The following is a 47,791-nucleotide window of genomic DNA, read 5'->3' on the forward strand; positions in this document are numbered from 1 at the left end:
CAGGATTACAAGATCTTCGCCCCAGACCCCATCGACACTGATCGGCAGCTGTGGGTGCGCGGATGGATCGAGCTGCCGGGCGGCGAACGCGTGAAGAGTGAGTGGGTGAACGCCTCGGGCGTTGAGCTCTCGGCGACGTATCGGCGCACGCTCCGCAAGCAGCTCTCGGTGGTGGGCGCAGAACGCCTGATGGGCGCGTACCGTGGTCTCAGCGCAGACCAGCAGCAGGTCGCCGCGAAAAACCACCTCGAGGGCGACGGCCTCTTCGGGCTCCGCGACGCACTGCTCGCGGTCGATGGATCCGACCCGGCTGCCGTGCGCGCGTTCATCAGGGCAGATAACTACGTGAGCTCCTACGCGACGCAGGTTGCGCACGCGATGTGGGGTGAGCGCGGAGAAGTGGTTGGGGTGCAGACGCGCGCCGTCTACGACCCGGTCGTGCGGTGGAAGGATCGCCACGATCCAGACGCGCAACGGCCGCCATCTTCGTACACCGATCTCGGCTGGGTGCCCGCGATGGAGTGGCCGGGGCAGGATCGCGAAGCGTTCGCTCGCAGCTTCCGAGCGTGGGCAGATCGGGCTGGCGTTGAGGCCGGACTCGAGGGAGACGCGGGGGCTTCAGACACTGAAGGCACCCGCCCTGACGGAACCGATGCTGATCAGAAGGCGGTAGAGCAGTGAGCGGCGCAATTTCGCGGGTGTGGGATCGGTTCGCGCACTGGCTCATCGACGCCAGGCACGCGACTTATGGGCTTGCGCTCATGCGAATCGGGATGGGGTCGATGACGTTCGTCATCCTCGCCCTCTACCTTCCTCACTTCTCGTACACGTTCGGAGCCGGATCCCGGTGGGGTGAGGCCCTGTTCCGTGACTCAGCGGTGAACAATTACCTGTGGCCAATTCCGGTGCTCTTCTCCCGCGAGGATCCCGACCCCGTTCAGCTCGCCAAGATACTCGTGCTCATGGCCGTTGCTGTCGTCTATGCCCTGGGGTGGCGAATGCGGATCGTGTCGCCGCTGTTCGTCGTGCTCTGGCTGGGGTTCACCTCACTCGACCCTGTCGTGACGAACACGGGGCACTACCAGACGTTCCGCATCTTCCTCATCTTCCTCCTGCTCGCAGACACCTCCTATCGGTGGTCGCTCGACGCGCGTCGGCGGGCGCGGCAGATAACGGATGGCGGTTCCGTGACCGACGGCCTTCGGCTCGGGCAGTGGAGTGTGCCGACCTGGTTCCCCGTGCTGAGCAACAACATCGCCGTGCTCCTCGTCGGCTACCAGCTCTGCGTTATCTATGTCACGAGTGCTCTGTGGAAGCTCCAAGGGGCGACCTGGATCTCGGGCGTTGCCGCGTACTACCCCCTGCAGATTGAAGAACTCACGCTGCTGCCCTGGCTGAATCACCTCGCCTGGCAGATCACTCCGGCGGTGTTCATCGCCTCGTGGCTGAGCGTCTATGGGCAGCTGTTGTTCCCGCTCATGCTGGTGACGAGGCCGACGCGAATCGTGGGCCTGGTCTTGGTGACTGGAATGCACGCCTCGATCGCGATCCTGCTCGGTCTTCCCTGGTTCTCGCTCATGATGATCCTCGGCGACATGATCTTCATTCGTGATGTGACGTGGGAGCGATGCATTCGGTGGCTGCGGGCCCGAGTGGGGCGGCGAGTGCAGGAGGTTGAGCCCGCGCTCGTCTGAGTGGATCGGTGAAATTGGCGGGCAACGCAGCATTATCCATCTAGGCGAATTTGTAAGTTCGGCATGCCGAACTCTATAGTGGGACTGTCCGAATGTGGGGCGTGGGGCGTGTGCTCTGCGCCCTGCAACGTTCCCGCACCGATGGAGATTCATGCCGAAGCGTCGCCCACCCGTAGTCGCCTTACTCGCCGCCTGCGCTGCCCTCACCCTTGGTCTCGCCGGCTGCGCGAACCCCGCATCAGAAACCGGGCAGACCGACGACCGCCCCGTCGTGCTCACCACGTTCACGGTGCTCTCGGATATCGCTGAGAACGTCGCGGGCGAGCACCTCCGCGTTGAATCGATCACCAAGGTCGGGGCGGAGATCCACGGCTACGAGCCGACCCCGGGCGACATTCGCAAGGCGAGCGAGGCCGATCTCATCCTCGACAACGGGATGGGGCTCGAAGCCTGGTTCGAGCAGTTCGTCACCGACCTCGACGTGCCGCACGCGGTCGTGAGCGAGGGCATCGACGCGATCGATATTCGCGAGGACGCCTACAGCGGCATGCCGAACCCCCACGCCTGGATGAGCCCGCTGAACGTGCAGGTCTACGTCGACAACATGGTCGAGGCGTTCGCACAGATCGACCCGGCGCACGCTGCCGACTACGAGGCGAACGGGGCCGCGTACAAGGCGGAGCTGCAGGGGGTGCAAGACGAACTCGTCTCCGCGCTCGCGGTGCTCCCGTCGAACGAGCGCGCGCTCGTGAGCTGCGAGGGGGCCTTCTCTTACCTTGCGCGCGACGCCGGCCTCACCGAGAAATACATCTGGGCGGTGAACGCCGAGCAGCAGGCGACACCGAAACAGATCGCCTCGGTCATTGAGTTCGTGCGTGAAAACGACGTCCCCGCGGTGTTCTGTGAGTCGACGGTGTCCGCTGCCCCCATGGAGCAGGTGGTCGAGGCGACCGACGCCGAACTCGGTGACGTGCTCTTTGTTGACTCGCTCTCCGAGGCCGACGGGCCGGTGCCGACCTACCTCGATCTCATCCGCCACGATGCCGCCGCGATCGTCGCGGGGCTCTCGGGGGAGCGACTGTGAGCGCCCCTGCGATCCAGGTCGAGAACGTCACCGTCCACTACGGCGAGGTGCTCGCGCTCGACGGGGCCTCGCTCACGCTCGAGCGCGGCCGCGTGTGCGGGCTCGTCGGCATGAACGGCTCGGGCAAGTCGACACTGTTCAAAACGATCATGGGCATGGTGCGGCCCGACACGGGCACCGTGCGCATCGACGGAGTGTCGCCCGCGCGCGTGCGCAAGACCGGGGCCGTCGGTTACGTGCCGCAGAGCGAGGATGTCGACTGGGCGTTCCCGCTGTCGGTCCGCGACGTCGTCATGATGGGCAGATACGGGAAGATGGGGCTCACGCGCCGACCGAAGGCGGAGGATCGTGCCGCGGTGGATCACGCCCTCGAGCGGGTCGAGCTCACCGACTTCGCCGAGCGGCAGATCGGGCAGCTCTCGGGCGGGCAGAAGAAGCGCACCTTCGTCGCGCGAGGTATCGCGCAGGGGGCCACCACGCTGCTGCTCGACGAGCCCTTCGCGGGCGTCGACAAGCGTTCGGAGGCGACGATCACGCGGCTGCTGCGCGAGCTCGCGGCGGAGGGTGCGACGATCCTCGTCTCGACCCACGACCTGCACGCGCTCCCGAGCCTCGCCGACGAGGCGATCCTGCTCATGCGCCGCGTACTCATGCACGGGCCACCCGAAGACGTGCTGCAACCCGAGAACCTTGCGCGAGCGTTCGGACTCGACGTGCTCGAGCGGGGTGAAGCGGCGTGAACCTCATCGACCTCATCCTCGAGCCCCTGAGCTACGACTTCATGGTGCGCGCGCTCGCGACGACGCTCATCGCCTCGATCGTGTGCGCGGTGCTCTCGTGCTGGCTCGTGCTCATCGGCTGGTCGCTCATGGGCGACGCCGTCTCGCACGCGGTCCTCCCCGGCGTCGTGCTCGCCTACGTCGTCGGCGCGCCCTTCGCGCTCGGTGCCGTCATCTTCGGATTCCTCGCGGTCGCGCTCATCGGCGCGGTGCGTGACACGAGCCGAGTGAAGGAGGACGCGGCGATCGGTATCGTGTTCACGACGCTGTTCGCCCTCGGCCTCGTGCTCATCTCGGTGACGCCCTCCCAGACCGACCTCAATCACATCATCTTCGGCAACCTCCTCGGAGTCTCGAAGGGCGATCTGCTGCAGATCGCGATCCTCGGCGCGGTCACCCTCGTCGTGCTCCTCGCCAAGCGGCGCGACTTCACGCTATTCGCCTTCGACCCGACGCACGCACACGCCATCGGCCTGAACCCGCGCATGCTCGGGGCACTCCTGCTCGGACTGCTCGCGCTCACATCGGTCGTCGCGCTGCAGGCGGTCGGCGTGGTGCTCGTCGTCGCGATGCTCATCATCCCGGGGGCAACCGCCTACCTGCTCACCGACCGCTTCTCGCGCATGCTCGTCATCGCGCCCGCGATCTCGGCCGTGTGCGCGGTTGCGGGGCTGTACCTGAGCTACTACCTCGACACTGCCTCCGGTGGCATGGTCGTGCTCGCGCAGGGTGCGGCGTTCGCGCTCACCTACCTGTTCAGCCCGCGCCACGGATTGATCGGCAAGCGGCTCAGCGCGCGACGGCGGAAGCGCGCGCTGGCCCCGGCGGAGGAGCCCGCCCTCGCGCGGTAACCACCCTGCCCGAGGCGTCCCAGCGCCCTGCGCCCGTGCGAAGCACGCGGGCAGGGCGCTGCTGTGGCCGGCAGTCAACGGCCGGTGACCCGCGCACCCAGGCTAAGCTAGCCGGAGTTTGAATTCGACATGGGGGCCGAATGACTGAATACCGAGCGCGTCACACCGCTGCACACATTGTCGTGGGGGCGCTCGTCGCAGTCTCCCTGGTTGCCGGGGGATCTCCCGCGACCGCATTGGACCAACCCGGGCCGAAGGCAGCCGCCGAGACGCCCGGCTCCGCAACGGTCACGACCGCCGCCGAGCTTGAGGCCGCGGTCGCGCAGGCCAACGCGCACACGGACGAGACCACGATCCGCATCGGCGGTGACATCGTCGATGCCGACCTGCTGCTCGCGGTGACCGCGCCCCTCCGGATCGAAGTGAGCGGCCACACGGTGAGCAGCGTGCGGTTCCGCGCGTCCGCAGACCTCGCGCTGACTGGCCCGGGGTCGTGGGTCGCCGGCCGCGCGTCCGCTCCCGATCTCAGCGCAGCCCCGGGGATCGGGATTAGCGCGGGCGCAACCGCCACCATCTCGGGCCTCACCCTCGATGCCCGCGGCACCCGCTGTGACGCGGCCATTGGCGGCTGGAACCTCGCCCCCGCGGAGGGCTGCAACGCGGCGCTGGCGGTCGGCGGCGGAACGGTCGTGATCACCGGCAGCACAGTCACCGCCACCGGGTACCTCGCGACCGCCATCGGCAGCGACCACGGTGAGAAAACAACTATCTCGATCGTGGACAGTGTGGTGAGCGCCAGCACGAATCAGGGCGCGGCCATCGGCTCGGGCGACTTCGGCTTCGCGTCCGAGTTCGTCGGGCACTCCGGCCCGATCACGATCCGCGACAGCGCGGTCACGGCGCGCACGAGCGACACGAAGGCGGCCGCGATCGGCGCCGCGGCCTTCGGCGTCGCAGAAGACATCAGCATCTTGGGCGGCAAGGTCACGGCCGGCGGTAGTGGCGGTTACGCTGCCGGCGGCATCGGGAACGGCGCTGAGGCAGTGGACAACCGAGGCGGCGCGCTGACGCTCGGCACAACGACGCTTGACACCAGTTCCGTGAGGCTTCCCGCGACGCTCGAGGTCGGGGCCACGCTCACGACGGGCGACCGCTCCTGGACGAACTTCCGGGTGGGGCTCACGAATCACGGCACCGTGCAGCTCGGAGCTGACGCCCGGCTCTACGCCGGCACGGCGATCCAGAACAATGGCACGATCCGGCCCGCCGCGAATGTCGGGCACGACGTCGTGATCACGGGCAACGCGTTCGCGGTGCGATTCGACGCGAACGGGGTCAACGCGGGAAGCGACTACCCGCGACAGATCTACGCGCCGACCTTTGCGGCTGCAGGTGAACGGCTCTTCCCGATCTACGGGCCGAGTGACAAAGTCTTTGCCTCGTGGAACACCGCAGCAGATGGCAACGGGCCGGCGATGACCGTCGACACCGAGCTTGCGCCGCTCGCCGGGCCCGCGGGCGAGGCCCGCGTATACGCGCAATGGATCGACAACTACGTCACCCTGAGCCCCGACGACGCCACCGTCGTCGCCGGGGCCGAGCTGCGCTTCACGAGCAGCGCCCCGCTCCCCGGCGGCGGCGAAACAGACGTGAGCTACGCCGTCGAGCTGAGCTCAAGCGAGGCGAGCGATACGTTCACCGACGGAGTGCTCGCAGCGACCCGAGCCGGCCAGCGAACAGTGACCGCGACGTACGAAGGCGCGACCGCAACGGCAGAGGTGACGGTGCTCCCCGATGAGCTCTCGCAGCTCGCAGCACAAGCCTCCGCGCGCACGGTGACGCCCGGGGCGACGGTGCAGCTCACGGCAGTGGGCAGCGATCGCTTCGGCAACGCGGTCGTCCTCGACGATGCCGAGATCGCTGTGACGAGTTCGAACGCGGCCGACAAGGTCGCCGGGCTGCGCGTACAGCTCGTTGGTGAGGGGGAGCGCACGCTCACGCTCAAAGTCGGGGAGCATGTGGCTTCGGTCGAGGTCGCTGCGGTGCCGAAGATGGAGCCTGACGCCGGAGGGCCTGATGGTTCCGGTGACCCGGACGACAGCAGTGACCCGGACGACAGCGGTGACCCGGGCGGCACCGACGGGCCGGGTGCCACCGACGGGCCGGGTGGTGCGGGTGGTTCGGGCGGGCCGGGCGCAGTGAGCGGAGCTGGCGATGCGCGCTCGGCTGCTGACAGGGCGCAGCCGCTTGCGGCAAGTGGCGCGGCGGCTGGTGGCCTGGCGGCCTGCCTGGCGCTGCTCGCTGGAGGGCTGCTCGTTCTCAGTTTCCGCCGGAGGGCGCGCAGCTAGCTGACGGGAGGTGCGGAGCCCCGCGCGGGAAACACCCCGACCATCCCCACTGCCCCGATTCATTGAATCTGAGCCTTGTTCGGCCCGAACAAGGCTCAGATTCAATGAATCGGGTGCGAGGGGAGGGGCCGGCCGCGCGCACACCAAACTCGCAGGCGTTACTATGTTCCATAGTTTACTATCGAGCATAGTAATCAGCCTGAGGAGAAGAATGTCGCAAACAGCCGCCCAACGACTCCGGTCGTGGTTCGTGCCCATCGGAATCATTGTCATCGCGGGGCTGCTCATCACGCTCGTGGTGCTGCAGGTCCGCGGAGACGGAGGCGCGCAGGGCCCCGCTGCCGCTCAACAGCCGCAGCAGGCAGACCTCACCTTCGTTGAGACTCGCGACGACGCAGACGTGCAGACCGCGGGCCCGGTCGACGCCCCAGTCGCGCTCGTCATCTACTCCGACTACCAGTGCCCGTTCTGCGCGAAGTGGTCGAACGACACGCTCCCAACGATGATGGAGTACGCCGACAAGGGCGACCTGCGCATCGAGTGGCGCGACGTCAACCAGTACGGCGCAGACTCTGAACGCGGCGCACTCGCGGCCCACGCCGCCGGCAAGCAGGGCAAGTTCTGGGAGTTCCACAACGCTCTCTTCCCCGACGGCGAGCACCTCACCCCCGAGCAGCTGGCCGAAGGGTCGCTCATCGAGCTGGCAGGCACCCTCGGTCTCGACACCGAGCAGTTCGCCGCCGACCTCACCTCGCCCGAGACGCTCGAACTCGTGCAGCAATACGCGCGAGGCGGCCAGGAACTCGGCGTCTCGGGCACGCCGACCTTCGTGCTCGGCGGCGAGCCGATCGTGGGAGCCCAGCCCGAAAGCGTCTTTGTCGAGACCTTCGAGCGGGCGCTCGCACAGGCAAACTAGCCATGGAGATTGGCTTCGTCACCGCCTTTCTCGGCGGAGTGCTCGCGCTCCTGAGCCCCTGCAGCGCCCTGCTGCTGCCCGCGTTCTTCGCGTCGACAGTCGGCGCGAAGCTCAAGCTGCTCGTGCACGGCGGGGTGTTCTATCTCGGGCTCGTGCTCACGCTCGTGCCGTTCGGGCTCGGGGTCGGCGCGCTCGGCACCCTGTTCATGGAGCAGCGCGGCCTGGTGATCGCGGTCACTTCGCTCGTGCTCGTCGTGCTCGGCGTGCTGCAGGTGCTCGGCTTCGGCTTCGACGTCTCGCGGATGCTCCCCGGCACTGCCTCACTGCAGCGGAAGGCGTCCTCGCGGAAGGGGCTCGTCCGCACGCTGCTGCTCGGCGCGGTGAGCGGGGTCGCGGGGTTCTGCGCGGGCCCGATTCTCGGCGCGGTGCTCACGCTCGCGATGGGCCAAGGCTCGGGCCTCATGGCCGGCGCTCTGCTCGCCGTGTACGGCGCCGGCATGGTGGTGCCGCTCATGATCATCGCGGCGCTGTGGGAAAAGCTTGGCACGCGCGGTCAGCGTCTCCTCCGCGGCCGCGCGATCACGGTGTTTGGCCGGCAGCTGCATACGACCTCGCTCATTACCGGCCTGCTCATCATCGGAGTCGGCCTGCTGTTCTGGTTCACGAACGGCCTCGTCTCGATGCCGTCGCTCGTGCCGACGTCGGTGCAGGCGTGGGTTCAAGAGCAGGGTGCGGTGTTCTCGAGCCCGATCTTCGACGTGCTCGGGATCCTCGTGCTCGCGGGAGTTGCGCTGTGGATCTGGATCGCGAGCCGCCGAAAGTCAGCCAAGCGCCAGGCGGAGCACCCGCTCGTGGGTGTCGGCGGAAAGTAGCCGCGCCGACAAGCACAAAGGGGGATCCGGGCTCAGCCCGGATCCCCCTTTCTGATTGCGATGGTGTCTTAGACCTGCGCTCCGTCGGCCCTGACCGTGCCAGCCTCGTCCGCCTCGCCGGTGTTAGTCTCGCCCGCGCCGTTCTCGCTGGCAGCTGCCTCTTCCTTGGCGAGCTGCGTGCGCACCTCGTCCATGTCGAGGCCACGCACCGCGTCGACGAGCTGCTCGAGCGTCGGAGCGGGCAGCGCGCCGGCCTGCGAGAACACGTTGATGCCGTCGCGGAACGCCATGATTGTCGGGATCGAGGTGATGCCGAACATGCCCGCGAGCTCCTGCTCGGCCTCGGTGTCGATCTTGCCGAACACGATGTCTTCGTGGGTCTCCGACGCCTTCTCGAACACGGGGGCGAACGAGCGGCACGGACCGCACCAGGCGGCCCAGAAGTCGAGCACCACGATGCCGCCCGACGTGATCGTCTCTTCGAGGTTGTCCTTCGTGATCTCAACTGTGCTCATAGTGTGTGCGCGGGCGAACCTCGCTCGCGGCATCCTCTCTTTCGTCCATCGTACGGCGGCACTCCGCCGTGGGTGGTTATTCGGGGGAATCAGTCAGCGTGGGATCGCTCAGCGCTGAATCGCCCGAGGCGAGCGCGGCCAGCGCCGCCTCAATCTGCGCGACGAACGTCTCCGTGGGCTTGAGCCCCGCGACGAACTCGCCGTTGAAGAGGAACGACGGGGCGTTGACCACGCCTGCGCGCTGCGCTTCCGCCTCGGCCTCGGTGACGGCCCGCTCGGCCTCGGGCGAGGTGAAGTCGGCGGTGAAGCGCACCGGGTCCAGCCCGAGCTCCGTTGCGAGGGCGACGAGCGCGCCCTCAGTGAGATCCTCAGCGGCCGCGCCCCGACCATCTTGCGCGAGCGCAGTGTGGAACGGGAGCAGCGAGTCCTGCAGCGCCGCAGCGTAGACGGCGCGGGCTGCAAGCGTCGACCCGGTTCCCGACTGGTTCGCTGGCCGCCACGCGATGCGCAGCTGCCCGGTGTCCACGTAGTCCAGTAGTGCGGGGAGCGTCTCGCGGTCCCAGTGCGCGCAGAACGGGCACTGGTAATCCGTGAAGACGACGAGCTCGACCGGGGCGTCGGCGGTGCCAATGGCCAGCCTGTCGGTGTTCGCCGTGCGCTCGGCCCGCCACGCTTCGGTGGCTGCAGCGGATGGTGCGGCGGTCGGGTCCTGTTCCCAGCCGCGCTGCAACACGAACGAGCCTCCGATGAGCAGGACAATCGCAGCGAAAATCGCGAGCGGCGCGGCCACTCGGAGGCGCGGCGGGTGCTTTCCGGGCTCGGGCAAAACGTGGGCCTTTCGGGGCGGGAGTGTGAGCGGACTCACAGCAACTGATTACTATCGTGAATAGTAGACTATGGGTCATAGTTGAGTCTGAGTGATGAAGGAGTCCGCGATGGTTCGGCCTTGGAGTCTCGCCGCAGCGCGGCAGCGACTGGTGTTTGCGGGCCGCGCGCTGCGCGGCTGGAGCGCACGGCAGTGGCTCATCGCCCTCCTCGTTGCTGCCGGCTTTGCGCTGCTCGTCGGCGTGGTGACCGTGCTCATCCCGAATCCCTGGTTCGCGCGCGACATCGACACGGTCTGGTGGAACTACCCGGTCTGGGTGCTCACCGCGGTCGGCGTCGGGATGCTCACTGCCACCTACGTGCGGCAGCCCAGCGCGGCGGCTGCCGCGGACGCGGCCGGTGCCACCGGCACGGCTGACGCGGCTGGCACAGCCGACACCCCCGACGAGCGGCGCACCACCCGTATGGGGATCGCGGGCGGCATGCTCACCTGGTTCGCGGTCGGTTGCCCGGTCTGCAACAAGATCGCGCTGCTTGCGCTCGGCTATTCTGGGGCGATCACCTGGTTCGCGCCGCTGCAGCCGGTGCTCGCGTTGGCGGCGCTGATCCTCACGGGCCTCGCGCTCGTGTGGCGGCTGAGCGGCCAGGTCGCCTGCCCGGTGCCGGCGAAGCGTTCTGCGGCAAAGGAAGCGAAGGCAGCAAAAGCGGCGAAGTCCGAAGCTGCCGTAGAGATGGAGACCACCCGATGACCCGAGACCCGCAGCACATGCACGGCGCCACGCCCGCGGGGGAGCCCGCCCGGCTCGGCGCGCTCGAGACCCAGGTGATGGATCTGCTCTGGGAGGGCGGCGGGTTCACCGTGCGCGCACTCATCGAGCGGCTCCCGTCCGACCCGGCGTACACGACGATCGCGACCGTCCTCGGAAACCTCCGCAAGAAGTCACTCGTGTGCACCCGAAAAGACGGCCACACCACGCTCTACGGGGCGTGTGTGAGCCGCGAGGAGCACGCCGCGAACATTATGGAGCACGCGCTCGAGGCGTCGGGGGATCGCGAAGCGTCGATCCTGCACTTTGTGAACAGCATGCCCGAGGACGATCTGCGGCTGCTGCGCAAGCACCTGCTGGGCGAGAACGGGGCGCAGTGACCGCGACGCTCAGCACGCTGCTGCTCTCGAGCGTGCTGCTGGCGGCCGCGCTCGGCGGGCCGTGGCTGCTGCGCCGTGCCGCGCCGGCCCTCGCGATGATCCCGCGGGTTGCCGCGATTGTCGTCACGCTCTCAGCGCTGCTCTGGATCGCCGCCCTCGTCGCCCTCGGTCCCCTCGTGGCCTGGATGAGCTCGGGGCCGGCCTGGCTTCCGAAGCAGGCCGCGGAGGTGTGCAGCCGGTGCCTCAGCGCTGCGAGCCCGTTTGGGGAGAGCGCGATGACGCTCGGGATCCCCGCGATCGTGCCGCTCGCGCTTCCCGCGCTCGGCGTGCTCGCGGTGCTCGTAGGCCTTGCTCGCGAGGTCGTGCTGCTTCGGCGCTCGCAGGCCGCATTCGGGTCGGAGCTGCGCGCTGCAAGCGACTCGATCACGCTGCTCGGCAGCTCCGCCCGCGTTACTCGCGGGGCCGCGCTGCAGGCGTTTTCTCTGCCACAGCAGCACGGCGGCATCGTGCTGTCGCGCGGCACGCTCGCGGCGCTGTCGCCGGGGGAGCTCTCGGCGGTGCTCGCGCACGAGCAGGCGCATCTCGACCAGCGCCACCACCTCATCATGGCGATCTTGAACGGCACCACGCGGTACTTCCGGTGGATCCCGTTCGTGCATGCGGTGCGTGAATCGGTGCCGCACTACCTCGAGATCGCTGCGGATCAGGCGGCGAAGCAGGCGACCGGAACGACGGCGCTCGCCAGCGCGCTGCTCAAGCTTGGCGAGCCGATGTCGCCGGTGCTGCGCGAGGTAGCGCCCGGCGGAGCCGGAACCGGAACCGGGGCAGAGGCCGACGCGGCGGGGCTCAGGGTAAGCGGATCCCGGCTCCCCGAACACGCGGTGCTGCACGCGGCTGGCTCGGAGCGGATTCGCCACCTCATCGGCGCCCCCAGGCCGCCCGCGAGCGCGGCGCTGGCAGCCGCGGCCGGTGCCTACGCGTTCATGCTCGCCGCCGTGATCGCGGCCGTGAACCTGCCCTACCTGTTCGCGGTGCTGAGTGGCTGCTGAAGTGGGAGTGCGGGGCGCTGTGACGCGCCCCGCACCGACTACTTATCCTTGTTCAACTGTGAACTCGGTGATTCGGTCTTGCTCCGCTTTGCCGCACGCTTTTCTTTCAGCGTCTGCGCCGCGGGTTTCTTCGTAGCCTTCTGGCCGCGATCTTTACTGGACATCTCATCTCCTTCCTGTTGAAGGGGTGCCCAAGCCTGACCATAGCGGACCGGTCTGTGTAGCGGCGCCGCCGACGCCCGGCGAACTCCTGCTCTCCGCCCCGCGGGCTACTGCTCGCCGCCGAGCCCGCCCGACAGCCTGTCGTGGAAGCTGCGCGTCGCATCGTTCATGCCCGTGAGCTCGACAGTCTTACCGAGCCGCGCGTACTTCGTCACGATCGTGTCGAGCGCGGCAACTGAGGAGGCGTCCCAAATGTGCGACTGCGCCATATCAATCTCGACGAGATCTGGGTCTGCCGTGTACGCAAACATCGTCGTGAGGTCGTTGCTCGACGCGAAGAACAGCTCGCCGGTGACGGTGTAGCGGGCCACCGCCTGAGAGCCCTCGCCGGTCACTGCCCGATCCACCGACACAAAGTGGGCCACGCGGCGCACAAACATCATTGCCGCGACGAACACTCCCACCACCACGCCGATTGCGAGGTTGTGGGTCGCGAGCACCACGGCGACGGTCGTGAGCATGACTAGCGTCTCGCTCTTGGGGAGACGCCTGAGCGTGGACGGGGCGATCGAGTGCCAGTCGAAGGTCGCGACCGACACCATGATCATCACGGCGACGAGCGCAGCCATCGGGATCATTGCCACCACGTCGCCGAACACCAGAATAAGGAGCAGGAGGAACACACCCGCGAGGAACGTCGAAATACGCGTGCGCGCTCCCGACACCTTCACGTTAATCATTGTCTGCCCGACGACGGCGCAGCCGCCCATTCCGCCGAAGAGCCCCGAGAGCAGGTTCGCGATGCCCTGCGCCCAGCTCTCGCGCGTCTTGTTCGAACGGGTGTCGGTGATCTCGTCGACGAGCTTCGCGGTCATGAGCGATTCCATGAGGCCCACGAGGGCCATGCCGAGCGCGAAGGGTGCGATGATCGTGAGCGTCTCCCAGGTGAGCGGCACGTTCGGCATGAAGAACTCGGGCAGGCTGTCGGGGAGGTCGCCCTTGTCGCCCACGGTCGGCACGTTGATTGCGAAGACCACCGCGGCGGCCGTGACGATGATCACCGACACGAGCGGGGCCGGAACGGCCTTCGTGATCTTCGGCATGAGCACCATGATGATGATCCCGGCTGCAACGAGCGGGTACACGGCCCAGGGCACCCCGACGAGTTCTGGGAGCTGCGCGCCGAAGACGAGCAACGCGAGGGCGTTCACGAAGCCGACCATCACGCTGCGCGGGATGAACCGCATGAGCTTCGCGACACCGAACACCGCCAGCAGGATCTGCAGCACTCCGGCGAGCAGCACGGTGGCGATGAAGTAGTCCATGCCGTAGGTGCGCATCACCGGGGCGATCACGAGGGCGACGGCCCCGGTTGCCGCGGTGGTCATCGCCGGGCGGCCCCCGAGGAACGCGATCGACACGGCCATGATGAACGACGAGAAGAGCCCGACCTTCGGGTCGACCCCGGCGATCACCGAGAAGGAAATCGCCTCGGGAATGAGGGCGAGCGCGACGACGAGCCCCGCGAGCACCTCGCGCAGCAGCATCCGAGGGTCGCGCACGGCCTGGAGCACGGACGGCGCGGCCCTGCCGGGATCGACTCTGGGCGTGTGTTCCGCGGTGGGTGACATGCGGTTCCTTCGGGTGGAGATCGTGGGCGGCGACGTGGTGCCCGGTGCGGGCTGCGGCGTCGCAAAACGGGAAGCGGAGTGACCCGCGAGTGGCCCGCGCAGCGAGTGGCCAGCGCGGCGCATCAGCCGCGCGGCGTCCGCTCGAACACTAACGCACGGTGGGGGCGCGGCGCGACTTCGCGGCTCCCGCAGCCGGTAGCCCGTCAGTCCGGAGAGCCAGCCGAGTGGCGCGGGAGAGCATCGAGCGTATATATTTGGTCAGCTACCGAACGGTAGGTAGTCAATTCTCATTGATCTCCCACTGAGATCCCCACGGAAAAGGACACCCATGTCACACGATCAGCGCCTCCCGCGCGCAGGTCTCTGGTTCGCCATCTCGCTCGGCCTCGTCACGATCCTGGGCCCCGCCGGCACCGACATGTACCTCGGATCGCTGCCCGAGATGGTGTCCGAGCTCGGCGCTTCGACCGCGCAGGGGCAGCTCACCCTCACGGTGTACCTGCTGGCGATGGGAGTCGGGCAGCTGTTCTTCGGGCCGATCATCGATGCGGTGGGGCGCCGCTGGCCGCTGCTGATCGCACTCGCGGTTTTCCTGCTTTCATCGGTGTGGGCGGCGATGAGCGGGACGATCACGATCCTGCTCGCCGCCCGCTTCCTGCAGGGACTTGCGGCTGCGATGACGCTCGTTGTCGCCATGAGCATGGTGCGCGACCGCGCGAGCGGAACGCGGGCCGCACAGCTCTTCGCGCTGCTCATGACCATTGAGGGACTCGCCCCAGTCCTGGCCCCCACGGCAGGAGGGTTCATTGACGCCGCGTGGGGCTGGCGTGCGGTTCTCCTCGTGCTCGCCGGGCTCGCCGCGGTCGCGCTCATCAACACGACCGTGAGCCTTCCCGAGAGCCTGCCGCGCACGGGGCGCTCATCCCTGCGGCTGGGGAGCGTGCTCCGCGCCTACGGCGTGATCATCCGCGACAGCCACTTCCTGTTGCCTGCGCTCGGTCTGTCGGCAGTGTTCTTTTTCCTCTTCGTCTACATCGGGGGCGCGACGTTCATCTATCAGGGCGTCTACGGACTCGACACCGACGCCTTCGGGCTCGTCTTTGGCGGCACGGGCACTGCCGTGCTCCTCGGCGCGGTATTCGCCGGTCGTGCGGTGAAACGGTTCGGCGCAGCAAAACTGGCGGTCGCCGGGGCGGTGCTGATCCTGATCGGCGCGACGCTCGGCATTGTGCTCAGCCAGGCTGGTCTCGGGCTGTGGGGAATCGTCGCGGGCATGTTTGTCGCCCTGCTCGGCCTCGGCATGAGCGAGGCGACACTCATGGCGCTCGCAATGTCTTCGCAGGAGGTGAACCTCGGCAGCACGGCGGCGCTGCTCGGCGCGTTCCAACTCATCATTTCCTCGCTCGCTACCCCCTTGGCCGGGGTGCTTGTCCCTGGCGGCGCGCTGCCCTGGTTGCTCGGCATGGCGCTCACCGCGGTCGTCGCACTTGTTATCGTTAGTGTCAGCGCACGGCGAGCCCGGTTGTAGCCGAACTCGGCGCGCATACACGGTGAGGGAGTACACGGAAACTATGTCGCTGAGCCCCGCTGCAGAGCGCGTCTGCGTTGCCGCCCTCGAACTCCTCTCCGATCGCGGCTATGACGGATCCTCGCTCGGCGAAATCGCACGTATGGCCGGGATGCGCAAGGCCTCCCTCTATTCCCACTTCACCGGCAAAGACGAGCTCGTCTCCGCCGCGCTCGACATGTCTCTCAGTGCGGAACGCGAGTTCGTTGTGCTGTGCTTTGCTGAGGATCGCGGCGCGTTGCCGGGTGGCGTGTACCTCGAACGCGTCACCGACAGGTACCGCATGGCAGCGAGCCTCAGGTTTCTGCTGCGCACCGCCTACGCGCCGCCGCTCGCGATCCGCGAGTCAATCATCCGCCACTACCGCGCGTTCCTCGCGGAAGTGGACTCGCTGTTCCGCGCAGGGCTGCCCGAGCACCTCGGCGACGCCGAGCGGGATCACCTCGCGCAGGCGTACCTCGGCGTCGTCGACAGCATCCAGGTTGAGCTGCTGTACGGCGAAGCCGAATCAGTGGAGCAGCGCCGCGCAGCTCTCTGGCGGATGCTCACGGGAGCCGCGGCGGCCACCAGTCCGTAACCTGCGAGTTGCGCGCCGGAACCTGGTACATGCAGCTTGCGGTACAGGTGGCCGGATACGCTGAGGCCAGCGATCGGCAAATGCCAGTGGCTTGACCAGAGCAGCTCCTGGAGTGGCTCGGAACGGGAATAGGTGCCGATCATGACGAGCGCTCCTCAAACACTCGACGGCCTCGGTCCGCTGCGCTTCACTCGCGCCCGCGCCGAAGACTTTCCCCCCGTGGCGAAGGCATACTCGAGCATCTCGCAGGTCGCGCGCGAGACCGGCCTGTACGCCCGAACCCCCTGGTTCTACGCGCTCGTGGGCGTCGGCATCACCCTCGGGCTTGCCGCGACGATCACCGGCTCGATCCTGCTCGGCGACAGCTGGTTCCAGCTGCTCATGGCCGCATCGTTCGCGCTGCTGTTCACCCAGATCGCGTTCCTCACACACGAGGCCGCGCACCGCCAGATCCTCTCCACCGGCCCCGCAAATGACCGGCTCGCGCGCGTACTCGCCGCGAGCATCGGCATGAGCTACGCCTGGTGGGACTCGAAGCACACCCGCCACCACTCGAACCCGAACCGGGTCGGCAAGGATCCCGACATCGAGATCGACACGATCTCCTTCATCGAGGAAGACGCCGTCAAGGCGCGCGGGCTTCTCCGCTTCATCACGCAGCGCCAGGGCTGGCTGTTCTTCCCGCTGCTCACCCTCGAGGGCCTGAACCTGCACCGTCACAGCCTCGTCTACCTCTTCCGCCGCGAGCCGATCAAGGGGCGTTGGATCGAGTTGTCGATCATCGCCGCGCGCTTCGTCGTGATCCTCGTGCCAGTGTTCATGTTCCTGCCGCTCGGGATGGCGTTCGCCTTCATGGGCGTGCAGTTCGCCGTGTTTGGTGTCTACATGGGTGCATCGTTCGCGCCGAACCACAAGGGCATGCCCGTCATCGCCCACGATGCGAAGCTCGACTTCTTCTCCAAGCAGGTGCGCACCTCGCGCAACATTAAGGGTGGCTGGTGGGCAACGACGCTCATGGGCGGCCTGAACTACCAGGTCGAGCACCACCTCTTCCCGAACATGGCGCGCCCGAACCTCTCGAAGGTGCGCGTGCTCGTGCGCGAGCACTGCAAGACCCTCGGGGTGCCCTACACGGAGACCTCGCTGCTGCGCTCGTACGCGATCGTCATCGAGTACCTCAACCGGGTGGGCCTCGCCGCTCGCGACCCGTTCGAATGCCCGATCACCGCGGAGTACCGCAGGGCCTAACGGATCTCCAAAGCGACGGCCGCGCTACACTCTGGAACTATGCAGTTCTCAAGTGGCGCGGCCGTCGTCGGCTCGGGCCCGAACGGTCTCGCTGCGGCGGTCACGCTCGCGCGGGCCGGCATCCCGGTCACGGTGTTTGAGGCGAACGACACCATCGGCGGTGGATCGCGCACCACCGAGTTCGTCACGCCCGGGGTGCGCCACGATGTCTGCGCGGCGATCCACCCGATGGCGCTCGCGACGGAGTTCTTTCGGCAGTTCGAGCTCGAGCGTCGAGTCGAGTTCGTCGTGCCGGACGCCTCCTACGCACACCCGCTCGACGGCTCGGCGGGCGACCGCGCCGCGATCGCCTACCGTGACCTCGGGCGAACCGCCGCCGAGCTCGGGCGAGACGGCACCAGTTACGAGAGGTTCTACCGGCCGATCCTTAGCAGCCTTGACGGGATGCTTGATCTGTCGCTCGGCGGTGCCCTGCTGAGATGGCCGGGGGACCTGCGCGCCGCGGCCGTGTTCGCCGCTCGCGCGCTCGAACAGGGCTCGCCGCTCTGGAACCAGCGCTTCCGCGAGGCGTCGGCTCCCGCGCTCATCACCGGGGTGGCCGCGCACAACGTCGGGCCGATGCCCGCGCTCGCGAACGCCGGGGTTGCGCTCGTGCTCGGGGCGCTCGGGCACGCGAGTGGCTGGCCCGTGCCCGTTGGCGGGTCGCAGGCGATCACCGACGCGCTCGCCGCCGACCTGCTGGTGCACGGTGGACGCATCGAAACGGGAAGGGCGATCGCGGACGTACGCGAACTCAGCGGCTTCGAGGTGAAGCTGTTCGATACTTCCGCGCGGGCACTGGCACAGATTGCGGGCGACATGCTTCCGGCCAGGTATGCGCGGCGGCTGCGGAAATTCCGTTACGGCAACGCGGCCGCGAAGCTGCACCTGATTCTCGACGGCCCGATTCCCTGGCGCGACGAGCGGGTCGCGCAGTCGGCGACCGTGCACCTGGGCGGTACACGGGCCGAGATCGCGGTGGCCGAGCGCCAGGTGGCACGCGGCAAACACGCGGCACGGCCCTACGTGCTGCTGACGCAGACGGCCGCGTGGGACGCTGACAGAAACCCGGCGCCGCTGCACGCCGTGACCAGCTACACGCACGTCCCGCGGGGATCGACGGTCGACGTGACGGAGACAGTGCTGTCGCAGATCGAGCGGTTTGCGCCGGGGGTGCGGGATCGTATCGTCGGGCACCGTGTCACCACGGCTGCCGCGCTCGGCGAGCACAATATGAACTATGTCGGAGGGGACTTCAGCGCCGGGGAGGTCTCGCTGGGGCAGCTGGCCGCACGGCCTGTCCTGGCTGCGGACCCGTGGCGCACGCCAACGCCGGGCATCTACCTGTGTTCGTCCTCTGCGGCCCCCGGCCCGGGGGTGCACGGCCTGCCCGGGTGGTACGCGGCGCGTTCGGCGCTGCGGCACGAGTATGGCTTGGGGGCGCCCGAGCTCGGGCTCGGCTGAGCGGGAGCTTCCTCGGGCCACGCTGTGCTTGCCGGAACCTAGCTCGCCGCGTGCGAGCCGCGAGGGGGAACGGTTTGGTGTGTGGGGAGTCGCAATATTTGGGGGAAGCGATAGGGGGGAAGCCCTTCCCCACACACCAAACCTCTCTCACCGCTATACCGAACTTGGGGGAAGGTATGTCATCGTTGATGCGGGTGAGGAGCCGCCGTTTGGTACAACGGGGGCTGTCAAGAACGATACGGGCCCGGAATGCCGACAGGGCACCGGAATCAGCGATGTTGGGTATCCGCACTGCAGCTTTGCGTAGTGGCTCAGGTGGGTTCGAGCCCGTAAACACCTGGGAACAGAGTGTTTTTACGCGCGCACTAGGGGCCGTGGAGTAGCTTGCGTGCCACTGCTCAGCCGGATGTGCCGTTACGTGGCTTCTGGCGCGATCCCCGATGCGGCCTTCGCAACACTCGACAGTGCCGTGCTGAGGTCAGTGCGTGACGAGAGCCCAAGCTTCTTCATCGAGCGAGCAATATGGTTCTCGACGGTGCGCACGCTCAGCGTGAGCCTGTCGGCGATCTCTCGATTGCTCAACGTTGCCGTGAGCGGTGCAATCTCGAGCTCGCGAGGAGTGAGTGTTTCGACGGCCGGTTGACGCTTCATAAACACGACACGGCTCAGCGGTTCGCGGAAGACCTGGAACGATTGGCGGGCCTCGTCGACCGCGCGCGCGTACTCCGGAGTCGACGTAATGCCCTGATCCCGATTCGAGAATTCAATATCCTCGAGAAAATCTGCGGCACTCGCCAGTTCGGGCAACCCCGAAAGCCGCGAGATGTGGAGAATGATGTTGGGGTCCTGCTGCATGGCGGCCCGCGCGAACGCGGCGAGCTGGGTGGCCCATGCGTAGACAGGGTGGCGCCCCAGCTGCTCCATGAGTTCGAGCGAGGCCTCGTTGGGGTCCAGCTGAAACGCAAACCGCAGCGACGACCAGCATGCGTCGAGGAACGACCGATCGTAGCACTCGCGTGCCTCCTGCAAGAAGCGTTGCCCGGCCGTGCGGCGATCTCCCGAGAGCAGCACCTCGAGCGCGTCACCGAACTCCGCGCGCATGCCGGGCATCGGGCCGCGAAGGCCTGCGTAGCTCCGGCTTTCGACAAGCAGGGACCGGGCGATATCAACGCGTCCGTCGCGGTGGTGCAGGAACGCCGACCACCTGAGCATCGCGGCGTAGAGCACCGCGTAACGGAGGTCGAGATCGCCAATCGAGAGGGCCTGGCTCAGAATCCGGCGGGCATCAGAGACTCGCCCGAGCGAGAGCAGGAGCTGAGAGCGCACGTAGGAGTCGACGAGAAACGGGAGGGGGTCGTCGCCTGGCATGAGGTTCAACGGGTCAACGAGAAGCGCCTCGATCGAATCCTCGAGCGCCGCGTGGCGCACGAGCGTGATGAGCCGCGCCTGCTCGGCAATGACTCGCTGCAGCGGCAGCGTATTCGGGAGCTCGTCGAACAGAGAGATGGGGAGAATCTCGCCCGTCGCTGTCCGAATGTAGGCGGCGACGGTGGCACTGAAACCCACCGGGTCCTCGCCCGCGGTGGCCAGCCAGCTGTCGACGACCTCGCCCTTGCCCTGCTCCGAGAACACGGTGTAGATGTTGTAGGCGTCGAGCCCCGCAGCATAGTCGGGATGGCGTAAGCGCAGCTCCTCTGCGTGCCGCGAACTCGGGGGCGACTGCTCAGTCTGGAGCATCTGTTCGTGGAGTGCGAGCTGCAACAGGTCTTCCGCACTCGCGGTCTCAGACGGCGTGTGCTCGAGCACCTCCGTGGCCGTGGCGGTGTAACCGCCCGACTGTACAAGCGCGTCGAGGTACGCGATCGCGCGCGGAGCGTCTTGCTTCCGCCGCCAGTCACGCGACGACAGCGCAAGGCGCTGCTCAGTCTCTTCGCGCAGGTAGCGGGCGAGACCCGCGTTATGCGTTTCCTGGGTGTCTGAGTGCTGTGCCTGGGTGTCGATCCGCAGACGCGGGCGCTCGGGCCTTCGGGTGCTCGATGTCTCGGCACGCGAGAGCTGCTCGAGAAGTCCGGCCGCCGAGAGATGCAGCAGGTCGATCGGCCGCTGCCGGAAATAGTCGGTGATGAGGGCCGGCCGAGGTGAGATGCGCGACTGCCCGTGCGGATCCTTGAACGTCGTGATGAGGCCGCTCCTGGTGAGCGCCTCCGCCGAGTCCGGATCGAATTCGTGCACCTGCTCCGCGGTGAGGTTCCCCGCGAGCGCGAGCGCATGAAGCAGCCTGAGCGGAGCGTCCGGCAACGGAGCGATCAGCCGCTCAATGGTCTCCTCAAGGTGCGGGTTCCACAGGCGACGCTTCGTTGATACCCACCGACTCGCGTTCTGGTGGATCTGTTTAGTGGACTGCGCCGCACGAATGATGTCTGCCGCGATTCCGGTGATCCCCGACGACATCGAAAAGATCTCGGAGGTAATTTCGGGGCTCACTGCGTCGCTGAGTAGCGATTCCGCGAGCACTCCAACCTGCTCAAAGCTCAGCGCCTTCAGTTCTACCCGGGCCTCGGCCTTCAGCACGTGTGAGACAACCCGTTGCGTCGAGGTCAGATGCTGGAAGGGGGCGCTGACGAACACCCCGGAGATATTGCTTCGCTCAAAGAGCGGCGCGAGTGCTTGCGCGGAGGGGAGATCAAGCCACTCTGAATCGTCGATGAGGATCACGGTGTTGGGGGTGCGGCTGAGCTCGATCGCGATCACGTCGCGCACCTCACTCGGAGTGGCCTGCTGGTGCAGGCGGTCGGCAGGCACGAGGGTCTCGCGGAGCGCCGCATACTTCAGCTCTGACAGCGAGGGTTCACCCGCGACGCGAGCGACAGAAAAGCCGAGGGCAGCGAGCGCGGCTTCGAGTTCGTTGAGCAACGAAGTGCGGCCGAACTCGCGGCCGGCCACCAGTCGGACTGACTTTTGCGCGCGCACGTGGCCGAGTAGGGTATCAAGCTCTTTAGCGCGCATGTAACTTATCCCCTAGATCGGTGTTGATCTGCGCGCAGTGGCGCATTCACGGGATGATGCTGAATGTTTTGGATGACCACTCAGCGATGTGACAGGAGTCTACAACGGTGTCAGGGGCTTGACCATCTCCGCAGTCAGACTTGAGTACTATTCGGTCGCTGCGCGGTCGGCGACGCGGAGGTCGAGCCTGAAATCGACCGGAGTGTGCCCGAAGAGGATCCTGCCCGCGGTGTCGGCAGACTCACGGACGATCTCCGCGACCGCCTCGGCGTGCTCCTCCGGCGCGTGAACAATGATCTCGTCGTGTAAGAAGAACGCAAGGTGCGGGACCCGTGAAAATCCAGGGCCCGAGGCATAGGCAGCCTGTGCCTCGGACACCGGGGGGAACGAGGTGAGCCTGCGGCGAATCTCTCCAAGCCAGGCGAGTGCCCACTCGGCGGCTGTGCCCTGCACCACGAAGTTGCGCGTAAACCTGCCACGATCGCGTGCGGTGCGCCGTGCCACGTCTTCGTCGCGCCGGGTGGCTCCCGGCAGGCTGGCAGCTGACTGCACCTCACGCCATTCTGGTTCGGCTGGGGGCGACGACCTGCCCAGCCAGGTGCTGACGGTGCCGCCGCGCTCGCCGATGCTCGCGGCCTCGTCAACGAGGCGCATCGCCGCAGGGAACACCCTGCGCAGACGCGGAACTAAGCGGCCGCTGTCGCCGGACGTTGCGCCGTACATCGCGCCGAGCATGGCCAGCTTTGCGTCGGCGCGGCTTTCGATCGATCCGCTCTCGACAATTCCGGAGTAGAGGTCGCGGCCGCGACCCGCGCGCGCCATCGCCTCGTCGCCGGAGATCGCAGCGAGCACGCGGGGCTCAAGCTGTGAGACATCCGCCATGATGAGCTTCCAACCCGGGTCAGCTCGCAGCGCGGGCCGCAGCTGTCGCGGTAGCTGCAGCGCGCCGCCGCCGCTTGAGGCCCATCGTCCTGTGACGACGCCGCCGGGCACGTAGACCGGGCGGTAGCGCCCGTCATGCACCCACTCATCGAGCCAAGCCCATCCGTTGGCAGAAAGTAGTCTCGCGAGTTTCTTATAGGTGAGTAGCGGCGCGAGCGCAGGATGCGTGTGCTCAGCGAGCTCCCACTGCGACGTCGACGCGACGTCAATGCCCGCGGCGCGGAGCGCGCGAAGGAGCTTCGGGGGCGAGTCGAGAGCTGCGTTTGGGTCCCGGAGAGCTTCGCGCACTGCCGTGCCGGCTGCGGCGAGTTTTGCGGGTTTCGCGTCGTAAGTTGCCGGCCGCGGGCCGAGCGCCTCCGACAGGATGCGATCGTGCTCGGCTGTGTCCCAAGGAATGCCGGCCGACGACAACTCGGCGGCGACCAACGCCCCCACGGATTCGGCCGCGAGCAGAAGCGATAGTCGCCCCGGCTCGGTAGAGCTTTTGACAGCTTCGCGTTGGCGCGCAAACTCGCTGACCGCCTCATCGACCGACTCGGGGGCGTGCTGCGTGACCGCAGGGGCCTCAATGTCGAAGAGCGTCGGGAATCTGCCCGGGGTGGATGGTTCTGGCACCGACGCATCGCTCACCCAGTGGGAGGCCGCCATGAGTGGCCCGGGCTCGGTGACGAACGCTGAGTTGCTGAGTATCTGATGACACAGCCGGAGATCGTGACATCTCGCGACTTTGACTCCCGCGGCAAGGAGCCCGGGATAGAGATCGGCGGTGCTTGCCCAAACCCATCGGGGTGACTCGGCGAGCTCGAGCTCCGCAACGAACACGCCGAGTTCCGTTGCGGACACCTGGATGCGCTGCATCTCGGTTCCCTCTGCGGATATCAGCACAGCCACGAGGCCGCCAGCCACACCGCGCGCCAGGAGGCACCACCGAGTCGGGAGAGCGGCGGAAGTTCGAATCGGGGGCACAGGTTAACGGTAGCGGCCTCGTCCGACATGCGCGGCCACTGCCGGAGTGAGGGGAGACGCAACGTGAGTAGAGGGCCGTCTGGCCTTGCGTATGAGGTAACTCAAGGAAAACTCAAAAGTTAAGGAATCATCACGAAATTTGCTTCAGCAGCGTTTTAGGCGGTAGTGCGGTAGGGTTACTCATATCGGCGCTTTCTTTCCGATTGCTTCGCCTCAGTGTCTCACAGCCGCTGGTGTGTTTCCCCGGGCTGTCCCGCTGATACAAGTTCAAAATCGCGCATTCGCGCGACCATTACGAGCTGCCATTTCTTGGCGGCTCCGCATCACAAAGGAATGCTCTCATGGCAACCGGCACCGTTAAGTGGTTCAACAGCGAAAAGGGCTACGGCTTCATCGCACCAGACGATGGCTCAGCAGATCTCTTTGCGCACTTCAGCGCAATCGAAGGAAGCGGACGCCGCGACCTCGAAGAGAACCAGCAGGTAGAGTTCGACACCGAGGATGGCGCTCGCGGCCCGCAGGCCGTGAACATCCGCAAGCTGTCCTAAGCGACGCTTAATCGAAAGGGTGCCATCCGGCTCGGGTGGTGCCCTTTCGTGGTTTTAGGGCAGACTACGGAGCCCGTGAGCCGAGCCTGCTGAGACCCTCGTGCCCACGTGCTCTGCACGCGTGCTCGGCACGCTGGCCGGCGTGCATGCTCGGCACGCGGCTCGGCGCTCATGCTCGGCACGCCGCCCGGTGCGCATGCTCAGCATGCGTCCAGGAAAAGCTCGGCTCGCTCTGCCAAGGTACCCAGTATGGGTATACGCACTGCACTCGTTCCGCTGCTCGCCGCCGCAGCACTCCTCTTCACCGGGTGCGCTTCCGCACCCGCCGAGGAGGAAGCAGGGCCGCCGGCCGCTCTCGAGCAGATCGCTGCGCTCGGAATCGACACGAGCGATCCGCAGGCGCTCGTCGAGGGGCTCGACACGCTGCCCATCGCGAGCCGCCCGAGCCCCGACACGCTTGTTGCATCCGTACAGCCGCACGAGGTCGTGCTGCAGCCGGGTGACATTTCGCTGCCGCTCAGCGATGCCGGCTTCTATTTGTCGATAGCGCCCTACGTCGACCAGACGCACCCGTGCTCCTTCCACAGCCTCACGACCTGCCTCGGCGAGTTGCGCAACACTCCGATTGAGCTCACGATCACCGACGCTGAGTCCGGAGAGGTTGTCACGAGCGAGATCACGGTCACGGCCGACAACGGCTTTGTTGGTGTCTGGCTGCCGCGTGACGGCGAGTTCGACGTTCGCATCGTGGGCGAGCAGGGAACCGCGGAGACTCGCGTCCAGACGCACGAAGATTCCCCGACCTGCCTGACGACGATGCAGCTCACCGCGTAACGCAGCGCCCGGAAGCCGCCGCACTCGCGTCCCCACACCCCCGATTAATCTAGTCCGAGCCGTCCTTGCCCCGCGCAAGGGTCGGTCTGGATTATTCGGGTCGGCGAGGAACCTGAGGAGCGCGGCATTGCCCGACTCGCTGGAAGGCCACAACCACCAGGCCCGACGAATGCGCCTCGGGAGCTGCGAAACGCACATGGCCCGGGCCCCTCTGCTTCTCGAGGCAAGGGCGCGAAGCGCCCGCGGCAGCCGCAACCGCGAACGTCGGTAGGAGGCACCGTAGCGAAGCAGTTTTGCTATCGCCATACACTCGCCAACGCGAAACCTGCCCACTCTGGCTCGCTCAACAGACATGTCCTCAGCGAAGTCATGAGTGTTTGGCAGCAAAAATGCCATGACCTCGCTGAGGTCATGGCATTTGAGCGTTCGTCATCGCTGAGGTCTGCTCCTTCAATCGTGAAGAACACGTAACCTTCGGAAGCCGCCGCACTCGCGCCCTCACACCCGCGATTAATCCAGTCCGACCCGTTCTTGCCCCGCGCAAGGGTCGGGTTGAATTAATCGGGGCGCTGAGGATGCAGTGTGGGCCCGCGGAAGAATCCACGGGCCCACACTGCGTGAGGCGAGATGCCTCGGTGCGATTGGAGCTGAAGGGCTACCGCAGCTTCGAAGCCGCGGCGGTGTCGAGAATGTAGACCACGTTGTCGTGCAGCTGCGCGAAACTCGCGGGCACGTTCTCGGTGACCGGCCCCTGAATAGCGGCGGCGACCGCAGCTGCCTTTGTCTCGCCAATGGCGAGAATGACGAGCTTGCGCGCCTCCATGATGGTGCCGAGGCCCTGGGTGATCGCCTCGGTCGGCACATCGGCCTCGGAATCAAAGAACCGCGCGTTGTCAGCGATGGTTTCAGCTGACAGCTGCACCCGCCGGGTGCGCGAATCACTCGCAGAACCGGGCTCGTTGAACCCGAGATGCCCGTTGCGGCCAATCCCCAGAATCTGCACGTCCACGCCACCCGCGGCCGAGATATCGGCCTCGTAGGCGGCGGCTGCCTCGGCAGAAGCCTCTGCCGAGGGCACATCAACGAGCTCGGGTGTGAGGCCGATTGGCTCCACGACCGTTCCCGTGATGACTGAGTGATAGCTCTCGGGGTGGTCGGCGTCGATGCCCGCATACTCGTCGAGCGCGAAACCGCGAACACGTGACATGTCGAGCGCTCGTTCGCGGGCGAGCTCAGCCCATGAGCTGTAGAGCGCGAGGGGTGACGACCCGGTTGCCAGGCCAATCACCGCGTCGGGCTGGGCCGCGATCGCGTCGAGCACCTGCTCCGCAGCGAAGCGCCCGAGGGCAGCCGGATCGTCGAAGACGCGTACGTCCACAGGGTCTAGCCTCAGTGTCCCTGTGCAGCGAGGCGCTCCTGCGCCTCAACGATGAGCTTTTCAGCGTCTGCCGCGGAGCCCCACGAGTCAACCTTGACCCACTTGCCCTCTTCGAGATCCTTGTAGCGCTCGAAGAAGTGGGTGATCTCCTTGCGGGTGTACTCCGGGATGTCCTCGACGTCCTGGATGTGGGTCCAGCGGGGATCCTTCACCTGCACAGCGATGACCTTGTCGTCGCCGCCTGCCTCGTCGAGCATCTTGAGCACGCCGACGGGGCGAACCTTGATGCCAACGCCGGGGAACACGGGGTAGTCGAGCAGCACGAGCACGTCGAGCGGGTCGTTGTCTTCACCGAGGGTTTCCTCGAAGTAGCCGTAGTCAGCCGGGTAGACGAAGCCGGTGTAGAGCACGCGGTCGAGGTAGACGCGACCGGTCTCGTGATCGATTTCGTACTTGTTGCGACTTCCCTTGGGGATCTCGATGACGGCGTCGAATGCGGCGGTCATGCGCGCTCCTTAGTGCTTGCGGTCGATCGGTGTCGGCCTGGTTGCGAAATATTGCCGAGGCTAAGGCTACCCGATGCACGCCCACGGTAGCGTAGAAGCGTGGACCATCCCGAGTTTATGCAGATCCGCCGCGCTGTTCGCGCTGTGCTCGTTCCGCAGCTGGGGGAGTCGGCGGGAGCTCCGCTCGCGCTCGTCGCGCTCTCCGGTGGAGCGGACTCGCTCGCGCTCGCGGCGGCGCTCGCTGCAGAGGCCCCGGGTGCCGGGTGGCGGGCGGGAGCGCTGATTGTGGATCACGGGTTGCAGCCCGGCTCCGAGGAGGTTGCCGGCCGTGCAGCCGAGCAGGCTCGTGCCCTCGGCCTCGATCCGGTGGACGTGCGACGCGTCGCAGTGAGCGCGGGCGCGGGGCCGGAGGCAGCCGCGCGTGCGGCACGGTACCGCGCGTTCGAAGCGGGCGCGCTGGCTGCCGGAGCCACAGCGATCCTCACTGGACACACGCGGGACGACCAGGCCGAACAGGTGCTGCTTGCCCTGGCGCGAGGCTCGGGCACGCGGAGCATCGCCGGTATTCCGGCGGCACGCGAGCTGGCGCAGGGGTGCGAGCTGCTGCGGCCGCTGCTTGCGGCCGATCCGGAGATCACGCGCGCGGTGACGGCCGCAGCGTGCGTCGAGCTCGGGCTCGTGCCCTGGCAGGATCCCCACAACAGCGACCACACCTACGCGCGAGTGCGCGTTCGCGACACTGTGCTGCCGCTGCTGCGCGAGGAGCTGGGGCCCGGCGTGCAGCGCGGGCTGGCCCGCAGCGCCGATCTCGCAGCTGAGGATGCGGCTGCGCTCGACGACTGGGCCGAACAGGTGGTCGTGGATCTCGCGGAGTTGGCCCCGCGGCCGACCGAGCTCGACGCCGCGGACCTCCCGGAAGGCGCGGAGGATCTCCCAGCCGCCTATCTGCTCGGGAAGGCAGGCATTGACATGCTCGCAGCGCTGCCGGCAGCTGTCAGGCAGCGAGCGATCCACCGCGTCGCCCGAATCGAATTCGGGGTGAGCCTCAGCCGCGAGCAGACGCTCGCCATCGCGCGGCTCGTCACACACTGGCGGGGGCAGGGGCCAGCCTTCGTCTCGGGGCTCCGGGCTACCCGGTCTCGCGACGCGCTGCGGATCGAACGCCAAACGGGATCTCCGCGCACTTCAGCCTCACCGTGGGCCGAAAGCTGACCCTCCACCCATCCACAGCGCACTACGATGGACGGATGGACGCGAAACACCTTGGCGACGACCTGACGGTAGTGCTGCACACAGAGGAAGAGCTGAAGCATCGGCTCGCAGAGATGGCCCGCGAAATCGAACGCGACTACCCCGACGAGCCGCCGCTGCTCGTAGGCGTACTCAAGGGCGCGGTCATGGTGATGGCCGACCTCGCGCGCGAGCTGAACTTCCACGCACAGATGGACTGGATGGCGGTGTCCTCGTACGGGGCGGGCACGAAGTCGAGCGGCGTCGTGAAGATTCTCAAGGATCTCGACGCAGACATCACCGGCCGTGACGTGCTGATCGTGGAAGACATCATCGACTCGGGCCTCACCCTCTCGTGGCTGAAGGAAAACCTTGAGAGCCGCGGCGCGAAGTCGGTGCGGATCTGCACGATGCTGCGCAAGCCCGATGCACTGAAGGTGGAGGTTGACGTCGCATACGTTGGCTTCGATATCCCCGTCGAGTTTGTGGTCGGCTACGGCCTCGACTACGCCGAGGACTACCGCAACCTCCGTGACGTCGCGATCCTCGCGCCGCACGTCTACGCGGGCGACTAACCACGGCATCACTCCGCCCTGAGCGGACAACCGATTCGGGGCACGAGAAGTGTCAGACGTCTCGGATACGCTTAACTCGCTGTATTCTGCCGATCGAAAGGCCCAGACTTGGCTGACAAATCGCCTGAGACTCCGACGAAGGGTCGGCGCCTGCTGCGTGGCCCCTTCGTCTACATCGCCATTGCCATCGTTTTCGTGCTGCTGGGCTGGTCGTTCCTGTCGGGAGCGAACACCCGAGAAGTGAGCACCGAGCGCGGCCTCGAGCTCATCGCCGAGGGCAAGGTGAAGCAGGCGGAGATCATCGACGGTGACCAGCGGGTCAACCTCGAACTCACGAAGGCAGACAAGAAGGCCGGCAGCGACAACGTCTTCTTCTACTACGTCAACCAGCGTGGCGGCGAGGTTGTCAAGGCGATCGACGAGGCGAAGCCCAAGGACGGCTTCAACGACGTCGTGCCGAAGCCGAACCCCTTCTGGTCGCTGCTCGGCTTCCTGCTGCCGCTGCTCCTCATCGGCGTGCTGCTGTGGTGGATGATGTCGTCGATGCAGGGCGGCGGTCGCGGCGTCATGCAGTTCGGCAAATCGAAGGCGAAGCTCGTCACGAAGGAAACCCCTGTCGTGACCTTTGCCGACGTCGCGGGTGCCGACGAGGCTGTCGAAGAGCTCGAAGAGATCAAGGACTTCCTGCAGGATGCGTCGCGCTTCCAGGCGGTCGGCGCGCGCATTCCGAAGGGCGTGCTGCTGTACGGCCCTCCCGGCACGGGCAAGACTCTGCTGGCGCGCGCGGTTGCGGGCGAGGCAGGCGTACCGTTCTACTCGATCTCCGGTTCGGACTTCGTCGAGATGTTCGTGGGCGTCGGCGCGAGCCGCGTGCGAGACCTCTTCAAGGAGGCCAAGGCGAACGCTCCGGCGATTATCTTCATCGACGAGATCGACGCGGTCGGTCAGCGCCGCGGCCAGGGCATGGGCGGCGGCCACGACGAGCGCGAACAGACGCTCAACCAGCTGCTCGTCGAGATGGACGGCTTCGACCCGAAGGCAAACGTCATCATGATCGCCGCGACGAACCGCGCCGACATGCTCGACCCCGCGCTGCTGCGTCCGGGCCGCTTCGACCGCCAGATCGGCGTCGACGCACCCGATATGCGCGGCCGCCTGATGATTCTGCAGGTGCACGCGAAGGGCAAGCCGCTCTCGCAGAACGTCGACCTTGAGGTCGTCGCGCGCAAGACCCCCGGGTTCTCCGGCGCAGATCTCGCGAACGTGCTCAACGAGGCAGCGCTGCTCACCGCGCGGTCGAACGCGCAGCTCATCGACAACCGCGCCCTCGACGAGGCAATCGACCGTGTGATCGCCGGCCCGCAGCGCCGTACCCGCGTGATGAAGGATCAGGAAAAGCTCATCACCGCCTACCACGAGGGCGGCCACGCACTCGTCGCAGCGTCGCTGAACCACACCGACCCGGTGACGAAGGTCACGATCCTGCCCCGCGGTCGCGCGCTCGGCTACACGATGGTGATTCCGCTCGAAGACAAGTACTCGGTGAGCCGCAACGAGCTGCTCGACCAGCTCGCCTACGCCCTCGGTGGCCGCGTCGCAGAGGAACTTGTGTTCCACGACCCGACCACGGGCGCTGGTAGCGACATCGAGAAGGCGACTTCGACGGCCCGCAAGATGGTCACTGAGTACGGCATGAGCGCAGCGGTTGGTCCCGTGAAGCTCGGCCAGGCTCAGCCCGGCGCATTCATGGGCGAGTTCGGCCAGTCACGCGACTACTCCGAGGGCCTTGCCGTGCAGATCGACTCCGAAGTGCGCGCACTCGTGGAGCAGGCACACAACGAGGCCTACGAGCTGCTCGTCGAGAACCGTGACGTGCTCGACTTCCTCGCGAAGGAGCTCCTCGAAAAGGAGACCCTCGATCACAATCAGCTTGCTGAGATCTTCCGCGATGTGAAGAAGCTGGCACCGCGGCCGACGTGGCTGTCGCACGACGGTAGGCCCGTCTCGCAGCGCCCGCCGATTGAGGTGCCCGCGGCAGTGCGGACCGACGGCCCGACGGCCGAGAAGGTCGCACAGGGTGAAAGCTCGGCGCAGGATCCCGTAGATCCGCAGCCGGGAACCCCGACGGAGTAGCCGCGGTGAACGCTGGAGTGGATCGGGACCGGGTCGCCCGGGCGGTGCGCGAACTGCTCGGCGCGATCGGGGTCGACCCCGAAAGCGCCGAGCTGCGCGAGACGCCCGGCAGGGTCGCCGACTCCTACGCCGAGTTTTTTGCGGGGGTGGGCGTTGATCCGCAGCAATTTCTGAGCGACGCGATCCCCGTCGACGGTGAGACGGGCGAGCTCGTGCTCATGCGAGATATCTCGCTGCGCTCCATCTGTGAACACCACCTGCTGCCGTTTCGGGGCCTGGCGCACGTCGCCTACCAGCCGCAAGACCACGTCGTCGGGTTGAGTGCGCTGCCTCGCGTGGTCGCGGCGCTCGCCGAGCGGCCGCAGGTCCAGGAGCGCCTGGGGGAGCAGATCGCGCAGGCACTTGAAGACGGACTGGCCCCGCGCGGGGTGCTCGTCGTGCTCGAAGCGACGCACGGCTGCGTCGCCGACCGCGGCGTGCGGGAAACGACCGCCGAGGCCGTCACGATCGCCTCGCGGGGGAGCCTCTCGGAGCCCGCCGCTCGCGCCGAGGTCATTGCCCTCATTGCGCCAGGCGGCGACAGGAAGTCGCTGTGAGCGCCCTCGCCGCATTCGCGGGCAGCGCGCCCGTGATTCTCGGTGTCTTGAACGCGACGCCCGACTCGTTTAGCGACGGCGGCAAGTACGCGGACCCCGCAAGCGCGGTTGCGCGCGGGCGCGAGCTCGCCGCGGCCGGAGCACACGTCATCGATGTCGGCGGCGAGTCCACTCGGCCGGGGGCCGAGCCCGTTTCTCGCGTCGACGAGCACGCCCGCGTGATCCCCGTGATCGAGCAGCTCGCCGCGGCCGGCCTCACGGTGTCGATCGACACGATCCACGCGGATACGGCAGCCGCCGCCGTCGTTGCCGGAGCGCGCATCATCAACGATGTCTCGGGCGGGCTACACGACCCCGAGATGCTCGCGGTGGCCGCGCGTGCCTCCTCCGAGCACGGAGTTGCTCTGATCCTCGGCCACTGGCGGGGCATCCCCGATCCCGAGCACCTCCGCTCGCAGTACCGCGACGTCGTGGTCGAGGTTCGCGATGCGCTCGCCGAGCGGGCTGCCGCAGCGACCGCGGCGGGCGTTGACGCTCGCCACATTGTGCTCGACCCCGGGCTCGGCTTCGACAAGACCGGCGAGCAGTGCTGGGAGATCCTCCGCCGCATCGACGAACTGCAGGCGCTCGGCTATCCGGTGCTCATCGGGGCCTCGCGCAAGCGGATGCTCGGCGAGGTCCTGGCGACTGTGCCGGGTACCGCAACCACGCCCACCGACCGGGACGGCGCGACGGCCGTGGTGAGCGCGCTCGCTGCGCGCGCTGGCATCTGGGGCGTGCGCGTGCACGACGTCGCGGGAACCGCGGCAGCGAACGCGGTCGCTGCCGCCTGGGCGGGGCCCCCGCGCGAAGACAAGATCACCCTCACCGGGCTTGAGGTGTTCGCGCACCACGGCGTCTTCGACTTCGAACGCGAGCAGGGCCAACGCTTTCTCATCGACGCCGAGGTGTCCGTGGACCTGCGGGCGGCCGCGGCGGGCGACGAGCTTGCGAACACCGTGCACTACGGCGAGCTCGCCGACGCGATCGTCGCGGCCGTTGCCGCCGACCCCGTTGACCTCATCGAGACTGTCGCCGATCGCGTCGCGCAACTCGCGCTCGGATTCTCCGGCGTTTCCCGGGCGCGGGTCAGCGTCCACAAGCCAGACGCGCCCATCGCGCACCCCTTCGCCGACGTCGCGGTGACCGTTGAACGCGAACGGACCGCGCCATGATCGCGCAGGTCGTCCCCGTGCTCCTCGCCTTCGGCTCGAACCAGGGAGGGCGCGGCGAGACGATTCGGGCGGCCCAGGCCGAACTCGCGGAGACCGCGGGCATCACGAACTTCGTAGCCTCACCCCTGCACGAGACGGTCGCGCTGACGCTTGCGGGGCCCGACCCCCACGCGCCGCGCTACGTGAACGGTGTCGCCACGGCCGACACCACCCTCTCGCCACACGCGTTGCTCGATGTCATGCAGCGCATCGAACGCGAACACGGTCGCGTGCGCGGCGAGCGCTGGGGGGATCGCACCCTCGACATTGACCTCATTCTCTTCGGCGGTCGCGTGATCTCCGACGAGCGTTTGAGTGTGCCGCACCCGCGCGCGCACGAGCGCGACTTCGTGCTCGCCCCGTGGCTCGCGCTCGATGCGAACGCGGTGCTCATGGGTCACGGCAGGGTGTCGGAGCTGCTCGAGCGGATCGGCGACACGACCACGCCGTTTGCCGACGAGCCGCCCGCAGGCGAACAGCCCGCAGGCGAGCCGCCCGCAAGCGAGCCGCCCGCGAGCGAAACGGGAGCGTCCAGCCCCAGCGGGGCGGGAGCGTCCGGCCCGAACGGCCCCGCAGCATCGCCAGGGAGCTCGCGGTGAGCGGCCAGCCCAAGCTGCAGCGCTTGAATCCGCTGCACCTCCTCGGGACAGCCGCGGTTGCTGCCGCGGTCGCGCTGTTCATTCAGGCCTGGCTCTCCTCACGCGGCCGTCCCTCGCTCGTCCTGCCGTACTCGATGGCCGTGACGCTCGTCGCACTCGCGATCCTGCTCATTGTGCTTGGGCTGCGGCTGCGCACACACGTGGCGAAGGGCATCGGTGCCGTCAACCCGTTTCACGCGGTTCGACTGCTCGCGACGGCGAGGGCGGGGCAGATCGTTGGTGCCACGTTCGCAGGCTTCGGCGGCGGCCTGCTGCTGTCGCTGCTCGGCCGCAGTGTGCCGGCCCCCGTGCCCACTTGGCTCCCGATGCTCGTGACGGGGCTCGCCGCGATCGCGCTCCTCGTCTGCGCGATCATCACCGAGCACCTGTGCCGGGTGCCCCCGGGCGGCGAAGATGACGGCGAGGCCGATCCCGGCCTGGCTACACTAGAAACGTGACCCAACAGACGCTCCCCGAACTCCAGCCCCAGTGGCAGCGAGTCTCACCGAAGTACGCGGTTTCCGACCTCATCATCAACGTCGTGACGTCGTTCTTACCACTTGTCGTGGTCATCATCGTGTCGCTCACGAACAACCGCGAAGTACCACTGTGGCTCACCCTCGGGCTCTGGGGGCTCGTCGCGTTCTTCCTCATCAACTCGCTCTTTGCCTTCCGTCGGGTCAAAGCGATCGGCTACATTCTGCGCGAGGACGACCTTCTGTTCCGCCGCGGCATCATGTTCGAACGCATTGTCGCTGTGCCCTACGGCCGACTGCAGCTCGTCGATATCACGCGCGGGCCGCTGCTGCGGGCACTCGGCCTCTCGACCCTCAAATTTGTCACCGCTTCTGCAGCCACCGGCGTGCAACTGCCCGGCCTCACGCAGGGCGACGCTGAGGCGCTCCGCGACCGCCTCGTCGAGCTCGCAGAATCTCGGCGGTCGGGGCTATGACCCACGGAATTCCCGGCGACCCAGAGCTGCCGGAACAAGCCAGTACGCCGCCGCAGCAAGCCAGTATGCCCCCGGAGCACCCGGAGGCGGTAGCGCAGGGATCCAGCCACTCGCCCGAGCCCGCCGGCGCAGACCAGATGCCTGGCACCGCCGACTCCGAGGGCTGGCGGCGGCTCCACCCCGTCTCACCGCTGCTGCGCGGCGGTCTCGTGCTCGTGGTGTTCGTCGGTATTGTCATCGCGAACTTCCGCGACATCATCGTGCGGATGTTCTTCTCGACGCCCGAGGACGAGTCGCTCGACAGCGATGACGTCACCGAACTGTTCCAGATGCTGTCGAACGGGCAAACTCTTCTCATCGCCGTCGGCGCGATAGTCGCGATCATCGTGCTGGTTGTCGGGGTGTCCTGGGTGGCGTGGCGCTTCCACACCTACCGCGTGACGGCCGATGCTGTCGAGTCGCGTTCAGGCGTACTGTTCCGACAGCACCGCCGCGCGCCGCTTGACCGCGTACAGAGTGTCAACCTGCAGCGCCCCCTGCTCGCTCGCATCCTCGGGCTCACGAAGATCGAGGTGCTCACGGGAGGCCAGGGCGGCAAGGTCGAGCTCGCATACCTGGGGCATCGCGACGCGAAGGCAGTGCGTGAGCGCATCCTGGTGCTCGCTTCGGCCCGCCGCAACGGCGAGGACGTGTCCGCGGCCGTAGCCGCCGCTGACGCCGCGGTGATTACCCCCGCATCGTTCGACGGCACCGCCTACGCCGAACCGGTCGACGCGCTCACGCAGCGCGCGCAGGAGTTCGCCGATTTCGATGTCGACCCGACCGCGCTCGCCGAGCAATCACTCGTGCGCGTGCCCATCGGGCGGCTGCTCGGCTCGATCCTGCTGAGCTGGGAGGCCGTGATCACGCTCGCGCTGCTGCTCATCGCCATATTCTGGGGCGTCGTCAGCTCCGCGATCGGCGTGCTCACGGGCAGCACAGGGTTTCTCGCCTCGGCGGGAGTCTCGCTGCTCACTGTCCTGCCGATCCTCATCATCAGCATCGGCATGATGATCTCGCAGTTCAACAAGGGCTTCAACTTCACGCTGTCGCGCGGCCGGGACTCCGTGCGCATCGGCGCTGGCCTCACGTCGACCATGACCGACTCGATCCCGTTCGGTCGAATCCATGCGATCGAGGCGCGGCAGCCGCTGTTCTGGCGCCCCTTCGGCTGGTGGCGGCTGCGCATCACGGTGGCTGGGCACTCGGTCTCTGAGGCCGGGCAGAGCGTCACCCAGAACACCGTGCTCCCCGTCGGGCGGCACACCGACGTGGTGCGCGTGATTGAAACGCTAGTGCCCGGTGCCGCCGCTGGTATCACCGAGGGCCTCACGGGCAGCGGCGACGGCTACATCGGGGCGGGCCCGCGGGCTGCCTGGCTGCTGCTCTTTGGGCGACGGCGAGCTGGAGTGCGAGTCGACGTTCCGGCAGCGCTGGTGCCGCATGCTGAGTCTGTCTCGGAGACCGCGGCGACCGCAGAAACCTCGCCAGCTGCGCCAGCCGTTGACCTCGCGAACGCGACGCTCCGGATTCGCCGCGGTGCCCTCACCCGCTCGCTGTCGATCATGCCGGTCGTGCGGGCGCAGTCCGTGCAGCTCAGCCGGCCCTTCTGGCATCACCTGCTGGGGCTCGCCTCGCTGCAGGCACACACGGTGCTCGGCCCGGTGCGGATGTCGGTGCGCGGGCTCGCGCTCTCAGACGCGCAGCGGGTGTTCGCTGAGCTCACTGACACCGTGCTGCGGGTGCAGCGTATGGAATCCGACAGCCACCCGACCGCGAAGCGGGGCGAAGCTCATGAGCGCCCCGCAGGCTAGCCGACTCGGGATCGGGATCATTGGGGCCGGCCGCGTCGGCCCCGTGCTCGGGCGGGCGCTCGCGGGCGCCGGCCATGCGATCACCGGTGTCAGCGCAGTCAGCGAGGAGAGCCGCGAGCGCGCCGAGACGATGCTCCCCGGCGTGCCAGTGCTCGAGGTGCAAGAGATCGTGCGTCGTTCCGAGCTCGTGCTGCTCGCGATCCCCGGAAACGAGATTCCCGGGCTCGTCTCGGGGCTCGCGAAGCTCGGCGCCTGGCAGCCGGGTCAGCTCGTGATCCACACCGCCCCCGAGCACGGCACCGCCGTCTTTGCGGAGGCTCCCGGAGTGATCCCGATCGCGCTCCACCCGAGCATGGTGTTCACGGGCACCAGCCTCGATCTCGCCCGCCTGACCGGGGCGACCGTTGCTGTGACCGCGCCCAGCGTGGTGCAGCCGATCGGCCAGGCGCTCGTCGTCGAGATGGGGGCGGAGCCCGTCATCGTCGCCGAGCACGACCGCGCTGCCTACGCTGAAGCGGTGACGGTGGCCGCGGCCGCGGCCCGGCTCGCGACCGCCGACGCGATCCTCACGCTGCAGGAGCTTGGTATCGCGCGCGCGGCCAAGATCGTGGGAGGCGCGGTGCAGGCTGCGATCGACGAGGAAACTGGTCGCTACGCGGGGGATCCCGAGCTCGGCGCCTAACGCGCGAGCGAGATGCCGCGCATCAGCTTGAGCACCGCGGGCTACAGACCGAGCACCGCGGATTACACGCCGAGCACCGCGGATTACAGGCCGAGCACCGCGCAGGCGTTGTCATCGAGAGGGACGACCCCGCTGCTCAGTCGCGCAGCACGTATCTCGCGGCTGTGCTCCCCGGGAAGGCGTCCGCCGCCGCCGACGATTTCGGCGAGCAGGGTCTCAACTGCAGCTGGCCCAGCGCTCCCAGCGCCGAGGAGCGCCGGGTCGAAGGCGATGTAGACGGCCCCGAAATCATCAGGTTCGTGTACTTCGGGGCCGCGTTTGGCAGCCGCTGTCCGGCCAGTGCCAAACCCAGAGACGAGCAGTTCGATCATGAGTGCGAGGCCGTAGCCGCGGTGCCCGCCGAACGGGAGCACGCGGCCGCGGCCGTCTGGGCGAACTGCGTCGTGCGGGTTCGTTGTGGGGGTGCCATGCTCGTCCAGGGCTACGCCATCGGGGAGGGTGCCGCCGGTCGTGCGCAGCCGCATGACTTCGTTGAACGCGATTGCGGAGGTCGCCATGTCGAGCACGAGCGGGTCCCCAGACTCACGTGGCACGGCAATACCGACCGGGTTCGTGCCGATCGCTGGATCGGTCGAGCCGGGAGCCACGACGACCAACGGTGTGCTGTTCAGCGCAATCGCGCACATCCCCGATCGAGCCACGCGTTCGACGAGGTATCCGAGAGCTCCGCTTACTCCAGCGTGCCGAACGGATACGACAGCGATTCCTGACTGTTGCGCTTTGCGTGTCAGGAGATCAACGGCCTCGCGGTGCACGAATGGCGATAGGTGATAGCCGCCGTCGACAACCGCAGAGGTGGGTGTCTCGTGTTCGATACTCAGCGGGCGACGCCGGGTGTCGCCGAGTCGGTATTCGCGCTCGATGTTGCGGATGAGTCGCACGCCGTGCGAGCGATGGGCGCGAAGTTCGGCATCGATGCACATCTCTGCGGCAACCGCGACCTCCTCAGCGGGCGCGCCAAGATCGGTGAGCTTTGCGGTGACCCGCGTGGTGAGTTCAGCAAGGGGAATCTCCATCGAAACCCTTTCGTGTTGGGGCGAAGCGTTCGCCTAGTTGTCTGAGACCGTGTCGACGAAACCCGCGGCGAGCATCACTTCGAGCGACTGATTGTAGTGTGCCGAGAGCAGTTCGACAGCGAGGTCTGCGTTGCGGTCGAGGGCGGCGTCCATAATGAGTTCGTGCTCGTGCGGGACATCGCGTTTGAGGGCAGCAGGGGTGGGTGCCGACCAGCGTCTGTAGAGTTCGGTTGAATCGAATAGGGTGCGGGAGAGATCAATGAGCATTGCGACTCCTGAGCCTGCAACGAGCGCCGCATGAAAGTCACTGTGAGCCGCTGACCACTCGTTGCGAATGTGCAGCGGATCGTCCTCGGATCGCCGCGCGGTTCGCGCGAGGATGTGGTGCTTGGTGACGATCTCGGTCTCCCACCCAATATCGCCGCGCTCGATCGCAAGGCGCAGCGCCAGTGAGTCGTTATGGGTACGCACAAGGGTGAGATCTTTGATCTCATCGACCGTGAGCGCGGGGACCGAAAAGCCCTTCGCTGGCTGGCTGACGGTGATACGTTCAGCCGCCAGCCGAACGAGTACCTCGCGCACCACAGTGGTGCTCGCGCCATAGACCTCTGAGAGTTCCGCTGGTCGCAACCGTGTTCCCGGCTTCCAGTGGCCATTCATGATGTCGGTGCTGATGAGCTGATACACATGCGAGGACATCGTCTTCGCATCACCCTGTCGTGCCATGCCCAAAAGCATAGCTGATATTAAAATGCATTTTGATTTGACGAATACATTCAACTCTCCGTAGTATCTGAAACACACAACGTAGTGATTTCAAACGAAGAGGTGAAAATGCCAGACGAACGGCAACCACTGCTGTCAAAGTTCAGGCTGAATAGTCTTGCCGTCGCATTACTCGGTGTCGTCTGCCTGGTGATGTCGATGCAGCTCCCGCTCGGCACCGCAAAGGCTCCCGGCCCAGGAATGTGGCCAGCGCTCGTATCTGTCGGACTGACGCTTGTGGCGGTGTTCGTGCTGGTGACTGAGCGTGACGACTCCGACTACGAGTCATTGACCAAGCGTTCGATCGTATCTGTTTTGGGCTTCGCCTGGATCGCCGTGTTCGTTGTGCTCTTCACCCACCTCGGATTTACGCTCGCCTCGATCATCTTCTCGCTCGTATGGCTTCGGTTCTTCGCGAAAGAGAGCTGGCGCTTCACGCTGATCGTGGCACCGTTGTTCACCGTCGCATTCGTGGTGATTTTCTCCGTGCTGCTTCGCGTTCCTGTGCCACATGATCCAGTGCTCTCGTTCGTTACCGGTGGGAGGTTCTGACAATGGATATGAACGGCGTTCTTGAAGGATTCGCGGTTGCGCTGCAACCGATAAACATCCTCTTTGTCTTCGTGGGCGTGCTCCTCGGAATGATCGTGGGTGTGCTCCCCGGTCTCGGGCCGGCCCCCACTATCGCGCTGATGCTTCCGCTCACGTACGTGCTACCCACCGAGGCCGCCATCGTGATGCTCGCGGGCATCTACTACGGTGCCTACTACGGCGGAACGATCACCTCTGTGCTGCTCAAACTTCCCGGAGAAGCAGCGAGCGTGGTGACCGTCTACGACGGCCACCAAATGGCGCTCAAGGGGCGTGCAGGCCCCGCCCTCGGCATCTCAGCCATCGGCTCATTTATCGGCGGCACCGTCGCCATCATTGGCTTGCTCTTCCTCTCGCCTGTCATCGCAAAGTTCGCGGTGAAGCTCGGGCCCCCCGAGTACGCGATGCTCGCAATCACCGGTCTCATCATGGTCTCGGTGCTCGGACAAGCGAAACCCTCAAAGAACCTCATCATCGCTGGTGTTGGCTTGCTCATCGCAACGGTCGGGATCGACGCGATCTCCGGCGTCTCCCGCTTCACCTTCGGTTCGACCGAGCTGCTGCGCGGTATCGACTTCGTTGCGGTTTCGATGGGCCTGTTCGGGCTCGGCGACGTGCTCTATGACCTTGAGCACGAGGTGAAGACCGCGCGCGTGCAGGGAAAGATCGGCCGGGTCATGCCGACCAAGCAAGACATGAAGGATTCATCGGGTGCGATCGCTCGCGGCTCGGTGCTCGGCTTCTTCCTCGGCCTACTCCCCGGCGGGGGCGGCGTGGTGTCTTCGCTCGCCTCATACGCGGTGGAGAAGAAGGTCGCGAAGAATCCCGAGGAATTCGGGCACGGCGCGATCGCAGGTGTGGCCGGCCCCGAGACCGCGAATAACGCGGGATCGACCTCTTCCTTCCTCCCGCTGCTCTCGCTCGGCATCCCGTCGAACGTGGTGCTTGCGCTGCTCTACGGTGCCCTCCTCATCCAAGGGATCACCCCGGGGCCGACGCTCGTCACCGAGCACCCGGCAATTTTCTGGGGCGTGCTGGCGTCGATGATCCTCGGCAACCTCATGCTGCTGATCCTCAGCCTGCCGATGGTCGGAATGTTCGTGAACCTCGTGCGCGTTCGCATCGGCATCCTCGCGACCGTCATCGTGCTCATCACGATGATCGGTGTCTACTCGGTCTCGAACTCGATCTTTGACATGTGGGTGATGCTCGCATTCGGTGTCGTCGGCTACATCATGCGCAAGACCGGCTACGACCCGGGACCGCTCGCGCTCGCGCTCATCCTTGGCCCGCTGCTCGAGACCTCGTTCCGGCAGTCGCTGCTCATGTCTGACGGCAGCCCCATGATCTTCCTCGAACGCCCCGTTTCGCTCATCTTCGTACTCGCCCTCGCCGCGCTCGTGATCTTCCAGGTGCTCGCGCGACGCAAGAGCAAGGTTGAGCGGAAGTACTACAAGGCGACGAAGGCCGTGCGCCAAGGGAAGGGCATGCCCGATCCCACCGGCGTCATCCCGGCCGTGGGTCTCGAAAACGAAGACCACACCATAGACCTCGGAAACGGCGAACAGACGGCGTCTGACCCCGCGACCGAAGAAACCGACGCCGAACCCGGTGCCGTGTCCAACCCTGATCAACACACCACCCAAGGAGAACGATGAAGTTTTCGAGCTTCCGCCGCCCCGCAGCGGCTATCGCAATGACCGCCGTAGCCCTGCTCGGCCTGGCCGCGTGCTCCGGCAACGCCGGCACCCCGTCTGCCGGAGGCGGTGCCTCGGCCGACTACCCGACCAAGAGCGTCACCATGATCGTGCCGTATGCTGCCGGCGGTCCGACCGACATCTCTGCGCGTGCGCTTGCACAGGACATTGAGGCTGAACTCGGCAAGACCGTGATCGTTGAGAACCGCCCTGGCGCTTCCGGTATCACGGGCCTCAGTGAGGTCGCCACGGCAAAGGCCGACGGCTACACCTTCACGTACACGACGGGCGACTCGTTCGTGCAGTCCGAGCTGCGCGAGGGCGTGCCGTTTACGTTCGAGAGCTTCGTGCCCGTCGCAGGAACAATCACCCAGCCCTACGTGCTCGTGACCGGCAAGGACAGCGGGATCGCTGACGTTGCCGCGCTCGGATCCGAGAAGAGCGCAACATACGCGGTCACCGGAGTCGGCACACCGACACACATCAACACCGCTCAGCTCTTCGACCAGCTCGGTGTCGCCGCGACTGCTGTTCCGTTTGACGGCGCGAGCCCCGCGGTACAGGCACTCGTTGGCGGGCAGACCACCGTTGCAATGCTTGACGCCTCGGTCGTGATGCCGTTCATCAAGAGCGGTGACCTGCAGGCGCTTGCCGTATACACTCCCGACGGCGAGCCGCTCGACTACCTCGAGGGCACCCCGACGCTCGAGGACGCGAAGATCGACACCGACTCGATGACACTGACAGTGTGGGGCGTCGCGCTGCCAGCAGGCACCGACGAGGCTGTTGTGAAGGTGCTTCGCGACGCGGCGCTCGCCGCAGCGGAGGGCGAGAACTTCCAGACCTTCACTCAGGCCAACTTCATGCCGCTGCTCACCGCCGAGGCCGAGGCCGAGTGGTACGAGGTGCTCAAGGAGACCGCTGCGAAGACCGTCAAGGCGCTCGATAAGTTCGAAATCACACTGGGTTAAGCGATGCGACTCACATCCATATCTACCGTGGTGACCGGGGCAGGTGCCGGCATCGGTGCCGCGATCGCTCGCCGTTACGGCAGCGAGGGCGCGCTGGTAACTGTCGCTGATATCGATCGCGAGGCGGCGCAGACCGTTTGCGACGAGATCATCGCTGCCGGTGGCCAGGCCCTCGCTGTGACGATGGATGTGACCGATCGTGACGCGGTTCGGACCGGTCTCGCCCAGGCGCGCGACCGGTTCGGCCGAGTCGAGGTAATGGTGAACAACGCCGGAATTTCAGTGTCCTCCGGTGTGTTCGACACAACCGAGGAGCAGTGGATGCGGCATCAGCGTGTCAACGGCTTTGGCGTACTCATCGGCATGCAGGAAGCGGCGAAAATGATGATCGCGGATGGCATTTCGGGTCGCATCGTGAATGTCACATCGATCTCGGGGATACGAAACAACGCCGACTGGGTCGCGTACGCGGCGAGCAAAGCGAGCACATCCTCGCTCATCCACGGCGGCGCGCGGGCACTCGCTGGCGACGGCATCACGGTCACCGGCATCGCTCCCGGCATCGTTGAGACGCCGCTGTGGCGGGGGATCCACGGCACCGAGCAGGAGCACCGTGAGCGCTTCGCGCGCTACGCCGCTGAGATTCCGCTGGGTCGGATCTCCGTGGCGGAGGATCTCACGGGGGCTGCGGTGTTCCTTGCGAGCCCGGACGCCGCGTACATGACCGGACAGATCATCACCGTTGACGGCGGGATCACGGCGTGATGCGGGCAGCTGTGCTCACCGAACCCGGAAGGGTGTCGGTCATGAACACCTGGCCGGAACCCGAGTGCGGGCCAGGGGACGTCATCGTTGCGGTCGCGGCCACCGGCATTTGCGGCACCGACCTTGCCTACTTCCGCGGCGAGCGAGACATTGTGGCCGGGGGCCTGGTGCTTGGACACGAGCCGTGGGGCACGATCCTCGCGGTCGGCAGTGACGTCGATCCAGGCCGCATCGGCGAACGGGTCGCTGTCGAACCCAACTACCCCTGCGGTAGCTGCCGGCCTTGCCAGGCAGCGCTCCCATCGCTCTGCACGCAGCGCCGAAGCCCCGTCGTCACTGAACATGGCTTCCTCGCCGAGCGGGTGGCGGTGCCGGCTGACTTCGCCTGGCAGCTCCCGGACTCGGTGTCAGACCGCGACGCGAGCTGCATCGAGCCACTCGCGGTCGCGATGGCCGCGATCCGGCGAGCGGGCGACATCGCGTTGCGGCCACGGATCGCAATCCTTGGAGCCGGGAGCATCGGGCGTATCCTCGCAGACGTGCTGTTGCGTCGCGGCGTGGTTCCCGCAGTGTTCGACCTGTCAGCGGAGCGGATAGCCGCGGCCCTCGATCAGGGAGCGCGGCAGGCCATGGACGACGAGCGCTTCGACCTGATCTTCGAGACCACGGGTAGCGGCCCGGCGGCCACCTCCGTGATCGAGCAGCTCGACGCCGGGGGAGCGCTCATCGTCGTCGGTGTCGGCAACGATGCGATTTCCATCGACACGAAGACACTCGTGCGGCGCGGCCTCACCGTGACCGGTTCGATGATCTACGACCACCCGAGCGACTACGGCGAAGTCATCCGCGCAGTGGCGCGCGGTGATGCACGGCCTGGTGTTGTGCTCGGAGAGCCATACGTGCTCGAAGACGCGGAGGCCGCCCTTACCGCGGCTGCTACCGCAACAACAAAGACCTGGATTCGAATGAAGGATGGTGAGCCGCGTGGAGAGTAGACCGCTCGGAGTCGACCACCTCACCGCCCTCGAACTGTCACCCGTCGAGTTCTTGCGTGCGGCGGCGGCCGCTGAATTCGCAAGCGTGAGCTTGCGCACGATCCACATCGCGGGCGGAGTCCCGGCGTGGGCCGCCGAGCCCGCGGACACCGCGGCGACTGCAGCAGCGGCCCGGGCGCTCGGTATCGGCGTGCACGCCATCGAAGCGGTGGCGCTCACCCCCGAGCTGAGCGGCAACACTGCAACGCTTGTGCCGCAACTCGAACAGGGTGCGGCACTCGGGGCTGAGCTGCTGTACTGCTTCGCTGACGACACCGACGGTGCGCGCTGCGCCGGCACCTTCGCGGAGCTCGCGGCTCTCGCTGCCGTGTACGGGCTGCGCACGCTCATCGAGCCGATGCCGTACCGTGCAATCGCGACCCTTTCAGAGGCTTCGGCGATCGCCAATATGCCCGCCAGCAGCCTCGCTGCCGGCCTCGTCGTTGACACCTTGCACGCGAGCCGAGGCGGTACGCACCCCGCTGACCTCACCGCGCTGCCGCAAGGACAGCTCGCGCTGCTCCAGCTCAGCGATGCCCCCGCAGCAGCGCCTCGTGGCCCCGCTCCGTCGGGCCTGCACCCGCTGATGCACGAGGCTCGCTTCGACAGACTCGATCCAGGATCGGGGGAGCTGCCGCTCGCAGCATACGTGGCCGCGATGCCAGCGTCCGCGCGCATCACGGTTGAAGCACCGAGTCGCACGCAAGGCATCGACCAGGTAACCCGGCTGCGAGCGCTGCGCGCGAGCACACTCGCGGCGCTTACCGCTGAGGTGCTCCAGTGAGGGCGCTCGTGACCGGGGCTTCCTCCGGTATCGGCCGCGCCCTCGCTGCGCAGCTCGCCGCAGCCGGCTACTCCCTCACCCTCGTTGCGCGCGACGCCGCGGCGCTCGCTGAGCTCAGCGCGGCGCTCCCGGGGGCAGCACACGAAGTCATCTCCGCCGACCTCGCTGAGCGTGCGGCCGTGGACACAGTCTGCGCTCGGCTGAGTGACACTGTCGACCCCGTCGACGTGCTTGTGCACTCCGCGGGGGTCGGCCTCCCGCCCGGCGGGTACCTTGGAAACCCCGCAGCCGCGAGCGATCTCGTGCACGCGCTGAGCATCGACGCCCTCACCTCCCTCGCCCACGCAGCGCTGCCGGGAATGCTCGCGCGCGGACGGGGCGGCCTCATCACGGTCGGCTCGATTGCTGGCTTCCTCCCTGGGACAGGCGCGATCACCTACTCCGCGTCGAAGGCGTGGGCGCAGGCATTCGGGGAGGGGCTCAACCAACTCACTCGCGGCACGGGGGTGACGAGCACGGTTGTCACCCCCGGCTTCGTCCGCAGCGGCTTCCACAGCCGGGCCGGGATCGGGGCGACGGGGATCCACCGCGCCATGTGGTGCACGCCCGAGCAGGTGGCGCGCGCAGCGCTGCTCGGTTTCAGCCGTGGGCGAGCGCTCGTGGTGCCCGGAGGCGTGTGGAAATTCGTGTACGCGGGGTACCGCGTGTTGCCACGCAATTGGTCGCGGGCCGCCTTCGCACAGTACATGGCATGGACAGCAAGGAGAGCAGCATGACCGAGTTCACACGCCTGCAGGCCAGGCGCGCGGTGATCACCGGCGGCGGCAGCGGAATTGGCGCGGCCATCGCTCGCGGCTACGCGGCGGCCGGGGCGGAAGTGCTCGTCGCCGACCTCGACGAGTCCGCCGCGAGCGCAGTAGCCGCCGCGATCGTCGACTCCGGAGGCCGCGCCATCGCGCACGCCGTAGACGTCGCAGATGCAGCCTCCGTGTCAGCGCTCTTCGAGTTCGCTGACGAAGAGCTCGGAGGCGTCGACGCGCTCGTGAACGCGGCAGGTGTGCTGCAGCGGCAGGGGTTTCTCGAGGTCGACGAGGCGAGCTGGGATCTCACGATCCGGGTGAACTCTCTCGGGCCACTCTTGTGCACGCAGGCTGCTGCCCGCCGCTTCATCGACCAGGGTGAGGCGACGCGGGGCGCGGGAAAGATCGTGAACATCTGCAGCACCTCCTCGCGCAAGCCAACGGGCGACTTCACCGCGTACGCCGCGAGCAAGGCAGCACTGCTGTCGCTGACGCAGTCGACGGCGAAGGGGCTCGCGCCGCACGGTATCACCGTAAACGGCATCGGCCCTGGCATTGTCGATACCCCGATCTGGCGCTCGGACGCGCTCACCCTGCGGGACCGAACGCTCGACGACTACGCGGCGCAGATCCCCCTCGGCCGGGTCTCAGTGCCCGAAGACCTCATAGCAACCGCGATCTTTCTCGCGGCAGACGATTCAAACTACATGACCGGCCAGTTACTCATGGTCGACGGAGGGATGGTGATGGTGTGAGCACCACAGCAGACACGAGCACGGCGCGGAGCGTCGCTGATGCGTTGTACGAGGCGCACCTCGCAGCGCGCGCGATCGATCCCGTGATCGGGCAGCTCGGCGCGGGCAACGTTGACGCCGCCTACGCGGTGCAGGAGCTGCTTATGGGCCGCTTTGAGGCGGCAGGCGCGGTGCGGGTCGGACGCAAGGTCGGGCTCACGAACCCCGCGGTGCAGCAGCAGCTCGGCGTCGACCAACCCGACTTCGGCGTACTCCTTGAGTCCATGGACGTGAGCGGGAACCGCGCGGTTGACACCTCCGCGCTCATCGCGCCGCGCATTGAGGCTGAGCTCGCGTTCGTCATGGCGCGCGACGTCTATGCCGTTGACCGCGAGAGCGTGATGGCGGCGGTCGAGTCCGTCGTCGCGGCCTTCGAGATCGTCGACTCACGGGTGCGCGACTGGCAGATCTCGATCGTCGACACGATCGCCGACAACGCGTCGAGCGCGCTCTATGCGCTCGGTGAGACGCGGCGGCCGCTCGCGGCCATCACGCCGGCCGAGGTGAGCATGACGCTCACTCGCGACGGCGAGACGGTCTCTTCGGGGACGGGCGAGGCGTGCCTCGGCGACCCGATCACGGCCCTCGTCTGGGTCGCGGAGACCGCGGCGAGGCTCGGCCGGCCCCTGCGCGCCGGCGAGGTCGTGCTCTCGGGTGCCCTCGGGCCGATGATCCCGTTCGAAGCAGGCCACAGCTACGAAGCACACATCACCGGGCTCGGCTCGGTGCAGGTAACCGCGGAAGAAGGAGCGGCATGACGAAAACACGGGTAGCCATTATCGGGCCGGGCAACATCGGGACCGACCTCATGTTCAAGGTGATGCGCCTGAGCGAGACGCTTGAGATGGGCGCAATGGTGGGCATCGACCCTGCCTCCGACGGGCTCGCACGTGCGGCTCGCCTCGGCATCCCCACCACACACGAGGGCATCGACGGCCTCATCGCGCTTGAAGGCTTCGCAGACATCGACGTCGTCTTCGACGCGACGAGCGCGGGCGCACACCGCGGGAACGCGGCAAAGCTCGCCCCCTTCAACAAGCAGCTCATCGACCTCACCCCCGCGGCGATCGGGCCGTACGTCGTGCCGGCGGTGAACCTCGACGAGCACCTCGCCGAGAACAACGTGAACATGGTGACCTGCGGCGGACAGGCGACGATCCCGATCGTCGCCGCGATCTCCCAGGTCACCCCGGTGAAGTACGCCGAGATCGTCGCGTCGATCTCCTCGAAGTCAGCCGGCCCCGGCACCCGCGCGAACATTGACGAGTTCACAGAGACCACCTCACGCGGCCTCGAGGTCGTCGGCGGGGCTGCCCGCGGCAAAGCCATCATCGTGATGAACCCGGCCGAGCCCCCGATGATCATGCGCGACACCGTGCAGACCATCGTCGCCAGGCTTTCGGCGGCTGAGCGCGTTCGCATCGCCGAGGCCGTCGTTGCCCAGGTGGCTCGTGTCGCAGGGTACGTACCCGGCTACAGGCTGAAACAAGACGTGCAGTTCAGCGACGAGGGTGACACCCTCGACGGGCTCGTCCCCGAGAACGCGCGCGCGGCCGAGTACACGCGCGTGACCGTCTTCCTCGAGGTCGAGGGTGCAGCGATGTACCTACCGAGCTACGCCGGAAACCTTGACATTATGACGAGCGCAGCGCTC

General features: G+C 67.0%; 47 protein-coding genes. 37 read left to right on the forward strand and 10 right to left on the reverse strand.

The window, feature by feature from the left end; all coding sequences use genetic code 11:
• The 8 genes from ACI1US_RS05845 to ACI1US_RS05880 all read left to right on the forward strand — a co-directional run.
• Positions 1 to 681: DUF5819 family protein (locus tag ACI1US_RS05845; RefSeq protein WP_461638924.1), on the forward strand; the 681-nt coding region annotated here is incomplete at its 5' end.
• Positions 678 to 1,694 (forward strand): HTTM domain-containing protein, encoded by a 1,017-nt coding sequence (locus tag ACI1US_RS05850; protein WP_461638926.1) that lies wholly within the window; start codon positions 678 to 680, stop codon positions 1,692 to 1,694. The genes ACI1US_RS05845 and ACI1US_RS05850, both read left to right, overlap by 4 nt.
• A 151-nt stretch (positions 1,695 to 1,845) precedes the next feature.
• On the forward strand, positions 1,846 to 2,778 hold the full coding sequence (locus ACI1US_RS05855) for a metal ABC transporter substrate-binding protein (protein ID WP_461638928.1): 933 nt from the start codon (positions 1,846 to 1,848) through the stop codon (positions 2,776 to 2,778).
• The gene (locus ACI1US_RS05860; RefSeq protein WP_461638930.1) at positions 2,775 to 3,518 is read left to right on the forward strand and encodes a metal ABC transporter ATP-binding protein; all 744 of its coding nucleotides are present in this window, start codon (positions 2,775 to 2,777) and stop codon (positions 3,516 to 3,518) included. The genes ACI1US_RS05855 and ACI1US_RS05860 overlap by 4 nt, the downstream gene beginning before the upstream one ends.
• Positions 3,519 to 3,559: 41 nt before the next feature.
• On the forward strand, positions 3,560 to 4,408 hold the full coding sequence (locus tag ACI1US_RS05865) for a metal ABC transporter permease (RefSeq protein WP_461639008.1): 849 nt from the start codon (positions 3,560 to 3,562) through the stop codon (positions 4,406 to 4,408).
• 140 nt (positions 4,409 to 4,548) lie between these two features.
• The gene (locus ACI1US_RS05870; RefSeq protein ID WP_461638932.1) at positions 4,549 to 6,756 is read left to right on the forward strand and encodes a hypothetical protein; all 2,208 of its coding nucleotides are present in this window, start codon (positions 4,549 to 4,551) and stop codon (positions 6,754 to 6,756) included.
• Positions 6,757 to 6,967: 211 nt separating this feature from the next.
• Positions 6,968 to 7,672, forward strand: coding sequence for a DsbA family protein (locus ACI1US_RS05875; protein WP_461638934.1), 705 nt, complete (start codon positions 6,968 to 6,970; stop codon positions 7,670 to 7,672).
• Between the two features lie 2 nt (positions 7,673 to 7,674).
• On the forward strand, positions 7,675 to 8,544 hold the full coding sequence (locus ACI1US_RS05880) for a cytochrome c biogenesis CcdA family protein (protein ID WP_461638936.1): 870 nt from the start codon (positions 7,675 to 7,677) through the stop codon (positions 8,542 to 8,544).
• Between the two features lie 68 nt (positions 8,545 to 8,612).
• Here ACI1US_RS05880 and trxA read toward each other — a convergent pair whose 3' ends face one another.
• Together trxA and ACI1US_RS05890 are read right to left on the reverse strand one after the other, a co-directional pair.
• Complete coding sequence (gene trxA / locus ACI1US_RS05885; protein ID WP_461638938.1) at positions 8,613 to 9,059, reverse strand: thioredoxin; 447 nt, start codon at positions 9,057 to 9,059, stop codon at positions 8,613 to 8,615.
• Between the two features lie 76 nt (positions 9,060 to 9,135).
• On the reverse strand, positions 9,136 to 9,885 hold the full coding sequence (locus ACI1US_RS05890) for a DsbA family protein (protein ID WP_461638940.1): 750 nt from the start codon (positions 9,883 to 9,885) through the stop codon (positions 9,136 to 9,138).
• Positions 9,886 to 9,994: 109 nt separating this feature from the next.
• Here ACI1US_RS05890 and ACI1US_RS05895 point away from each other — a divergent pair, with 109 nt between their 5' ends.
• Genes ACI1US_RS05895 through ACI1US_RS05905 form a run of 3 tightly spaced genes read left to right on the forward strand, consistent with a single transcriptional unit; the run spans position 9,995 to position 12,080 of the window.
• Positions 9,995 to 10,633: a hypothetical protein gene (locus tag ACI1US_RS05895; protein ID WP_461638942.1), complete on the forward strand. Its 639-nt coding sequence runs from the start codon at positions 9,995 to 9,997 to the stop codon at positions 10,631 to 10,633.
• Positions 10,630 to 11,031 carry a BlaI/MecI/CopY family transcriptional regulator gene (locus ACI1US_RS05900; protein ID WP_461638944.1) on the forward strand — a complete coding sequence of 134 codons (402 nt, stop codon included), beginning with the start codon at positions 10,630 to 10,632 and terminating at the stop codon, positions 11,029 to 11,031. Before ACI1US_RS05895 ends, ACI1US_RS05900 begins: the two co-directional genes overlap by 4 nt.
• Positions 11,028 to 12,080: a M56 family metallopeptidase gene (locus ACI1US_RS05905; RefSeq protein WP_461638946.1), complete on the forward strand. Its 1,053-nt coding sequence runs from the start codon at positions 11,028 to 11,030 to the stop codon at positions 12,078 to 12,080. Before ACI1US_RS05900 ends, ACI1US_RS05905 begins: the two co-directional genes overlap by 4 nt.
• 38 nt (positions 12,081 to 12,118) lie before the next feature.
• On the opposite strand, the gene ACI1US_RS05910 is transcribed toward ACI1US_RS05905, so the two are convergent.
• On the reverse strand, positions 12,119 to 12,244 hold the full coding sequence (locus tag ACI1US_RS05910; protein WP_461638948.1) for a hypothetical protein: 126 nt from the start codon (positions 12,242 to 12,244) through the stop codon (positions 12,119 to 12,121).
• A 105-nt stretch (positions 12,245 to 12,349) separates the two neighbouring features.
• A complete protein-coding gene (locus tag ACI1US_RS05915) occupies positions 12,350 to 13,873 on the reverse strand; it encodes a SulP family inorganic anion transporter (RefSeq protein ID WP_461638950.1) in 1,524 nt (507 codons plus the stop codon).
• A gap of 328 nt (positions 13,874 to 14,201) precedes the next feature.
• Here ACI1US_RS05915 and ACI1US_RS05920 point away from each other — a divergent pair, with 328 nt between their 5' ends.
• From ACI1US_RS05920 to ACI1US_RS05935, 4 genes are all read left to right on the forward strand, one after another.
• Positions 14,202 to 15,401 (forward strand): multidrug effflux MFS transporter, encoded by a 1,200-nt coding sequence (locus ACI1US_RS05920; RefSeq protein ID WP_461638952.1) that lies wholly within the window; start codon positions 14,202 to 14,204, stop codon positions 15,399 to 15,401.
• Between the two features lie 43 nt (positions 15,402 to 15,444).
• Positions 15,445 to 16,017: a TetR/AcrR family transcriptional regulator gene (locus ACI1US_RS05925; RefSeq protein WP_461638954.1), complete on the forward strand. Its 573-nt coding sequence runs from the start codon at positions 15,445 to 15,447 to the stop codon at positions 16,015 to 16,017.
• Positions 16,018 to 16,158: 141 nt separating this feature from the next.
• The gene (locus tag ACI1US_RS05930; protein ID WP_461638956.1) at positions 16,159 to 17,265 is read left to right on the forward strand and encodes a fatty acid desaturase family protein; all 1,107 of its coding nucleotides are present in this window, start codon (positions 16,159 to 16,161) and stop codon (positions 17,263 to 17,265) included.
• A gap of 39 nt (positions 17,266 to 17,304) precedes the next feature.
• Complete coding sequence (locus tag ACI1US_RS05935; RefSeq protein WP_461638958.1) at positions 17,305 to 18,768, forward strand: phytoene desaturase family protein; 1,464 nt, start codon at positions 17,305 to 17,307, stop codon at positions 18,766 to 18,768.
• 414 nt (positions 18,769 to 19,182) lie between these two features.
• On the opposite strand, the gene ACI1US_RS05940 is transcribed toward ACI1US_RS05935, so the two are convergent.
• Together ACI1US_RS05940 and ACI1US_RS05945 are read right to left on the reverse strand one after the other, a co-directional pair.
• Complete coding sequence (locus ACI1US_RS05940) at positions 19,183 to 21,774, reverse strand: helix-turn-helix transcriptional regulator (protein WP_461638960.1); 2,592 nt, start codon at positions 21,772 to 21,774, stop codon at positions 19,183 to 19,185.
• A 147-nt stretch (positions 21,775 to 21,921) separates the two neighbouring features.
• On the reverse strand, positions 21,922 to 23,682 hold the full coding sequence (locus tag ACI1US_RS05945; RefSeq protein ID WP_461638962.1) for a bifunctional 3'-5' exonuclease/DNA polymerase: 1,761 nt from the start codon (positions 23,680 to 23,682) through the stop codon (positions 21,922 to 21,924).
• A gap of 341 nt (positions 23,683 to 24,023) precedes the next feature.
• Between ACI1US_RS05945 and ACI1US_RS05950 the strand changes: the two genes are divergently transcribed.
• Both ACI1US_RS05950 and ACI1US_RS05955 read left to right on the forward strand, forming a co-directional pair.
• Positions 24,024 to 24,230 (forward strand): cold-shock protein, encoded by a 207-nt coding sequence (locus ACI1US_RS05950; RefSeq protein WP_042544966.1) that lies wholly within the window; start codon positions 24,024 to 24,026, stop codon positions 24,228 to 24,230.
• 249 nt (positions 24,231 to 24,479) lie between these two features.
• Complete coding sequence (locus ACI1US_RS05955) at positions 24,480 to 25,064, forward strand: CueP family metal-binding protein (RefSeq protein WP_461638964.1); 585 nt, start codon at positions 24,480 to 24,482, stop codon at positions 25,062 to 25,064.
• A 655-nt stretch (positions 25,065 to 25,719) separates the two neighbouring features.
• On the opposite strand, the gene ACI1US_RS05960 is transcribed toward ACI1US_RS05955, so the two are convergent.
• Positions 25,720 to 26,442 (reverse strand): glucosamine-6-phosphate deaminase, encoded by a 723-nt coding sequence (locus tag ACI1US_RS05960; RefSeq protein ID WP_461638966.1) that lies wholly within the window; start codon positions 26,440 to 26,442, stop codon positions 25,720 to 25,722.
• 11 nt (positions 26,443 to 26,453) lie between these two features.
• The gene (locus ACI1US_RS05965; RefSeq protein WP_461638968.1) at positions 26,454 to 26,948 is read right to left on the reverse strand and encodes an inorganic diphosphatase; all 495 of its coding nucleotides are present in this window, start codon (positions 26,946 to 26,948) and stop codon (positions 26,454 to 26,456) included.
• Positions 26,949 to 27,065: 117 nt separating this feature from the next.
• Here ACI1US_RS05965 and tilS point away from each other — a divergent pair, with 117 nt between their 5' ends.
• The 10 genes from tilS to ACI1US_RS06015 all read left to right on the forward strand — a co-directional run bounded on the left by tilS (position 27,066) and on the right by ACI1US_RS06015 (position 36,860).
• Entirely contained in the window at positions 27,066 to 28,160 is a 1,095-nt protein-coding gene (tilS, locus tag ACI1US_RS05970) for a tRNA lysidine(34) synthetase TilS (protein ID WP_461639010.1), read from the forward strand.
• 35 nt (positions 28,161 to 28,195) lie between these two features.
• Positions 28,196 to 28,753: a hypoxanthine phosphoribosyltransferase gene (gene hpt / locus ACI1US_RS05975; protein WP_416549850.1), complete on the forward strand. Its 558-nt coding sequence runs from the start codon at positions 28,196 to 28,198 to the stop codon at positions 28,751 to 28,753.
• A 108-nt stretch (positions 28,754 to 28,861) separates the two neighbouring features.
• Entirely contained in the window at positions 28,862 to 30,886 is a 2,025-nt protein-coding gene (gene ftsH, locus ACI1US_RS05980; RefSeq protein ID WP_416549849.1) for an ATP-dependent zinc metalloprotease FtsH, read from the forward strand.
• Between the two features lie 5 nt (positions 30,887 to 30,891).
• The gene (gene folE, locus ACI1US_RS05985; protein ID WP_461638971.1) at positions 30,892 to 31,482 is read left to right on the forward strand and encodes a GTP cyclohydrolase I FolE; all 591 of its coding nucleotides are present in this window, start codon (positions 30,892 to 30,894) and stop codon (positions 31,480 to 31,482) included.
• Positions 31,479 to 32,696, forward strand: coding sequence for a dihydropteroate synthase (gene folP / locus ACI1US_RS05990; protein ID WP_461638973.1), 1,218 nt, complete (start codon positions 31,479 to 31,481; stop codon positions 32,694 to 32,696). The genes folE and folP overlap by 4 nt, the downstream gene beginning before the upstream one ends.
• Complete coding sequence (gene folK / locus ACI1US_RS05995; RefSeq protein ID WP_461638975.1) at positions 32,693 to 33,334, forward strand: 2-amino-4-hydroxy-6-hydroxymethyldihydropteridine diphosphokinase; 642 nt, start codon at positions 32,693 to 32,695, stop codon at positions 33,332 to 33,334. The genes folP and folK overlap by 4 nt, the downstream gene beginning before the upstream one ends.
• Positions 33,331 to 33,831: a DUF3180 family protein gene (locus tag ACI1US_RS06000; protein ID WP_461638976.1), complete on the forward strand. Its 501-nt coding sequence runs from the start codon at positions 33,331 to 33,333 to the stop codon at positions 33,829 to 33,831. The genes folK and ACI1US_RS06000 overlap by 4 nt, the downstream gene beginning before the upstream one ends.
• Complete coding sequence (locus tag ACI1US_RS06005) at positions 33,828 to 34,325, forward strand: PH domain-containing protein (RefSeq protein WP_461638978.1); 498 nt, start codon at positions 33,828 to 33,830, stop codon at positions 34,323 to 34,325. Before ACI1US_RS06000 ends, ACI1US_RS06005 begins: the two co-directional genes overlap by 4 nt.
• Positions 34,322 to 36,178: a PH domain-containing protein gene (locus tag ACI1US_RS06010; protein ID WP_461638980.1), complete on the forward strand. Its 1,857-nt coding sequence runs from the start codon at positions 34,322 to 34,324 to the stop codon at positions 36,176 to 36,178. The genes ACI1US_RS06005 and ACI1US_RS06010 overlap by 4 nt, the downstream gene beginning before the upstream one ends.
• Positions 36,159 to 36,860 carry an NAD(P)-binding domain-containing protein gene (locus ACI1US_RS06015; protein ID WP_461638982.1) on the forward strand — a complete coding sequence of 234 codons (702 nt, stop codon included), beginning with the start codon at positions 36,159 to 36,161 and terminating at the stop codon, positions 36,858 to 36,860. Before ACI1US_RS06010 ends, ACI1US_RS06015 begins: the two co-directional genes overlap by 20 nt.
• Positions 36,861 to 36,943: 83 nt before the next feature.
• On the opposite strand, the gene ACI1US_RS06020 is transcribed toward ACI1US_RS06015, so the two are convergent.
• On the reverse strand, positions 36,944 to 37,936 hold the full coding sequence (locus ACI1US_RS06020) for an Ldh family oxidoreductase (RefSeq protein ID WP_461638984.1): 993 nt from the start codon (positions 37,934 to 37,936) through the stop codon (positions 36,944 to 36,946).
• 33 nt (positions 37,937 to 37,969) lie between these two features.
• The gene (locus ACI1US_RS06025) at positions 37,970 to 38,662 is read right to left on the reverse strand and encodes a GntR family transcriptional regulator (protein WP_461638986.1); all 693 of its coding nucleotides are present in this window, start codon (positions 38,660 to 38,662) and stop codon (positions 37,970 to 37,972) included.
• Between the two features lie 108 nt (positions 38,663 to 38,770).
• On the opposite strand from ACI1US_RS06025, the gene ACI1US_RS06030 reads away from it, so the two are divergent.
• From ACI1US_RS06030 to ACI1US_RS06075, 10 genes are all read left to right on the forward strand, one after another.
• On the forward strand, positions 38,771 to 39,253 hold the full coding sequence (locus ACI1US_RS06030; protein WP_461638988.1) for a tripartite tricarboxylate transporter TctB family protein: 483 nt from the start codon (positions 38,771 to 38,773) through the stop codon (positions 39,251 to 39,253).
• A 2-nt stretch (positions 39,254 to 39,255) separates the two neighbouring features.
• Positions 39,256 to 40,950 (forward strand): tripartite tricarboxylate transporter permease, encoded by a 1,695-nt coding sequence (locus ACI1US_RS06035; protein ID WP_461638990.1) that lies wholly within the window; start codon positions 39,256 to 39,258, stop codon positions 40,948 to 40,950.
• Entirely contained in the window at positions 40,947 to 41,960 is a 1,014-nt protein-coding gene (locus ACI1US_RS06040) for a tripartite tricarboxylate transporter substrate binding protein (RefSeq protein WP_461638992.1), read from the forward strand. The genes ACI1US_RS06035 and ACI1US_RS06040 overlap by 4 nt, the downstream gene beginning before the upstream one ends.
• Positions 41,961 to 41,963: 3 nt before the next feature.
• Complete coding sequence (locus ACI1US_RS06045) at positions 41,964 to 42,725, forward strand: SDR family NAD(P)-dependent oxidoreductase (protein WP_461638994.1); 762 nt, start codon at positions 41,964 to 41,966, stop codon at positions 42,723 to 42,725.
• A gap of 41 nt (positions 42,726 to 42,766) precedes the next feature.
• Complete coding sequence (locus tag ACI1US_RS06050; RefSeq protein WP_461638996.1) at positions 42,767 to 43,720, forward strand: zinc-dependent alcohol dehydrogenase; 954 nt, start codon at positions 42,767 to 42,769, stop codon at positions 43,718 to 43,720.
• Complete coding sequence (locus ACI1US_RS06055) at positions 43,710 to 44,543, forward strand: TIM barrel protein (protein ID WP_461638998.1); 834 nt, start codon at positions 43,710 to 43,712, stop codon at positions 44,541 to 44,543. Before ACI1US_RS06050 ends, ACI1US_RS06055 begins: the two co-directional genes overlap by 11 nt.
• Positions 44,540 to 45,319, forward strand: a complete 780-nt coding sequence (locus tag ACI1US_RS06060) for an SDR family NAD(P)-dependent oxidoreductase (RefSeq protein WP_461639000.1) — start codon at positions 44,540 to 44,542, stop codon at positions 45,317 to 45,319. The genes ACI1US_RS06055 and ACI1US_RS06060 overlap by 4 nt, the downstream gene beginning before the upstream one ends.
• Positions 45,316 to 46,098: an SDR family NAD(P)-dependent oxidoreductase gene (locus ACI1US_RS06065; protein WP_461639002.1), complete on the forward strand. Its 783-nt coding sequence runs from the start codon at positions 45,316 to 45,318 to the stop codon at positions 46,096 to 46,098. The genes ACI1US_RS06060 and ACI1US_RS06065 overlap by 4 nt, the downstream gene beginning before the upstream one ends.
• Positions 46,095 to 46,895: a 2-keto-4-pentenoate hydratase gene (locus tag ACI1US_RS06070; RefSeq protein ID WP_461639004.1), complete on the forward strand. Its 801-nt coding sequence runs from the start codon at positions 46,095 to 46,097 to the stop codon at positions 46,893 to 46,895. Before ACI1US_RS06065 ends, ACI1US_RS06070 begins: the two co-directional genes overlap by 4 nt.
• Positions 46,892 to 47,791: acetaldehyde dehydrogenase (acetylating) (locus tag ACI1US_RS06075; protein WP_461639006.1), on the forward strand; the 900-nt coding region annotated here is incomplete at its 3' end. The genes ACI1US_RS06070 and ACI1US_RS06075, both read left to right, overlap by 4 nt.

This window comes from Leucobacter sp. BZR 635 (genome assembly GCF_048061935.2).
In the GTDB taxonomy this organism is placed as follows: Bacteria; Actinomycetota; Actinomycetes; order Actinomycetales; family Microbacteriaceae; genus Leucobacter.

Bases quoted from the DNA above. Each gene is read 5' to 3' on its own strand.
- ACI1US_RS05855 (WP_461638928.1), top strand. From the start codon at position 1,846: ATGCCGAAGCGTCGCCCACCCGTAGTCGCCTTACTCGCCGCCTGCGCT.
- ACI1US_RS05865 (WP_461639008.1), top strand. From the start codon at position 3,560: ATGGTGCGCGCGCTCGCGACGACGCTCATCGCCTCGATCGTGTGCGCG.
- ACI1US_RS05870 (WP_461638932.1), top strand. From the start codon at position 4,549: ATGACTGAATACCGAGCGCGTCACACCGCTGCACACATTGTCGTGGGG.
- ACI1US_RS05875 (WP_461638934.1), top strand. From the start codon at position 6,968: ATGTCGCAAACAGCCGCCCAACGACTCCGGTCGTGGTTCGTGCCCATC.
- ACI1US_RS05880 (WP_461638936.1), top strand. From the start codon at position 7,675: ATGGAGATTGGCTTCGTCACCGCCTTTCTCGGCGGAGTGCTCGCGCTC.
- trxA (WP_461638938.1), bottom strand. From the start codon at position 9,059: ATGAGCACAGTTGAGATCACGAAGGACAACCTCGAAGAGACGATCACG.
- ACI1US_RS05895 (WP_461638942.1), top strand. From the start codon at position 9,995: ATGGTTCGGCCTTGGAGTCTCGCCGCAGCGCGGCAGCGACTGGTGTTT.
- ACI1US_RS05900 (WP_461638944.1), top strand. From the start codon at position 10,630: ATGACCCGAGACCCGCAGCACATGCACGGCGCCACGCCCGCGGGGGAG.
- ACI1US_RS05910 (WP_461638948.1), bottom strand. From the start codon at position 12,244: ATGTCCAGTAAAGATCGCGGCCAGAAGGCTACGAAGAAACCCGCGGCG.
- ACI1US_RS05915 (WP_461638950.1), bottom strand. From the start codon at position 13,873: ATGTCACCCACCGCGGAACACACGCCCAGAGTCGATCCCGGCAGGGCC.
- ACI1US_RS05920 (WP_461638952.1), top strand. From the start codon at position 14,202: ATGTCACACGATCAGCGCCTCCCGCGCGCAGGTCTCTGGTTCGCCATC.
- ACI1US_RS05925 (WP_461638954.1), top strand. From the start codon at position 15,445: ATGTCGCTGAGCCCCGCTGCAGAGCGCGTCTGCGTTGCCGCCCTCGAA.
- ACI1US_RS05930 (WP_461638956.1), top strand. From the start codon at position 16,159: ATGACGAGCGCTCCTCAAACACTCGACGGCCTCGGTCCGCTGCGCTTC.
- ACI1US_RS05935 (WP_461638958.1), top strand. From the start codon at position 17,305: ATGCAGTTCTCAAGTGGCGCGGCCGTCGTCGGCTCGGGCCCGAACGGT.
- ACI1US_RS05940 (WP_461638960.1), bottom strand. From the start codon at position 21,774: ATGCGCGCTAAAGAGCTTGATACCCTACTCGGCCACGTGCGCGCGCAA.
- ACI1US_RS05950 (WP_042544966.1), top strand. From the start codon at position 24,024: ATGGCAACCGGCACCGTTAAGTGGTTCAACAGCGAAAAGGGCTACGGC.
- ACI1US_RS05955 (WP_461638964.1), top strand. From the start codon at position 24,480: ATGGGTATACGCACTGCACTCGTTCCGCTGCTCGCCGCCGCAGCACTC.
- ACI1US_RS05965 (WP_461638968.1), bottom strand. From the start codon at position 26,948: ATGACCGCCGCATTCGACGCCGTCATCGAGATCCCCAAGGGAAGTCGC.
- tilS (WP_461639010.1), top strand. From the start codon at position 27,066: ATGCAGATCCGCCGCGCTGTTCGCGCTGTGCTCGTTCCGCAGCTGGGG.
- hpt (WP_416549850.1), top strand. From the start codon at position 28,196: ATGGACGCGAAACACCTTGGCGACGACCTGACGGTAGTGCTGCACACA.
- folK (WP_461638975.1), top strand. From the start codon at position 32,693: ATGATCGCGCAGGTCGTCCCCGTGCTCCTCGCCTTCGGCTCGAACCAG.
- ACI1US_RS06010 (WP_461638980.1), top strand. From the start codon at position 34,322: ATGACCCACGGAATTCCCGGCGACCCAGAGCTGCCGGAACAAGCCAGT.
- ACI1US_RS06015 (WP_461638982.1), top strand. From the start codon at position 36,159: ATGAGCGCCCCGCAGGCTAGCCGACTCGGGATCGGGATCATTGGGGCC.
- ACI1US_RS06020 (WP_461638984.1), bottom strand. From the start codon at position 37,936: ATGGAGATTCCCCTTGCTGAACTCACCACGCGGGTCACCGCAAAGCTC.
- ACI1US_RS06025 (WP_461638986.1), bottom strand. From the start codon at position 38,662: ATGGCACGACAGGGTGATGCGAAGACGATGTCCTCGCATGTGTATCAG.
- ACI1US_RS06030 (WP_461638988.1), top strand. From the start codon at position 38,771: ATGCCAGACGAACGGCAACCACTGCTGTCAAAGTTCAGGCTGAATAGT.
- ACI1US_RS06035 (WP_461638990.1), top strand. From the start codon at position 39,256: ATGGATATGAACGGCGTTCTTGAAGGATTCGCGGTTGCGCTGCAACCG.
- ACI1US_RS06040 (WP_461638992.1), top strand. From the start codon at position 40,947: ATGAAGTTTTCGAGCTTCCGCCGCCCCGCAGCGGCTATCGCAATGACC.
- ACI1US_RS06045 (WP_461638994.1), top strand. From the start codon at position 41,964: ATGCGACTCACATCCATATCTACCGTGGTGACCGGGGCAGGTGCCGGC.
- ACI1US_RS06050 (WP_461638996.1), top strand. From the start codon at position 42,767: ATGAACACCTGGCCGGAACCCGAGTGCGGGCCAGGGGACGTCATCGTT.
- ACI1US_RS06065 (WP_461639002.1), top strand. From the start codon at position 45,316: ATGACCGAGTTCACACGCCTGCAGGCCAGGCGCGCGGTGATCACCGGC.